The sequence below is a fragment of the Croceitalea sp. MTPC5 genome (genome assembly GCF_036985505.1).
Taxonomy (GTDB): domain Bacteria; phylum Bacteroidota; class Bacteroidia; order Flavobacteriales; family Flavobacteriaceae; genus Croceitalea.
In genome coordinates this window covers 979,635-1,037,305 of sequence record NZ_BTGQ01000001.1, presented here as the reverse complement: position 1 = coordinate 1,037,305, position 57,671 = coordinate 979,635, and the positions used below count along the sequence as shown (strand labels likewise).

The following is a 57,671-nucleotide window of genomic DNA, read 5'->3' as shown; positions in this document are numbered from 1 at the left end:
ATTTTTTTTAGGGTTTCTGGATACCGTTTTTCCTTTTGCTTATCTAATTTGACCCAATCGACAGGGGTCTGTAACAAATGGAAAAAATGGATTTCGGCATCATAAAGTTTAGCCATTTCAATGCCCAAATCGGCGGCTTTGTCGCAGTTCTCGGAAAAATCTGTGGGTACCAATATGTTTTTCATCCTTACTATCGTTTTATAAGTTGTTTTAATTTATTTTTACTTCATTCCCTGAAACTGTTTCATTTTCAAAACAGTCTAGGTTATACACGGTGGTTTCGGCAATGTTGGTCAGAGCTGTATCAGTCAAGAAAGCTTGGTGACTGGTTATCAAAACATTGGGGAAGGTCATTAATCTGGCAATCACATCATCCTGTAAAATCTCGTCGGAATGGTCTTCAAAGAACAGTCCTTCCTCTTCTTCGTAGACATCCATGCCAAAATACCCGACCTTTCCGGTTTTTAGCCCATCGATTACGGCTTTGGTATCTACCAGACCGCCCCTGCTCGTATTGATGAGCATGACACCTTTTTTCATGACTCCAATTTGCTCGGCATTTATGATATGCCTTGTTTCTGATGTGAGGGGAACGTGGAGGCTTATAATGTCCGCTTCGCTGCAGAGTGTTCGGCAGTCAGTAAAACGTACACAGTACTTTTCTTTTAATTCCTTATCCTCCTCCAGGTCGTATGCAATTACCTTACAGCCAAAACCATGAAGGATTTTGATGAGCACTTTACCAATTTTCCCGGTACCCATTACCCCGACAGTTTTTCCGTTCAGGTCGAACCCTGTGAGTCCGTTCAGCGAGAAATTCATATCCCTGACCCTATTGTGGGCTCTAACCAGTTTTCTGTTCAATGCAAGTATCAACGCTATTGTGTGTTCGGCAATGGCATAGGGGGAATAGGCCGGGACACGGGCCACCTTCATATTCAATTCACCTGCTTTTGCCAAATCGACGTGATTGAAACCTGCAGAACGTAATGCGATGTTTTGGATACCGATAGCGTTCAATTTTTCAAGTACCTTTGTCGAAGCATTATCGCCAGTAAAAAGACTTACTGCTTTAGAGCCTTTGGCCAGAATAGCAGTTTCCTCGGTCAAACGACTTTCCAATAGTTTTAAGTGATGCTTACCGTTGTTCGCTTTTACGAGATATGGTTCTTCAAATTTATGGGTGCTGAATGCCGTTGTTTTCATTTGCGTTTTAATTTTAATTGCCAAAAATTTTTAAAAGGCCCCGCAATTCATCGTTCACTTGATGCTCTTTTACCACTCGGTCAAATGGAGTCAGGCTCAGTTCGTTGTTCAAGATTCCCGCCATGACATTCTTCTTTCCGCGCAAAAGTGCCTCTACAGCAGTGGCACCGAGCCGTATGCCCAACATTCTATCAAAAGCGGATGAGTTGCCCCCGCGTTGCACATGGCCCAGTTTGGTAATGCGCAGGTCCACTGCAGGGTTTATTTCCTTTATCTTTTTCGCTGCCACCTCGGCCCCGAGTTCATCTCCTTCTGAAACGATTACGATAAAGGCATCTTCACGATCGTAACTTCCCGCCTTTTCCAACAATTGGATAAAGTCATGTGCGCTTTCAGGGATCAAAATGGCATCTGCCCCCGTTCCCAATCCAGAGTGGATGGCGATATAACCACAGTCCCTACCCATCACCTCTATCAGAAATATTCTGTTATGAGCTTCTGCCGTATCCCTGATCTTATCGATGTTTTCAATTGCAGTATTTACGGCAGAATCGAAACCGAGCGTAAAATCGGTGCCGGCCAGATCATTGTCTATGGTGCCGGGAATACCCAAAAATGGGAGGTCACAGATTTCTGAAAATGCCAAAAGCCCTTTAAAGGTACCGTCACCACCTATCGCAATCAGGGCATCTATCTTGTTCGTTTTAAGATTTTCCAAAGCTTGTTGTCTTCCCTCCAACGTCAAAAACCGCTTGCTCCGGGCTGTTTTCAGTAATGTGCCACCTCTGTGAACGTACTTTTTCAGCTCATTGGAATGCAATTGTACAGGTTTACCGTCAATTAGACCTTCGTAGCCTTTTTTGAAGCCACTAAGCCTTATGTTGTTCATCTCGGCGGTTTTTGCCACCCCGTGCAGGGCAGCGTTCATCCCAGGCGAATCGCCCCCCGATGTAAAAATTGCTATGTGTTCAATAGTCTTCATACACTTGATTCTTTATATTTTTTTTGAGTACCTCCCGAGAAGAATAACCAGCCCGGTTTACAATACGTCGTTTCAACTAGCGGATATTTCGTACGCCAATCCGAACGAAGAAATCACAATATTCCATTTACCCATCCCATACGTTGGATTTCCCAAAATTTCTTCGGAGGGAAGCCCTCGAACTTTTTTGCCTTTCGCTAAGTCCGTATGGTATTGTTTTATCATCATTGCCATCTTTAAAATACTCTTGGGCCACATTTTTTGCAATGATGGTCTCCTCGTCAGAATGAATTACTTTTACCAGTACCGTACTGTCCATGTTCGAAATTTTATATGAATTTTTCCTGTTTTGTTCTTCATCGATGCCAATACCTAAAAAGTCAAGTCCCTGACAAATCCTTGACCGTATGATTGGGGCGTTTTCGCCTATGTCGCCAGAGAAAACCAGTACATCCAGTCCGCCCAAGACGGTGGTAAACGCTCCGATCCATTTTCTTATCTGGTAACAGAATAGGGCCACCGCTTCCGCCGCCCTTGGATCAACACCTTCTTTCAGTAATAAATCATGTATATTGGCACTTGTTTCGGAGATTCCGAGCAAACCACCCTCATGATTGATTAAACGGTTGAACTGTTTTGCCACCAACCGTTCTTTTTTCAGTAAATATCCTACAACACCGGGGTCTAAATCTCCGCTTTGTGTGCCCATGACCAATCCACCCGAAGGTGTAAACCCCATACTGGTATCTATGCTCTTGCCCTCTTTGACGGCGGTCAGACTCGCTTCTTCACAAAGATGTACAAGAATGACCCTTCCATTGGCTTTTTGAATACCGATCCTTTTTTTGAGTTCAATCATGAGATGGGAAAACGACAGGCCGTGAAAGCCATACCTATGGATTCCGGTCCGTTCAAAACGCCTTGGAATAGGGAGTATCTTGGCAACCCGAGGCAAGTCTGCATGAAAGCTGGTATCGAAACAGGCCACCTGCCGTAAGGTCGGATATCGCATTGTGAACGTTTCAACAATCTCAATCTCTGCGGGAAGACGGTCGGGAATATAGTCCGCGATCTGTTTCAGCTGAGCCAATAGGGCGGTATCGATTACTTTCGGTCCATGATGGTTCAATCCATATGTTATCTTGTGCCCTATGTACCCAATACGATCAGAGCCCAGCTGGTTTTTGAGCCAGCCTATTAAAAAAACAGTAGCTTGGTAAAAGCCAGGAGCGTATATCCGTGAGTTTTCCCTTTCATTGCCTTTAACGTGGGTTACCCTGAAAACCTCGTTACCGGAACCGATGTGACGGATATCGCCAAAAAGTTCCTTCACGGGATTTTCTGCCATTTCATACATCGCGAACCTAATACTCGATGGACCGGCACTGATCGTTAAAAGATTTGAATTTTGCGGATACATTTTCACTTGGTATTTTATTTATTGCCCCCGTCTTCGAAAGCACAACTTTTGTTTTCCATAAAACCGGCGGCCATCTTTTTGTATTCCTTGCCAAGGTGCTCTCCGCACCATTCAAGAAGGGTCGGCTGTTCGGAACAGGTGGTATTGCGGACCGCCTTTTTCAGTTCCATCTTTAACAACCTTTTGTCGAAGCTGACTTTTTTTAATATGGTTTCGTGATATTCCAGTGTTTTCATTTGTCCGATTATTTGAAGTTTGATTTAATGCTGCCATAGTATCAAGTTATTCTCCAACGGTACGGATACGCTTTCGTAGTTGGGTAAGATGCGAACGGTAAAGTGATCGGTAGGTCGGTCAGTGATTACCTGTGCATAAAAGTTATGTTCCCCTTCTTCACCCATCCAATCATTTTTCATCCTGATATTTTCGGACGCTGAACCATTCATGCCTTCGGCAAAAAGCTCTACTAGAACATTTTGAGGATTCAGTCCATTCAACCATATCGGTACTTTAAAATGATGTTTTTGGCGCTCGCTTTCGATTTTAACTTTTCCGAATTTTATGGTATCCCATCTTTTCATAAGCTCATGATGTGTGTCTAAAATCCTTTTTCCCGCAGCTCCCTTTTTTGCTGCCCGTTTCCTGTACTTGGCCGCTGCAGGCAGATAAAATTGTTCAGTGTACTCCCTTACCGTGCGATTGGCCGAAAATTGCGATGTAAGGGTCGCCATGCTTTTTCGCATTCGCCCTACCCACTGTTCAGGGATGCCTTTTTTGTTACGTGAATAAAATTCGGGTACTATTTGTTGCTCCAGAATTTCATATAAAGCTATCGCCTCGGCTGCATCCCAAGCAGGGTCATCGCCATGTTCTTGCCCATCACCCAATGCCCAGCCCACTTCTGGGGTGAATGCCTCGGCCCACCAACCGTCCAGTTCCGACAAGTTGAGGCCCCCATTTACGAGCACCTTCATGCCACTAGTACCACTGGCTTCCCAGGGTCGTCTTGGCGTATTGAGCCACACATCCACGCCCTGGACCAAATTTTCCGTCAACATCATGTCATAATCACTTAGAAATAGGACATGCCTATACAGATTATGTTGTTGGATAAACTGTACCCATTTTCGTATCAACCCTTTTCCCGCTTCATCAAATGGGGGCGCTTTGCCCGCCAGCACCAATTGGACTGGACGCTCGGGATTGGTAAGAATGCGTTTGAGCCTTTCCGTATCGTGCAAGAGTAGGTCAGGTCTCTTATACGGCACAAACCGTCGGGCAAAACCCAAGGTCAGGGTGTCCGGGTCAAGAACTTGGTCTGCAATGTCGACTACTTCCGCAGGTAGGCCCGAGACTACCGCCTGCCTCTCAAACCTTCCCCTTACAAAATCGACAAGGCGATTTCTGGATCGGTTCCTAAACTCCCAAAGTTTTTCGTCGGAAAGCTTAGAAATATGTGCCGAATGGTCCTCTAATTCGCCCCTCCAGCGATCTTTTCCGCAGGCTGCTGTCCATACGTTGTCCGCATATTCAGAATCCCAAGAGGGCATATGTACCCCGTTGGTGACATGGCCAACGGGAATTTCGGGTATCGGCCATCGCCGAAAGAGGTTCCGAAAAAGATTTCTGCTTACTTCGCCGTGCAAACGGCTAACCCCATTCACCGCACCACTACCACGAATGGCTAGATAGGCCATATTGAAACTCTCCCACTTATTATTGGAATCTGCCCTCCCCAATGCCATGAGGTCATTGAAATCGATACCCAATTCGTCTTTGGCGTATTGGCCTAGAAACTGTTCCATGAGCATTGGACCGAAATGATCAAAACCGGCAGCAACTGCTGTATGCGTCGTAAATAGATTACCCGATCGGGTTACGGCAAGTGCCTCTTCAAACGAAGTTCCGTTCATCTTCATAAAATCGTTGGCACGTTCCAGTACGAGAAACGCCGCATGGCCCTCGTTCATATGGCAGACTTCGGGCATGATATCCAAGGCCCTAAGTAATTTGTAGCCCCCGATACCCAGAACAATCTCTTGTTTTATGCGATGATCGGGGCCACCTCCATACAGCTCGTCGGTAATGTTTCTATGGACAGGTAAATTGGCAGCATCATTGCTATCTAGAAGATATAGCTTTGATCTTCCTACCTGTACCTGCCATGCCCGAAGCCATAACGGGTGACCGGGCAACGATATCTTTATACGAAGCCACTCCCCGTTCGGTAGACGTAAGGGTGTAACGGGCAATTGTCCCGGGTCATTATGGGGGAACAAGGCATTTTGCGTTCCATATTTGTCGATTTTCTGACGGAAATACCCTTTGGCATAGAGCAGCCCTACCGCAACTACAGGTACGCCCAGGTCACTTGCCGATTTCAACTGGTCACCGGCCACGTTGCCTAGCCCGCCCGCGTAGATGGGCAATGCCTCGCTCAACATATACTCCATGCTGAAATAGGCAACACCTGTAAGTTTGGTCTTGGCGTAGTTTTGTTGAAACCAGGTCGGGGCCGATAGTGCTTTTTCGTTCTCATCTAAAAGACCTTTGATTTTCGCTCTGAATTCTGGATCTTTCAAATGCTCCTTTAGCAGGTCGCGTGAAACGGTCTGTAAAATCACCCACGGATTTTGGGTAAGTTCCCACAGTTCGGGATCTAATCGTTGCCATAATTTATCCGAGGCATGGTTCCATGACCACCGGGTATTGAGCGCAAGTTCTATAAGATCATCGATTCCCTCGATGTCAGTATGCATCAATCCGTAGAATTTGTTTGTATCGATCTTTTGTTCTTTCATTTTCATTTTTTAATTTTTATTCCATTTCATTGTGATTTTCCGTCAAAATAATTTTCTATCGCTTTCCAAACCTCAAGCGGTTCTTTCAAAAAGAGCTGATGGTCTCCATCCCGTATTTCCATTAATTTTGAACGGAGAAAGGACTTTGCAAACTTTTCGACGTTGACAAAGGGTGCTACTTTATCGTTTGTGCCTTGGATAAAGAGGATTTTTCGGTCACGTATGTTCTTGGTAAGTACAAATAGATCTGTTTTGAGAATTACCTCGTTCAACGAATTGTAATAGCTCTGCCAGGTATGTTTTTTTGAGTCCTTAAAAACGTCATCGGTAAGATTCTCAGGCTTGAACCATTTGACAATGTATAATGGGTGGAGCATGCAGAACAGTTTACCATAGGGACCAACGGCAAGTTTATCAAAAAACGAATCACCTGGCAGCTGTTCCAAAAATTGATCTCTGCTTTCAAAAACGGGAAGGCCGATTACGGTCGCTCCCTTAAACCAGTTGGGATGTTTTGCGAAAAGTGCCATCGATACCATGGCTCCCAAGGAATGACCAACAATGAGGCTTCCTCCTTTGTTAAAGCCTTCTGCCGAAACGATTTTTTCGAGAGCCGAGATCTGAATTTCGAGGGTATATTCGCTTTGGGGCTTGGGAGAGTCGCCAAAGCCCAACAAGTCGACCAAAAGAAGTCTATACGTTCCGGTAATTTGTTCCAAATCACTTTTCCAATAGTTTTTTGAACCTGCCAGACCATGGATCAAGACCATGTTTTTTTCTCCCGAACCCACTATTTCATAGTTCAAGGGCATGGTTTCTGGATCATATTCAGGAGCTACAGCGACCGTTAGGTACTGGTATCCCGCTACCGAGATAAACAATACCAAAATCGCTAATACTGCCAAAAAAATCCTTTTTACTGTTTTCGTCATTGCATTTTCATTATCGCATATCGAACTCGCCCTGGTTTGTTGTTTCGCCTAATTGTTCTTGAACATCAAAAACTCCATGGGTTTTAGCTTTACCTTGATGAAAAGGCGGTCAGCTTCTTGATCTGTATTTTTTTCTATCTTGATTTTTTTCTTGTTCCCATAGAGGCATACCATATGGGTGCCTTCTTTATTGATAGAGTTATCTATTGCTATGTATTCTTCTTTGGTTTCCTCTGGCGAAGAATTATAGACGACAAGGATCTCGCCCCGATGTAGGATCCTTGAAAATGCCAAAAGACATTCCTTACAATCGGGAAACTGAAAATCAAACCCATTTTTTGAAGTTTCCCTGAAATACATTCGACCGAACTTTAGAATGGCTTCCTTTTGTCTAAGGTGAGCCAAGACCGAAATTCTCTTGAATATCCATGACCCTTGATTCAATACGTTCGTCTCCTTATCATCGGGGTCGAACATACCTTCCCTGATATATCGGTCATCCGCACCGTTGCCCTCAAAACCTTGTTCGGTACCGTAATAAATACATGGAGCGCCAAGAGCAGAAATGAGAAAGCCCATGCCCGCTACAATTTGCTCAGTAGTGGCATCATGGCCAAAGCGGTGCTTAAAGTCCATCCCAACCTGATCATGATCATCGATATAAGTCACCAGGAATTCCCCATACTCACCGCGATGTAGGGCATTCTTTTGCAGTTCTGCATACCGCCGTATCAATCTGTTCGGTGATGAATTCCCCTTTATCACTTCCGCCAAAACCCTGTGTAAGGGGTGATCCAAAATAGAATCTAGCCCATAATATACATTACGGTCCTCCGGCAGCATTTTGGGGCCTATATAGGGATTGCCCATCTCATCGTTACCGATAATTTCGCCAAACAGAAAGAAGTTTCGCTTGCCCAAGGAGTAGGCATATTCTCTTATCGTCGAACAAAAACGGCTGATGTCTTGACCCTTCATATGTTTGACGGCATCCAAACGGAAACCGTCCACATCCGTCTCACGTATCCAGTAACAGTGTATCTTGGCCAGTAGCTCCTGTAAATCTTCACTAGCAGGGGAACCATCGTTTCTAAATGTTTTTAAGGTAAAGAAGTCGCCTTCTTGGGTCTCCGGATAGCTGTCAAAATTCCTGATCTGCCCTTTTCGGTTATACATTTCGGGATTTCTCAGTTCAAGGGGTATGGGCCTGTCCTTTTCCCGCCAATCCCCCAATGGAAACCGTTCTCCGTTAAAATAATAATAGTTGTAATCAAAGGGATAGGACCAATTATCGCCTGAATGATGCAAAACGACATCCAAGAACACCCGTATATCCATTTCATGTGCCTTGTCAACCAATCTTTCCAAATCTTTTTTCGTGCCCCAGCGTTTGTCCACATCCATATAATTCTGAATGGCATAGCCATGGTAGGATTCCGGATTATTTTCAAACACGGGACTTAACCAGATAGCCGTACAGCCCAAATTTTTGATATAGTCGATGTTGTTGATTATTCCCTTGAGGGTACCACCAAAAGGCTTTCGCAATTGATCCTCATTCCCGAAACCAGGATGACGGATATCGAAATTCTTCGAATGCCGCTTATTACTATCATGAAACCGGTCGACCATAAGAAAATAAATAATCTCCTCGCGCCATTCCCTGTGACAGTTTACCCAGTACGCTTTGCCCTTTTTAGGGGAAAGATCTACTTCGTTTATTGATTTTATCATCATCCGGTTATTTAAACATTTAAACAGTGGAATATTCCGTATTTGCTTTTACATCGCGTATATTGGTTCCTTCTGATTTATTCCCATAAAATTTATCGAATACCATACAGGCCGTTAGGTCCCCGGTAACATTAACTGCAGTTCGGAACATTCCGAGCAAGCGCTCCACCCCAATAATTATGATGATTCCTTCGGCCGGTATTCCGGCACTTGACAAAACGGAAGCCAAAATCACCACACCACCTCCGGGTATGGCAGGGGTGCCGATGGAGGCAGCAACTATGGTAACTACGACAACAATAATATTCAGAAGGCCCATCTCAAGTCCGTAAGCCTGAGCGATAAACAAAGTCGTTATGGTCTGGTAAAGGGCCGTACCATCCATGTTTACGGTAGCCCCGATTGGAATAATGAAATTGCTGATGGAGCCATCCACTTTGAGCTCTTCTTCCGCTGTTTTTAGGGAAAGGGGCATTACCGCGGCAGAACTCGTAGTTGAGAATGCCAATAGTTGAACATCCGTGATCTTTCTCAAAAATCTAAACGGGTTGCTCCGGCCCAGTAGACTTACCAATAAGAGGTAAACACCTACCAAAAGTAGCAACCCTATCAGTACCACGAGCACATAGAAGCCCAAACCTGAAAGCGAGTTTAGACCAACACTGGAGGTCAACTGTGCCATTAAACCGAATACAGCGATCGGGACCAGCAACATTGCCCATTTGACCACCGTCATACAGATTTCCTGTATGGCCCCTAAGAGCAATTTTACAGGTTTGAGCAAGTCTTCGGTCAGCGACAATACGGCAACTCCGATTATAATAGTAAAAATGACAATGCTCAACATTTCGCCACTTACCATGGAGGCCAATGGGTTTTCGGGCAGTAAATCTGTTATGGCATTCGGAATATCATTTATTCCAAATGAAAGTTCCGAACTTTTGGCAGCGTCGGCCAGTGCATTTGCATGATCAACTTCCGCCTGTTGGTGCAGAAACTTTCCAGGTCTAAACATCACGGCCAGTACCGTACCTATGGTTACCGATATAATTGTTGTCGATATAAAATATAAGAGTACACCGCCTCCCAATCTTTTCAGATTTTCCTTGTCGTTACTGGCTATGCCCGTGATGATGGAAGCAACAATTAGGGGAATCATGATCATCTGGACCAATTTAAGGAAGAGCATACCTGGTAGGGCCAACCAATTCCCTAAAACATCGGCAGTGCTTTTGGTGATCCAACCGTTTTGTGGGCTTAACAACAGGCCAACACCTACACCTAGAAACAAAGCAATGATAACTTTGAGCCACAGCCGATTCTCAACCAATCTTTGTAGATAGTGGTTTAAGGATTTTAATGATTTTATTTCTGTGTCGAGCATTCTTTTATCAGTATTATTATGCTATTGTTATCCTTTCTTCAAGGTAAACACCCTGTACGGCATGCAATAATTCCACCCCGTCCTTAAAAGGCCTTTGAAAAGCCTTTCTTCCCAAAATAAGACCAGAACCCCCAGCGCGCTTGTTTACGATTGCGGTTGTAATGGCTTCGGTCAAGTCGGATGCTCCTTTGGAGCCCCCGCCGGAATTGATCAATCCAATTTTACCCATATAGCAATTGGCGACCTGTAACCGGCACAGGTCAATAGGGTGCTCTGTTGTTAAGCCATCGTACATGGCCTCATCAAACTTGCCGAACTTTAGGTTTATAAAACCATGATTGGTAGTGGGCAGTTTCTGTTTGATGATATCAGCCTGTATGGTTACCCCTAGATGGTTGGCCTGCCCCGTTAAATCTGCAGCGGTGTGATAGTCCTCTTTATCCGTTTTGAAGGAGTCGTTACGGGTGTAGCACCACAATATCGTGGCCATACCGAGGCTATGAGCCTCGGCAAAGGCTTCGGCTATCTCTTTTAACTGTCGATTACTTTCCTTAGATCCGAAATAGATGGTGGCCCCGATCGCTACCGCGCCCATGTTCCAAGCTTCCTTGACCTTTCCGAACAAATTTTGGTCATACGTGTTGGGATAGGACAATAACTCATTGTGGTTTAACTTGACAATAAAGGGGATTTTATGTGCATATTTACGGGCATAGAGACCTAATGCCCCAAAAGTTGAGGCTACCCCATTACAACCAGCTCCAATGGCCAATTTTATAATATTCTCAGGATCAAAATAATCGGGATTCTTATAAAACGAAAAAGCGGCACTATGCTCGATTCCTTGATCTACGGGAAGTATGCTTAAATATCCAGTATCTTTCAGATTGCCATGTCCGTACAATTGGGCAAGACTACGAAGCACTTGCGGGCTTCGATTGCTATTTACAAAAACTTTAGAGACAAAATCAGCATCAGGTAATTGTAGTTCATCCTTCGTGATTTTTTCGCTTACATGATCCAAATAGAAGGACGCTTTGTCCCCTAATTGTTCCACTATATTTTCGTATGTTTTCATGTGTTTATTTTTTTGTTTTTCAACGGCCATATGTAACATCCAAATAATCATTTCGTTGTGTGACAAAATTTTTGGTCATAGATGTTTCATTGTCCTTTTTTATCCGATTCCTAAACTTTCATTGGTCTTTTCGATGGATTTGTGCGCATCGGTCTCAATACCAGTAAGGGCCCGAATGGCGTCAATGGTCTCAGGAATTACAATTGCTTGATTGTCTACTACATAGGCATAGAAGAGTTCATCGCCCACAACCTTTAGCATATCTTCCCAAAGGGCTACCTCGTACATATCGCCCCAAGGCCTACCCATATCCAAAAACATTTCTTTGATGGTATTGTTGGAGACCAATCCTTGATCATAGTGAATAAACTTGATTCTACTTGAGGTTTTGAGGGCGTTCAACACCTCTTCCTTTGAGGCTTTTTTCCTTAGCTTCACGTTCCAGTAATGCATGTGGCTAAGGGTTTGGGGAACTTTGACCGCTGAAGTAATGACATCCAAATCCGGATCGACACTTTGCGCATCGGGCCCTTGATGACTTGGGATGTCTTTTTCGGGCACCATGGTGTTCATTATACCTCCTAAATGGCTTTCCCATGGGTCGGTGGCCCTTCTTAATAATGTTCCCCGTGCATAATCCAATAAATCTGCCCTTTTTAAAGCGGTCAATGTTCTCAAGATTGATGTGGTATTACAGGAAACCACTCGGGTAGCATCAATATTTAGCGCCGTACTATAATTGTTTTCCGCACTAAAGGAATGCCCTGTTGTCTCGTGCTTTTCACCCCCTTGAAGAATGAATTTTATACCCTGTTTTTTATAGACCTCTACGTTCTTTGCCGCTATGTTCTTTGGGGTGCAGTCTACTACCAAATCTACTTGACCCAGAAGATTTTGCATGGATCCAGCTACAGGAATTTCAGACATCTTCATTTGCCCCATTGCTTGTCCTGTAGCCGCGAACACCGAATACCCTTTTTTAATGGCGGTCTGTATGCGCCAATCACTTATGACATCGCAAACCCCGACAAGGTTCATATCATCTTGTACATTGATGGCATCGGCCACTCTTTTTCCGATGACTCCGTATCCTATTACTGCAATATTTTTCATATCCATATTATTATTATTATTTAACTGTTATTAATTTTTTACTGTTTCTGTATAATAGTACCGCGCCTATTACCCCTGCTATCATAGAAGCGAATAGGATGCTTACTTTGGACGTAAATATTAGGGACTCGTCCGTAAAAGCCAGTTCGTTTATAAACAACGACATGGTAAAACCTATACCGCCAAGAAAACCTATGCCATAGATCATGTTCCAATTCACGTTTTCCGGAAGCTTGGCGAGTTTTAATGCGACCAATAGTCTTGAAAAAGTGGCAATACCCATGACTTTTCCAAGAATCAGGCCTAGACCAATCCCCAAGCTAACGGGGCTGGATAGTACTTTCAACAAATCTCCATGAAGATGTATTCCGGCATTTGCCAAAGCGAACAAGGGAAGAATTACAAAGCCCACTATTGGGTTTAAAGTCCTTTCCAATTTTTGAAGTGGAGTTTCAGCCTCGGAACTTGCAGTCTTGATATCCTCCAATATCTCTAATTGCGTTTTTGAGATAAGTGTTCCCTTTATAGACTTGGTTTCTTGAAATCTCTTATGCAAACGGTCTAAACGCTCTAAAAAGGTATTCTCCTTAATTTTTACCCTACCAGGAATGGCAAATGCCGTCAGAATCCCGGCAATGGTTGGATGTACCCCTGAAAAAAAGAAGGCCAGCCAAACACCGCCGATACCAATAATGGCATAGAACCAAGTGCTTCTCACTCCCGCATAATTGCCGATGATCAAAGCTCCGAAGAACAATAACCCATGTAGTAGATCCATCTCGGATATACCGGAGGTATAGAAAAGGGCAATGACCAAGACACCGCCCAAATCATCCACTATGGCCAACGTAATAAGAAAAACTCTCAATGCAGAAGGCAGTCTTTTCCCGACAAGGGCCAGAACACCCAGAGAAAATGCAATATCCGTGGCCATGGGAATGCCCCAACCATTAGAAGCTTCGCCCGAGCTGTTGAACAATAAATAAATAAGGGCAGGAAGTACCATGCCCCCTATAGCGGCACCAATGGGTAGTACCGCATTCTTTGGGGATGAAAGTTTACCACCGATTATTTCACGTTTCAACTCCAAACCGACTTGTAGAAAGAAAAAGGCCATTAAGCCGTCGTTTATCCATAACAGTAGCGACTCAGATAGCTGAAGTGTACCCACGCTAAAGGCAATATCTGTTTGCATTAGGCCGACATAATATCCCTTCCATGGCGAGTTGGCCCACGCCATAGCGATAACGACCGTGATAAAGAGAACAATGCCACTATTATTGAGTCCTTTGGCCGAGCTGCCGAAGAATTTTTTAATACCCCTATTTGAGTCGAGTCTAGGCATCGATGCTGGATTTTTTGGGATTTACATCCTTTTCCAATTCATTGTTGGAACTATATTTTAATTGGTTTTTTATATAAGCATCCCGTTTGAAATTTCTTATGATTACCCGGTTGCTTTTTTCATAGGTAAAATAACTTATGGCCCAATTGAAGCCCACCAAAAATTTGTTTCGAAACCCGCTGATGGATAATAGGTGTACAACCGACCATAAAAGCCAGGCGGTATACCCACCGAAGTGGAGCTTCCCTAAATCAGCGACCGCTTTTCTCTTGCCGACAGTGGCCAATGAACCTTTATCCCTGTACGTAAAGGGTTTTGAAGGCTTTGAAAGCATGGTGTTGAGCAGCACTTTGGCCAAATGTCTGCCTTGTTGTATGGCAGCTTGGGCTACCTGAGGATACCCTTTCGGGGTCTCGTCTGTGATTACCCCGGCGATATCCCCAATCGCAAATACATTGTCCATTCCGTTAACTTTAAGATAGCTGTCCGTTTTGAGACGGTTTCCCTTAACTATATGTTTTTGCTCGATGCCTTTTGGTATCTGGCCCGTTACACCTGCCGTCCAAATTAAATTTTTGGCCCTGATTTTCTTTCCACTTTTAATATGTACCACATCACCGTCATATCCGCTGACAGCCTCGTTCAATAACACTTTCACGTTCAGGTTCTTTAGATATTGAAGCGTTTTTGTGGATGCCTTGTCGGACATGGAGACCAACAACTCATCTGTAGCTTCGATGAGATAGATGTTCATTATAGTATTTGGATACTCAGGATAGTCCTTGGGTAGAATGTACTTGCAGAATTCGGCCAGTGCCCCAGCCATTTCCACCCCTGCGGGGCCTCCGCCCACAATCACAAAATTGGTCAGCGCATCGCGTTCCTCATTATCGCAAGTAATCGCGGCCTGCTCCAAGTTTTGCAGCATCATGTGGCGGATATTTAGGGAATCCCGGATATCCTTCATGCCCAAACTATTCCTTTCCACTTCTTCCATACCAAAGAAGTTGGTCTTTGTTCCGGTTGCCAAGACCAGATAATCATAGGTAAGTTTACCTTTGTCGGTGAAAACCGTATTGGAAGAGGGCTCGATTCGCGTTACCTCGGCCAGCCTGAAACTCACGTTCTCATAACCTTTAAACTGTTTTCTATAGGGGAACACGATGCTATCTGGTTCCAGACCGCTAGTTGCCACTTGATAAAACAGAGGCTGAAACTGATGAAAGTTATTTTGGTCTATCAGAACGACCTGTACCTCCCTATTTTTAAGGCCTTCTACCAGGGCCAGCCCTGCAAAGCCACCACCCACCACCACTACACGCGGCAGTACGGTGTTGGGCAGACAAACCGAATCTGTTACTTTGCAACTGGCCTCTGTACTGTTTTCAGGTATGCGATTACTCTTCATGCCCATTTGGGGTTTTAAAGTTTTTTACCATAAGCATATTTATATAGCTTTTGATAGCAATTATCCAGTAACTTATTTTTCACTTTTTTTTCTAACAATCAGAACCGAGCAACTGGCATGCATGGCAATGGATTGGGAGACCGAACCGAGCAAAAAGCGGGAAAATGCACCATGGCCCTGGGACCCAACAACAATAAGGTCTGCGCCAAAGTTTTCTGCCTTTTCGAGAATGGCGCTTTTCGGAAGGCCATGGATAACTTCGGTGGTTATTGATATTTCAGGGTTCTTATCCTTAACTGATTTGGCTGCATTTTTCACAATAGTTTGCGCTGACTTTCGTGCATTGGACACCGCTTCTTCATAATAATTACCAAGTGGACTACCAAGGGTAGCTGCTCCAGGAGCGGTCAGCAAAGGATTTTCAAAAACACTTAGTATACATACTTCAGTGCCCCCCAGCAAGCGCATTGCTGCAAGTTCATTAATGGCGGCTCTACTGAACTTGGAGCCATCTATTGCCAATACTATTTTCATCTTCTTATATCTAATTGTTCATAAATCTTATTTCATACTACTTGCTTTGCCATCTAACCCACGGTAATAGGTCTCATTAATTTTCTCCAATACAAGTGTTCGTATAAGCCTGACCAGTACATCCCGAAAGTAAAAGCGAACAAAAGCTCTTCTATTGGAATGCCGGTCACTAGAATATCACTAAGGTTTTCCAGATTCCAGAAAAGTTCTACATAGTTGGGATAGAACGGGAGTATACTTCCAAAATAAACAAAGTACAATGCCGTAAACAGAAATCCACTTATCCAGATTTTGGTCTTTAAATCCGGACGGCAGTACAGCGTGGCCATTCCACCCAAGAACATCGCTACAATACCACAGTAGATGTGGTTCAACGGCGTGAACAGGGCCAATACCAAAAACACGACCGCCGGAACGAAAAGGATATATAGGTGCAACCGGTGCCTTGCATGTTTGCGCTCGGTATGCGGTATTTCAACATACCTTCGCTTAAAAATAAAATTGTACAGTACCGTCCCTATACCTCCGATGGCAAAAGAGAAGATTAGGCTTTCGATATCGAAACCTGTTTTTATCGCCAAATCGAAAAGCGATGGCGGATGCCAATATTGGGGAACAAAAAGGGGTTCGGTAAGCCCAAAGGGCATGGTTATCCAACTCATCTTCAGCATTTCTCTTCGAGAATCTTTCTTCATTAGATAGACCACGCCCCAAAGGGCTAGAATAATAAGGGACCATATGAACCAGACATATTGCATAATCTTATAGTTTTCGGGCTTCTAAATAATCGACCGCTTCCTTGACCGTCAATGGGTAGGTAGCATTTCCTGTCCTGACGTAAAAAGTAGTGGCCCCGGTATCGCTGACATATATGGGTTTTTTGGAAGGTTCGATATCTATGACGCACACCTCCTTTTCATTTAAACTATAGAATGATATGTGATTGCTGAAACAGGCTTCGTGCCCCAGCTGAGTGGATATAATCCGGTATACCTCCCGCTCGTAGCCATCCCTGTTTTTATGCTTAAGGGTTTTAAAATCCTTTTCCAGGCCCAAAACGCTTCCGTCGTCATCAACACCAATAATTAATTTGCCCCCTTTTGCATTCATAAAACCGGTAATGGTCTTGGCTATGACCAATTCCAGTTCGCGGTTGGTGGTTTTCCTAAAATAATCATAGCGGATGGATGACTTAAATTCTACCCGTTCATTCTCACCCGCCTCTATCAATTCTTCTAAATCGCGCAGTAACAACTGCTGTTGTGTGCCTATAAGCTTGTTCTTTCGCCTGAGGGTTATGAAAAATAGGCCGGAAACTACCCCTAGGAAAATGCCAAGGACTGTAAGCGAGACGCTCATCCCTCTCATATCAAAAGTGAAAGATTCTAAAAATTGCGACTTTAAGACGTCCCAAAACAGGGAAAATGAAAATGGTGTATTGCTAAATTCAAACCAATAGAGCACCATGGTAAAAGGATGGACAAGGAAATAGAAAATGCCCCCCCATATTACCGTTTGGGTTAAAATCGTTTTGATATTTCTTGCAGTACTATTCACTTATTCTACTTTATATGGTTGTACTCTAGGTTCAATTCCGGGATTCCATTGTCAATTGCTCAGTTCTTTGGCATTTTCCGACAACAAATTGCCTGCGGTCGATGCGACACCGGTTCCTAAAAAGTCTCTCCGATCTATTTTTCAGATTATCTACTCTTAATTTGTGTGTTGTAAAATGCTGCAATCAGGGCACCTGTTAGCCAGGCAATGATAAAAGTCTGGACAATACCAATAAGTGCCTCCCAAATTGGCACGTCTACCCGTATTATACTGGTGGTGTCCAAGCCGTGCAATAGGCTGTTGAAAAACTTTATGCTTCCTTCTTGTCCTGCTGTGGCCAAAACAATCATGCAGCCGGCGTAGAGGATTGCAGCGGTAAGCCCCATGGCAAAACCGAATTTTTTTACATTGATACGATTCATGATTCTTGTTTTAATGTTTATTGTTATTATTTATTTATGAGTTTGTTCATGTGTCAAAACCAAAGTCGGAGTCAATGGTTGCGCTCAAGGCTCTTTTTGTATTCCATTTTATTGTGCATGGCCTTGGCGAGATCCTCGTGTTCTAGTGTGTGATCACAAAAAGAATCGGTCAAAAGGCTGTCCGACGCAATTACTGGCATAAAATGGTGGGTGGTCAGTAGCATAAGGTCAGGATATCTAGTGATCATATCGCTCAATTTGTTCGCAAGTATGGTATCCTTAGCCGCCTCTTTTACGAGTTCGTCCACCATCATTCCCATGGCATGGTCGTTATCCATCATCTTGGCAATGTATTTTTTGCCCAGATCGTGGTCTTCGACCATCAAGGTCAAAACCTCCTCTTGTTGTGACGGGTCCTTAAGCATATCCTTTACAGCACTTTCCTGTTTTTTTGCACAGGCCGATAATGTGAAAACGGCCAAAACAATTCCTACTGTTTTTTTGATTTTTGTTTTCATTTTGATTCATTTTAAGTGTTACTAATTGTAGCTACTTCCTAGTGTCAAGTCAAAACTGAAATGACACTATTCGGATTTTAGAATCCTTTTTGTTTCCTCAAATTCCTCTTTTGTAATTTCACCATTGGCAAATCTTTTTTTGAGAATTGCGAGAGGGTCTTCCTTCTTTGATTTTCGGTAAGGGATGTCGTATGGCACAAAGAATATCCATATCAAGAGGATCAACCATATGATCCACCATACGAAGTGCATACCGCCCCAGTGTCCGTCGAAAAAATGCATAGTTTTAGATTTAAAGGTTAATAGTTGTTTGTTCCTGGACTAGTTGTCCTATTCTAAAAGTTTCTTTGATTGCTCATATTCCTCCTTGGAAATCTCGCCCTTGGCGAACCGGATTTTGAGCAACATTAGTGGGTCTTCTCCCTCAATTTCTTCATAAGAGGAACTGGATGGGGCAAAGAAGATCCAGCCTAAGGCCACAAACCAAATGGCCCACCAGATAAGGTGCATGCCCCAAAAAAATCCATCTTTGTAAAACATATTTTTAATTTTAAGGTTTCTATGATTTTAACTAATCTCTGCAATGGTATAGCCTTCAAGTTCGTTGAGTTGCCCTTGCAGTTCTTCGACCGTAAGCTTCTTGTTCATTTTTACAATGGTTGCGCCCACGGGTTGTAAAAAAATTTCTACATTTTCTATATTCGGGTGTTCTTCCAAGGTCTTCTTAACCCTTGTGACACAGCCACCGCAGCTGATTCCGTTAATTTGATACCTATGCTTCATCGCTATAGCATAATTTTTAATGGTGCCGATGTCCTCGATGTTCTTCTTGGGTCTCGGTGGAAACTTGTTCTTTACCGTGATCATGGTTTTTGTTCTTATCTGGCTTACCGTGACTACTATGCCCGTGACCACCGTGTGGTATAAAAAGGTGTATCAAAAACATTACGATGATAAAGGCGAAAAGCCCGTTGTATCCCGTGATGCCCAATGCGGGCGCGAAAAAAATCAACAATAAGGGAAGACCACAACCGATGACCATCCATATCCAATGTCCTTTCATGAGTTTTTATTTTTTCGTTACTTCTGTAAGTATTAATGGTGTCCGGAATGGTCATCTCCATTAGATTTCATTGCGCCGTCGCCCATCATTCCCATACCTTGCATGTCCATTCCCTTGTCCTTCATCATGTTCATGCAAGACTGCATGCAATCGTCGCTCATCATGCCTTTTTTGTGCATCATCTGCATCATCTTGCCCATCATCTTGCCATTTTTCATCATGTTATGCATCGTATTTGTCATCATGATACTGTCCTTCATCATCATTTGCATGCCCTCACCCTTCATCATATGGCCCATCATTTTTTGGTTGCCCTGCATCATCTGCATCGCATGGTCGTTGGTCTGCATGGCGTCCATAAATTCGGTCATATAACTATGGTTGCCCGCTATGGCCTTGATGATTTCGGTTCGTGTTTCGGAGTTCTCAAGGATTGCATCGGCATCTACATTTTGGCTACAGCTCACTAGAGCCATGAGCGCAATCATTGAGAGAAATAGTGATACTGTTTTCATTCTTTTCAATTTTTAATTATGAATACTAAAGTGTTCTTAAGTTATTTCCTTATTTATTGTTCTTTTAATTTTGCTCCCATAACCAAATTGACCTAGCGGCTATGGGAGCCATTTTTCCATTAATTGGCGGATTTAAGAAACTCTTCTATTTTCTTGCTTTCATGCTCGGTGAGGTTGGCCCTAACCCGCATGTGCAAACTGATTGTCTCCCAATCAGTATCGTTGTAATCAGAAGGCGATGGGGCGATGTGGCATCGATTACAGGTCTCTCCCCACATTTGGGCCCCGGACTTCTCTATCTTGAATTCTTCAGACGCGTCCGCTACTGAATCAGTGGGCACATCCATATATTTATCCTTTGTCGATGAACAGGCAACGACCGTCAACCCAAATGCGGCCATAAGACCCAAGGAGATTGATAATTTATATACTGTTTTCATTTCTTTGATTTTTTTGATTTAATTAAAATCCTATGGCCCAATGCAAAAACAATCCGTCTGTATTGGTGATGCCATCTCCATCATGACCGCCTTCAGTCTCTGTGGTTTGATAGCTTAGTTTAACCACCGAACGCCAGCTTAACCAGTAGTTGAGGCCAAATGCATATTGCGTTGATTTCTCTTCCCATTCCGCACCTTCAGGTGCATTGAAGTCTGAATACCTTGCGACGAACTCCAAGTTTTTTACGAAGTTGCTTCCTGACATGGTGGGCCGATAGCTCACTTGACCATAAAACGAGTTGCTTTGATTGTCAAAAGAGTATTCTTCCTCATCTCCATCCTCATGCATCTCGATAAATGTGGCAGTATCCACGTTTGAACTATTGTATTGGGCTTTTACATCTACTATACCGCTCAATCCCGGTATTTGTTTCACTAAGGAAAAATCGAGTGCATAAAGAAAAGCACCGATATCCTCGAATTCCGAATCCTCCTCTCCTGTGCCGCTGGTGGAGTAGGCTGAAAAGCCAATTTCTGTGGAAGAATCAGAGAATGGCAGTAACCCGATTCGACCTCCATAGGCCTTGGCCAAGTTGGTATCCTCGTAATTCTCAAATTCCAAAATGCCTGCTTCTTCCGGTTCCTCACTTCCGTCTTTTATACGTGGGCCGTTCGTCGAGTACACAGAATAATTAAGCTTGGGGCCACCCAAATCGAATGCCCCACGAAGCTCCACGCCGATACCTGAAGAAGGTGCAATGCCGTCGTGTCCGTAGCCCAAAGGGGCATTGGGCAATCTGTTTATCCACGCAGGATGTAACCTTTCCATAAAGGTGCCAAAAGGTAAAAGAAACTTACCGGCACGAACCGTCATGTTTTTGTTGAGCACATACATGACGTCCGCATACTCCAGGCCGGTTTCCAATTCGCTACCCTCCAATACAAATTCAAGCTCGGCCTCGAACATCAGCCTATCCGAATGTTTATAGAGGAAAATTGGGGCAAAGGCAGAACCTAGAAATGTAGATTCCGTTTCATCGCCCGAATCCATATATTCAAATCCTGTATGGCCGTAACCACGCAGCATAAATTGGGTCTTACTTGGTTCAAAGGTGTTGTAGGTCTGTCCAAAAGCCGAAGACGCAAACACCAATAGGGTCGTAAATACTAGTAGCTTTTTCATTGTTTTAAGGTTCTGATATAGTTAATCAATTCCCATCTTTTCTTTTCGGGTAGAGCGGTTTTATAGGAGGCCATGGGGGGGCGTCCTTCGGTTAGTTTCCAGAAAAGTGCTCCATCGGTCTGTGCCTGGACATCCGTACTGGTAAAATTGGTAGGTTTCGGCGTCAATCCTGCACCGCCCATTCCGTCTCCCTTGCCTTTGGCCCCGTGACATATTACGCAGAGCATTCTGTAGGTCCTTTTGCCATTAGCAACTGCAGAGGCATCATTTTTCAAGGGATTGGTCAATTTATCGGCACTTTCAGGTGCTTTCCATTCGTCTTGAGCATTTCCAGTTGGCATCGCCAAGAGGAATAGTAGAACTGTCAAGAACATAGGATCAGTAATTATATTTGTTACTTTCATATTAAAATCAATTAGGTTGCTGTGTCAAAACTATTTTTTACTGGTTAGAGATATCTGCATAATCTTCTTTGATATCTATATAATTTCGTCAAGAAAGCCCCGTTGCCACTTTTGGCTATTCTTGTAATCGGTCATGCTCATGCCCATGATTTCCTTGAACTGTCTGGATAAGTGGTTGACGCTGCTGTAATCGAGCATATAAGCGATATCTGAAAAAGTATGCTGCCGCAATTGAATGAGTTCTTTTACCTTTTCAATTTTCAGCTTTATGAAGTACTTTTCGATAGTGCTATTTTCATTCTTAGAAAAAATCTTGCTCAATACCTTGTATTCTCGATGTAACATGTTAGCCAGATAGTCCGAGGTTTTCTCCTTCATGTTGATAGGGATGTCGGCAATCAACGATATCAAGGCAATCTTGATTTTCTCGACAATCATTTCCTCTTCACTTTTGGCTATTTCGAAACCGTTGGAATGAAGGACATCTACCACTTTTTGGTCTACTTCAACAATTGCTATTTCTGGTGCCTTTACCGTAAGTTTCCCTAGTTCAAGGGATAGTACCGTAATGCGCAAATCATGCAATTCTTGCTTTATGACCTTTAGGCAACGCCTACAAACCATATTCTTTATCCAGTATTCCCTTATGGAATCCATGGTACATGTATTATGGTTTACATTAAATCTCAACAGGTAAAACCCTGTTTGGCAATCAATCTGAATGTTCTGCCGTGGGAATAGGGTACGACAATAAGAGGCCACTTAAGAGGTATGGCCAATGCGAAGAGCGGACTATTGCATAAACAATCCGCTTAATTAAAAATCAAATTAAGAAAGTCTCGTGAAGAACTAGCAAATCCTTCTGAATCAACGGAGGTTTATAGTTTTTGAAGGGAACTACATTTTCCTCAAGTCCTTCGAAAAGGTTTATATAGGTGTAGATAAAGGCCTTTAAGAAGACAAAAGTTTGAGAATCAATCTCAAAGGAGACCTTTTTTAAATCATCCTTGCCAATGTTGACGAAGGCGTCAGTACTGCAACAATCCTTTTGCCCTAAAGAGCATTTAGCGGAAGTGTTTTCTGGATTTTGAAGCTTTTCATCACATGGCTTTGCCTCACCGGTCACAGAAAGGCTGACCAATTTACTACAGCAAAAATGCATATTTGCCGTAAAGGAAGTGGTGGTAAATAATACGGCACAGGTTAGAAATATGGATAATATTTTGGAGTAAATTCGCTTCACAACTTAAAAATACAAAAATTTTGTTTAACCACTTTAAACTGATTTTAACTTTTGAAAAAATATAAAATACTGTATATCAGTAATATATGCAATTCTTGGTCAAAGAATCGCTCTAAAACTAATCAATAAGGATAAACAAAAAGATGATATTGGTCATGTTTTGACCATCAGTGAAGCCTAAGAAATTGCGAGAGATTACCAAAACCGCTAATAATACGGCAGATTTTCTTTAACCTATACTATTTTAATCAAAAATCAATTTTAACGTTTTTTAACTCTATTCTAGAGAGGGTTTCCAACTGGTTATTCCCGTACGCTTTTTCGATGTGGTCAAAAGAAATACTTCCTTTTGTTTTTGGTTTTAGGTTGTGATAATCCTGTAAGGTCACGCCATTGATCATACGAGCATTATAAGCTTCCCGAAACCGGATACCCCCTTTGCCGGTAGAGTATTTATAAGCAAAGTAGTCCATGCTATAATCCTTGACGTCGAACCAATAGAGGAACACATCCTCAAAATCATCGCCACCGCCCTCTTGTTCAAAAGTAACACGGATTTTATAATACTCCTTACCTTTTATCACGCTTCTACCTTGGTCTTCTAAAATGACCGCAGGGTCTTTGAGCCAAAGGGGCAAAAACGCAAAGTATATGACCGAATTCACCGAATTGGCATAGGCTTTCTTTCTTTTTTCGGTAAGGTTTACCAAGGTATCGGCCACATAACGGACCAGCCCCTTATTGGTATAGACATCCCGTATTTCGGTGCCATCGGGTTTATTGCCGATTCTTGTGTATTCAAATCGCCCCTGGTTTCTTTTGTATGTATACTGATAATCCCTAAAATCGAATGAAGCCTTCGTGTTTTTCAATTTTTCGGTTCCCGAAACTGCTATGGCCTTATCGATGATATCCTCTTGGCTAAAACATGGCGTTTGAGATAATAATATCATCAGACCAAGGCTAATTATAAAGTATTGTATTGGATGGAATAATTTCATTCAGCGTTACTTTAATCGTTCTAACATCAGTTGCATCAAAATGTTGGCGCTTACGCGCGCTTTTTTCTTTAAAAAAGCCCTCGGCGTATTGTCCCCGATTTCAAAGACCAAGGCTTCCGCCCCATGGGCTACAAAAAAATAATTACGGGAAACAGTAGTCGGTAGCATGTTGTCGCTTGGCCTGATGTTGGGGTCATACCCATCGAGTTCTTTCTTGATATCCGTCAGCCAGTCGGTAACTAAACTGGGCATGTTCCCTTCTAAATCTGGATCGACCGTATAATAGATATCGTCCCATGTGGAGTGAAAATCGATACCAAAATAGAATTTTCCTTGATTCTGCCTTACCTTTTCCTCCATAAAATGTTTGACTGCCCGGGTTTCCGGTTGATTGAAATTGGCCCAATCCCTGTTTAAATCGATACCCCCGGCATTATGTCTCCAATGGCCATTGTCAACACCATCCGGATTCATCAGCGGAACTACATAAGTAGTGAATTTCCTCCTGAATTTTTTGGCCAATTTGGTGTCCGATGTAATGGTTTCTATGAAGGTTTTCATCGCGAGGTACCCGGTTACCTCTGGTGGGTGCTGGCGCGAGATGACTATCAGCATATTTTTCGATGTTTCCTTTCCGATTGCCAATAGATTCAGGTTTCTATCCTGCCTGCTTTTTCCGATTATTTTTTTGGCAATGAAATCTTTCTTCGCTAGGCTGTCCACCCAAGCGGAGACATGATGCGAAGTATGCAACTCTTGCCCTGACACCCACAGGGTATCGGGACCTATATGCAATTTCATACTTACTTTTACGGGAAGGGAGCCGGGACCAAAAGCCTTATCCCCCTTTTCATACTCGGTATAGTTGATAGAGTCCAGTGGCGACCAAACAAGCCCATCGGAACTGAGCTTCGGGTAATAGCGATGCTTTGCCGATTCGTGGTAGGTCATAACAACGTTGATCGGGTTCTTTTCTTTCGCCCATACCTTAAAGGCGTACCAAGGGCTGGTGTTGATGGGAGTATTTTCGGGTGTTATCAAAACGGTATAGGTACTGTCATTGTTCTTAACGATACCGTTGAGTCTGGCCCCGTCAAAGTCATTCGAGAACATGACGGCATCATCATCAAATGTAAAATTGCCCTTCCATTGCCTTTGAACCGGCCTGGCATCCGTGGGAACGATTTCTATTGGGGGTTGCCCCTGATATTTTTCGTTTTGGGCATAGGTAATGCCTAGGCCCAATACATAAAATAGTACTATGATTTTTTTCATAATAAGTGACTTAAATAACCTTAGTGTTCAATGATAATTTCTTGAAATAATTTTGAGTGGCGCGGTTTACCTTTGGCGATAGGATAATGGCAGATAACATGGTCGGTATGGCCATCAAGGCAAAACTGATATCAATAAGGCCTACGACACCTGACATCGTTGACACCGCACCCAAACTGATACTTATAATGTACACATAATTATAGAATTTTTTGTACTTGGTGCCGAAGAGAAAGGCTGTACATTTTGAACCGTAATATGAGTAGGTGAACAATGACGTCAACGCAAAAATGGATACGATAAATACCAATAACAAGGTGCCTACTTCGGGCATGGTCTTTACAAAGGCATTCAAAGTTACGGTAACACCACCAATATTGGGGTCTTGCCAACTATCGGTCACCAGAATGGCGATCGCGGTCAATGTGCATACCACAATCGTATCAATGAAAGGCCCGAGCATGGCCACCAGGCCTTCCTTTACAGGTTCCAAGTTTTTTGATGCTCCGTGAGCCATGGGTGCCGTTCCGATTCCAGCTTCGTTCGAAAAAGCGGCTCTGCGTACACCGACAATTATGATGGCACCCAAACTTCCGCCCAAAACGGCATTACCGGTCATGGCATCCGAAAACACTTGTTCAAAAGCGGGTAGAATTTGGGTATAGTTCATCATCAGAATATAGGATACCGAAAGAAAATACAGTACCACCATAAAGGGCACCAATTTGCTGGCATAGTTTGCAATCCGCTTGATGCCGCCAAAGATGACTACGGAAACCAAAATGCTTATGACCATCCCTATGAGCAATGAAGATGTCGATGATTTGGGATGATCAAGAACGGGCAGCAGTACATCGTTCAAGATCTGGGTAAGTTGGTTGGCCGTGAATATGGGAAGGGAGCCGAAAAGACCGGCAATCGAAAAGAATATTGCCAGTGGTTTCCACTTTTTCCCCAAGCCCTCGGTAATCACGTACATGGGGCCGCCCTGTACAACCCCAGAATCGTCTTTGCCCCGATACATAATGGCCAGTGAACAGGTATAGTATTTTGTTGCCATACCAATCAGTGCGCTCATCCACATCCAAAAAAGCGCACCGGGCCCACCCATGCCAATAGCCAAAGCGACACCTGCAATGTTTCCCATGCCCAAGGTTGATGACAGGGCCGTTGATAATGCCCTGAAAGCACTTATCTGGCCGACATCCGATGAACTGTCATACTTACCGCGGACTATGGCCAAGGCATGAGAAAAATACTTAAAGGGCAAAAGTTTGGAATATATTAAAAAATAGATTCCACCGCCAACCAATAATAGCAATAAGGGAATGTCCCAAATCCAGTTGCTGAATCCTATAATGGCTTTTTCAATGGCCTCCGTCCAGCTATTTACCATGTTCAAACTGCTGTGAGTATCTCTTGAACAATTCTTGATGTGGCCCATCTAGGGTAATGTTCTTGCCCTGAATAAATGCCATTGAAAGGGAATTGGCCTGCACATCCAGGGCATCTCCCTTTGAAACGAACAAAGTGGCATCCTTACCGACACGAATGGATCCTACACGTCCATCAATACCCAATATTTTGGCCGGATTCAGACTGATCAATTGTAGTGCCGCTTCCCTATCCATGCCAAAAGCAGCGGCCGTACCTGCGTAAAAAGGCAGGTTTCTTGAAGTAGAAAGCATACCGGTATGGCTCAAGGCCACAATGAGGCCTTCCTTTGACAAAAGGTACGGTAATCGATAATAGGCGTCGTAGTGCATATCGTCACTTCTGGGATAGGCATAAGTGGGCGGTAGAATAACGGGGATGTTGTTTTCCTTTAAAAAATCCTTTACCGACAACGCGCTGTATGAAGTGACCAAAAAGATTTTTTGTACGCCGTGTGCCTGTGCAAATTCAACGGCCTCGATAATTTCTTTGGGTTCACCGGCGTGAATGGCCAATCTTTTATTTCCAGAAAAAAGCCCCTGTAAGGACTCCAACTTTAGATTCGTCTTCTTGTCGGCGATGGTGCCGTAGGAAGAGGCCTGAGTAAACAATTCGTGCAATTGCGATAGTTTGGAGGCATAGGTTTTGTTTTTTTTGATGCGCCTCGTCTTTGTTTTCGCGTCGTAAGAAGATGACTGTGCCGATGGCCAATACAAGTGTATTGCAGCTTCCTCTACGAAAACGGCCTCCTGCCAGCTCCGGCCATCCAGTTCCATGACTGCGGATGTTCCGGATATTAAACCCCCGGACCTGATGGTTTCTACCATGAGTATGCCGTTGTACCTCAAGGTGGGGATATGTTCCGAACCCGTGTCGAAAGCAAATACCGTCTTTAAACTCGGGTTCATGTCTCCTTCTTCCAATTTGTCGTTGGAATGAGGAACCCCGCTTATTTCTTCAATGCCTATCAGTGAATTGGCCAAAATGAATCCCGGATAAATATGCTGTCCGGAAACATCAATGATCTTATAATCGTTGAATTCGCTGCCCGCGTCTTCAAGTTTTCCGACATAGGTAATTTTTCCATCCTTAAAACCCACTGTCGTATTGTCAAGAACGGTACCCTCGCCCGTGTGTACCCTGCCACCAGAAAGCAGCATGGGCTCGCTCTGGGGTTTGGCGGCTTCGGGAAGCAATTGTCCTTCCGCATCATCGGAAATAAAGAATAGGCTTATTGAAATCAGGCTAAAAAGTACTTTGTTTAATCTGGTCATTGGTTTGAAATTAATGGTCCATTTCGATATATTCACAATCGAATTCCGGTTTTGTATTCGAAATTTTGGCCGTTGGCCGTTGGTCGGAATCACCGCTCCCCATTTTTTTGAGGATGCGTGATTTCTCTTTTTGGTTGGCTTTCCTGAGTTGTTTGTCCCTCTCGATATCGAAATAGATGGTCCCTTCAATAATCGTCTTTTCGGGTTTGGAATAAAGGGATAGGGGAGGGCCCGACCACAACACCACATCGGCGGATTTACCCACTTTGATGCTGCCCATGGTGTCGTCAAGATGCAAGAGTTTGGCAGGGTTCAACGTTATCATTTTAAGGGCATTCTCTTTACTTGAACCGCCATATTTAATGGATTTAGCCGCCTCATGGTTCAAATGCCTAATGGTTTCCCTACTATCGGAATTGATGGCGGTCAATACCCCTTCATTGTTCATGATGGTAGCATTGTACGGGATTGCGTTGCGGGTCTCCCATTTGAAGTTCCATTTGTCGGAGAACGTACTTCCACCAACACCGTGTTCCACCATTTTGTCCGCTATGCGATATCCTTCGAGGGCGTGCGTAAACGTATTCACGGTAAAACCGAACCGCTCGGCAACATCCATCAACATCATCATTTCCTTTTGCTGGTACGAATGGGCCGAAATAAACCGTTTACCCTCGATGATCTCCAACATGGCCTCATTGACCAAATCCTTTCTGGGCCGGACCAAGGTATTTTTTCTTTTCTTGACTGCTTTGTCAAAGGTCCGCCAGCTTTTTTTATAATCCAATGCCTCGGTAAATGCGTTGGCATAGAACTGTTCCAAGCCCATAAGACTTCTGGGGAAGCGGATGGATGGGGCACTTTTTGACCTTTTGGGGTTTTCGCCCAAAGCAAATTTTATGAAAGGAGCTGCCTTTTTGATTTTGAGTTCTTCAGGGCCAACTCCCCACTTGAGCTTGATTATGGAGGATTGCCCCCCAATAGGGTCGGAAGAACCATGTAATATATGTGCGGCCACCACACCACCTGCCAATGCCCTATAAATACTTGCATCTTCCGAGTCTAGCACATCGCCCATACGCACCATACCGGAATTGGTGGTAATTTCGTTTACCGCACTGATGGCGATATGGGAATGCTCATCGATAAGGCCTGCGGTAAGATGCTTTCCGGTACCGTCTATGACATTAGCATCGTTGGCTGACAGATTAATCCCGATTTTTGCGATTTTCCCTTCTTCCAGCATTACATCGGTGTTGGAAAGGACGCCTTCGTCTTCATTGGTCCAGACCGTTGCGTTGGTAATCAAGATACGCTCCGATGCTATTTTTTCAGGGGTTCCGAAAGCCATAAAGGGAAAAAAGACCTTCCCCAAGGATGCTGTATCCTGTTCAGGTTGCCCTGTTTTATCGTTTACTTCTTCCAATACTTTCTGTATCTTGGTTGCTGCCCATCTAATCTCCTTTTCGTAATCTATCGTTCCGGTCCCCTTTAAGACCGTCTTATCTCCAACGGTCTCCATCCATCCCGTCAAACTATATGTTGAACCTTTTGCCTTAAATTCCAACACCGGAACATCCCGCTCCATAGTAAAGCTCATCTTTTCTTTGGAACCCCCTTGGGGAACTATGGAGCCCTCATATTTTTGTAGATTCTTTGACTGAATATTCAAGGTTGCATTTAAGTTTCCGGCTTCAAGGGAATATTCTCCAACGATGCTTTTATCTGCCAGGTCGTTGGCCATGAAGCGATTGCCCTTCACCCAATTTTCGATAAGTGCCGTCTTTTCATCAAAAAGGTCGCCGTCGGTAATGATGAAATTCGCCAGTTTGCCCTTAGCTAAAGTGCCTACGATGTCATCGACTTTTAAGATGGCAGAAGGCGTGGTCGTGAGTGCTGAAAGTGCTTTTTTCTTGCTCAGCCCATAGGTAACGGACTTTCTAAGGTTTTTTAAAAAATCGTTGCTATTATCGGTTGGATGGGCGGTGACGGCGAAACGGACACCGGCCTTTTCCAAACGTGATGGGTTGGTAGGGGCCAACTCCCAATGTTTAAGATCGGCCAAGGATATTTTATCGACAACGTGCGGGTCGGTAATGTCATAGTCCTTCGGAAAATGTATGGGAATGACCAATGGAGCATTCATTTCTGTGATTTCCTCAATACGTTGGTACTCGTCGCCCCCGCCTTTAATAATAAAATCAATATCAAACTCTTTCCCTAATCTGTATGCCCGTAGGGCCGTTAACCAACCTTCGGTTTCAATGATTTGTGGAAGTTTTTTGTTATTCACAAGGGCTTCCAGGGAGAGATCTGTAAATGGTTTTTTGGAATGGCCCCCATACCATTGGGCATCGTAGAAAGTCTGTCGCAATAAGGCGATGGAACCCATAGGCGATACGGGATAATCTTGCGTGGAGCTTCCCTTGTCAAATGAATAATGGGCAGCCACTTTGGGCTTTATAAGCATATTGTTCTCTCGGCCATCGCCAAGTACCACTAAAGCCGCTGTGCCCCGGGCAATGCCATCGGGTCTCATGGTGGCAACGGTTCCAAAACCTTGGGACCTTAATTTTTCGGCCATCTTTTCATTTATTTCGAAGTGTTCTGCACCGTCGTAACTGGCCTTTATGGCCTCATTGGCGTTGTAGGCACCTTTGGTGTTCGACTGGATCTGCTCCCTTTTTACGTAAGGACTTCCCCTTTTGGGTATAACCACTTCGGGTTGACCGTAATTGCTAAAAATATCTATGAAAGAGGGATAGATGTAGCGCCCTTGATAATCTATTTCGGTGTATCCTTTAGGAACTTGGGCTCCTGAAACGACCGCTTCTATAACGCCGTCTCTCAACACCAGTGTGGCATCGTTAAGAATGGTTGCCGGATCGACTACAATAGTAGCATGCGTTAGCGCAAAGGCATTTGGTCTGCGATCTGAAACGTCATTTTTCGGAAAGGTCTCTTGACCATTGGAATGAACAAAGAAAAGAACCGCGATGAGCGATGTAATGGACTTGGAATATTTGAGTGTTCCCATTTCAAATTCTGGTAATATGGATTAGTCTAATTTTAGATATCGAACCAATGGGCCAATTCAACTTTCCCTGCTTTTTCAGTTTTATAGTAGAAAGCATTGGTCTGTGGATCGTAAGTGTATTCCTCGCTCAATTTCTCACCTTCTTCGGACACCCTCTTAATAGCGGAAAGAATATAGTCGAGTTCATTATCGGTCATTGTAGGATGCAGCGAAAGACGCACCCATCCGGGTTTTTCGGCCAGGTTACCCTCGTCAATTTTACTGGTAATGCTCCGGGAACGCTCTTGGGACACCTCCAACAACAAATGCCCGTAGGTACCGGCACAGGAACACCCGCCCCTTAATTGAATCCCATAATGGTCGTTCAATAGCTTTACGACCAGATTGTAGTGAAGATGCTCCAAGTAAAAGGAAAATACACCAAGACGGTAACGTACCTCTCCGGCCAAGACATGCAACCCGTTTATTTTGGGTAGCTCCTCAAAACATCTTCTTACCAATTCATTTTCACGTCGACGGATTTTCTCAACGCTCATTTTTTCTTTTAACCCTATGGCCAAAGCAGTTCTCATGGTCTGTAAAAATCCGGGGGTACCGCCATCTTCGCGAGCTTCGACACTTTCAAAAAAACTATGGCCTCCCCAAGGGTCGGTCCAAGTGACCGTACCCCCTCCGGGATTATCGGGAATTCGGTTTTTGTACAATTTTTTATTGAAGACCAATACACCCGAGCTTCCGGGGCCTCCAAGGAATTTATGGGGCGAAAAGAACACGGCATCCAATCTTCTTGACTCCTTTTCGGGATGCATATCAATATCGACATAGGGTGCGGAAGCAGCAAAATCCACAAAACAATAACCACCATGGGCATGCATGATTTCGGCCAGCTCATAGTAAGGTGCACTCACTCCGGTTACGTTCGAACAGGCCGTGAAAGAGCCTATTTTCAGCTTTCTGTCCTTGTACTTTTCCAACTCTTGGTTCAGGACTTTTGCGTCTACGAACAAATTCTTAGTAGGCTGCAATACGACCACATCTGCAATAGTTTCCAACCACGTCGTCTGATTGGAATGATGCTCCATGTGGGTCAGAAAAACAACGGGGCGTTCGTTTTCCGGGATGGTAAAGGATTTCTCTAGTTTTTCCGGAATCTTAAGCCCGAGAATACGCTGAAATTTACATAGTACTCCCGTCATACCCGTATCGGTAGTGATAATGGCGTCTTCTTCGGAAGCGTTTACGTGTTTCTTAATTTGGATTTTGGCCGTCTCATAAAGACCCGTCATCAATTTGCCCGTATAACTCGTCTCTGAGTGGGTATTCCCGACCATGGGGCCGATTCTTTCACGCATTATATCCTCGATCGGACCGTACAATCTACCACTAGCGATCCAGTCGGCGTAGACCAAAGGTTTTGTCCCGAACGGCGTCTTTATCTCCGTATCGATACCGATGATATCTCTTCTGAAATCGCCAAAATAAGATTCCAGGGTTTCTTTTTCTTGTGCTATCATTTCTCTTTGAAAAATAAAAGACCGCCCTTGCTTAATTGAACTCCAAGATTGACTCACGAACTAACTCAAATAATTAAAAGTCTAAAGCAAAACTACTTCTTGCTTCTATGCTTTAATCGTCAATATGGATGTTCAATTAAGAGGACAGCCCTATACTAAAGATTTATTGTATTCTATCGTATTGGCAGCAACCTGGCAAATCTTCATAAACCGATGCTTCTGCCTTATGGAACTCGGTATCATGACCTACCGCGGCAATGGCCTTGGAAACTTCATCCTTGGTAACGGCCTTGTCAGAAACACCGATACTGACCATTTTGGTTTCTTTGTTCCATTCCGCATTGGCAACCCCAGAAACCGCTCTGGCCGCTTTTTCGATTCTTTTTTTGCACATGCCACAATTGCCCGACACCTGAAAATCAAAGGAAGCTACCGTACTATCGGTGGAAGCTTCACTACTATCCGATTCGCGGTCGTACTGACAACAACCGGGCAGCGCCTCATAGGCACTATCGCTCGCCTTGCCGAACTTGGTATCGTGGCCCACTTCGTTGATTGCCTTGGAAACTTCCTCCAACGAGGTTTTTTCGGAATCATAGGCTACCTCTATAATTTTTGTATCCTTGTTCCATGTTGCGCTGGCCACCCCTTCTACAGAATTGGCCGCTTTCTCGATGCGTTTTTTACAGCCATTACAATTGCCCAACACCTCAAACTCGCTTGATTTTTCTTGTGCATTTAAAAAGGACACGGCGCAAAAGGCCAAAACTAAAGACACAAAACTTTTTACTTGCTTTTTCATTGAATTTTAATTTTAAGAAAATTGATATTTATTATTGATTAATGGGATTTGGAACAAAAAGACCTGGATCTTCGGGTACGCTGGTATTGGCCAATACTTCATCCTCAGGATATAGGAACCTTTCCACCCTACCAGGGACCGTGGTGGTATTGTTTGGAAATGGTACGGCCACTTCACTCTCCGTACGTAGCCTTCGCGCATCATCAAATGGCATAAAGGTCGTAAAACCAGTAATGTAGCGTTCCTCTACAATTTCACGTAACAAAGCAGTATCAGCATCAACACTATCAGGATTCTCGATGCCACTGGGGGCAAAGTCCGCGGCGGTATAAGCATCGTACATCATAGGCTGGCCCGCTACACTAGCATTGAAAAAATCGCCCGTCGCCAATTCGGCCCTCCAAGCGTTCAAATGCCCCAAACCGACATTAAAGCCTTGGGTACGGGCTCCCGCTTCGGCCAGAATCAAAAGGTTCTCTTGATAGGTAATCAGCGGTTGTGGCTCCAGTTCATCGGCTATACCCAAATTACCGTCCGGATTCGCCTCATCAATAGTATAATACTGTAGTCGGGCAGTTTCATTGGTTTTTGTATTGTTTCTTGAAATACCACTAGATAAATCCAAAAGCTGTACAAGGTAACTGTTTCCAGTTCCCGCACTGGGTGTGTTGTTAAGCAATATCCAAAATTTGTTTTTTGTGCTGGTAACATCTTCCAAATCCAAGGGCACGAACATCATGTTATTTTCTTGGGAAGCAATTCCATTCTGTGCCGCGGCGTAGGCCAAATCGTACTGTCGTGTTAGCATGTAGAACCTAGCCTTCAAGGTCCATGCGGACTCTAGCCATTTTATTGCGTCGCCATTGAACAGAAAATCTTCCAAGACCACATCTTGAGGGGTGACGTTGGACAGGTTGCTGATGGCCACATCCAATTGTGACTGTAACGAATTGAATACTTCTGCCTGACCATCAAATTGGGGATTGTCGATCTCCAACAGGGCATTGGAATAAGGAATATCACCATATAGAGAGGCATAGTTTCCAACAAGTTGGGCCTCTAGTACCCTTGTAATTCCTTGGTATCGATTATTGTCGGGCGTTCGTTCCCTAATTTCCTTTAACGGGGTCAAAACTTCTTGATACCCATCCCAGTTAAAGTCGGTAAACGTTACATTATAGCTGTATCGCTCCAATTCCGTTTGGTCAAAACCAATTAGCTGACCAGACCAGTATCCTGCCATTCTATTGAAATCATCCAATAGGATATCAATAAGGTTCAACTCGGCCCCATTCAAAAATAGGCCAGGTTCCAACTCGTCCAAAGTAAAGTTGTTTGGGTTTTCGTTAATCCCATCCACCAATTCTTCGCATCCTATAAATAGGGAAGTTAACAGTAGCAACAGGATGATAAGATTTTTATTTGCTGTCTTCATTTTATGCTGTATTAGGGTTCGTAGTTTAAAAAGTAGCCGTTAGGTTAAAAAGTACAGAACGGGTGGAGGGGTTGGTGAAATAGTCCATCCCCGAGGCATTGCTGATTCCATAGTAACTGGTTTCGGGATCAGAGCCAATGATGTCGGTCCACAAAATAAGGTCCCTACCCGTCAAGGCTATTCTTAAACTTTTCAGGGGAAAGTTTTTGTACCGGTTTCTATCAAATGTATATCCTAAGGTCACGTTTCGGAGTTTAGTCCATGTGGCATCCTCAATATAAAGGTCGTTGAGTTTGTTGAACCCAAGGCCCCCGCCCCGTGTTCTATAAAACGATTCATCGAGCAATACATTACCCGCCCCAAAATCGGCGATATTGCCCCTAACCGTAGTTCCGGTGCTGAACACATCACCATTTACATTTGCCAAATCCTCGGTCAGGGTAATTTCGTTGCCTACATCGGCGTGGGTACCAAAGCCATACATTACGATTCTTCCACGGTTGATGAAGTCCCCGCCCTGAGAGTGTTCAAAGAGAAAGCTAAAGTCAAAACCCTTAAAGTTCAGTTGCATACCGGCACCACCTCTCCAATCGGGATTGGGATCTCCTATAACCCGTCTTTCGGTATCCACTTCAGGAAATCCGTTCTCATCCAATGCACGGGTACCGTCTTCGTTCAACACGGAACCGGGGAGCCAGAACGAACTCATTGGAAATCCTTTGACAGCTTTGGAAGTACCCCCGATATCCACGGTCTCCGCTCCGAAGATATCTACCACCAAATTTTCGTTGTTGTTAAAGTTGGCATTGAACGATAGTGAAAAATCCTCTTTTTCGATGAGTTTCGCCAAGAGGTCTATTTCCCAGCCCTTGTTTTCTATGATACCTGCATTTCGGTAGCTGTTATTGAAACCCGAACTGGGATTGGTTTTGACCTCGAACAGAATGTCATCTATTTCATTTTCATAATAGGTCACCCCAAGATTAAGTCTATTTCCGAAAAATCGCAGGTCGGCGCCAATTTCGTATTCCGTTTTTATTTCTGGCCTAAGGTTACGGTTGCCACGAACATCCGAAACCTCAAAAACACCACCAAAATCTTGGAAATTGGTGGTTGCAAGCGTCTCAAAACGATAAGGCCCTGGTTGTATCCCGACTTTTCCCCAGGATGCCCTCAATTTTCCGAAAAATTGCTCGTCATTTTCAAAAAGGTCGCTGAATTGCCATGCCATATCCACGGAAGGATAAAAAAATGCCCCTTCAATGGTAGAAGATGCCTCTAAAGAGGCAGATGCATTGACGAACAACTGGTCGAACAAGCCAAAATTGACGAGCGCATAACCTCTATTGGTTCGGATTTGACGTAAATTCCGGCTCCAGCTCGTGGAAGCATCATCCGGATTCAGATCTGAAATAGGTTGTCTAGAATCCACTACAAATGGGGTCAATCTTATGGATGATGTGGCTCTTTTTCTGTTGTTGAAGTTGAAACCCAATGTGGTGTTCACATTTATGTCCGGGGTGAGATTATGCTTGGTTTTCATAAGAAGGTCAAAGTTGTACTCCTTGCTTACCGCAACGGTCGAACGCATATCACCGAATCTTGACCCCCCGGCCGTATTGATCGGCAGAAACTGTAGTCTTTCATCGGAGTAATAGTCCAATCCACCACGAAGTGTAAAATCAAGCCAATTTGAAGCCCGAATATTTATTTCGGGGGTCATTAGAAACCGATCTACCCTGGTTTCATTGCGTTGTTCGTATATAGTCCATAATGGATTGTTATATCCCGCATTACTAGAGGCCCCTATCTGATTTCGATAAGATCGCTGCCTGTTCTGAAAAACATCACCGTTACCATCGACATAAGTCCCAATGTGACCCCTGATATCAAAATCTGCAGGGTTCCTCAGCAAACCTATATAAAGGCCGGTGATACTTCCACCACCTCGAATCCTGTTGGATTTGGTGTAGGTATAGGCTACATTATTCCTCACATCCAACCAATCAGTGAGGTTTACTTTGGTGTTCAGTCTAATGTTCTGACGGTTATAATCTGCATTTTTGACGATCCCATCCTGTTCCAGGATACCGTAGCTAAAAAAATAGGAAGCTTTTTCGCCACCGCCAGCAACAGAAAAATCATGCTGTAGAAATGAACCGTTTCTAAATACAGCATCAAAATTCTCGTCGATAAATGTTTGCCTGGAATTTTTATTGGCAATGGGATAGTACAGTTCACCGGAAGGAGTAACAAAATACTCTCCGCTGGTATCAAAGTCATCTTGTCCGCCGGGTCGGTCAGCGATACGGTCTCCCCATGATTCGGTCCTGTTCAATGCCCGTACACCGCCCCGGCCTTGTCCAAACTTGTCCTGCAAGGGTACCCTTACCGATATATCGTCAATGGAATAGGTAGAGCTATAGGTAAATGTAGGACGTCTATTAAACGATCCTCCCTTTGTGGTAATTAAAATAACCCCATTGGCCGCTCGTGAACCCCATAAGGCGGCAGCCGATGCTCCTTTCAAAATTTGAACATTTTCAATATCATTCTGGTTGATGTCGTTCAATCTCGACTGCTGGGTAACACTCGTACTGCCTCCTACACCATCATCATCAAAAGAATCGTTGCTTACTGGGATACCATCTATAATAATAAGGGGATTGCTATCCCCCTCAATGGAATTAATTCCCCTGATCTGGATATTCGAACCAGCTCCAGGATCTCCATTTTGCCGGGCAATACGAAGACCGGAGACTTTTCCTGAAAGGGCATTGATAACTCCAGTTTCTCCTGATTTTACGATGCGCTCGGGTTCTACTGAGGAGCTTGTGGCGCCCGTCTCGTCCTTTAATTGCTTAGTGCCTATTGCCGTTAGTACCACCTCGTTCAATTGGTTTGCACTAGGCGCCATTTCAAGATTGATGACATCGTCTTGGCCGATAGTTACCTCAGTGGTCTGAAAGCCAATGTAGGAGAAGACCAATACATCTCCCGTGGATGCCGTAATTTTATAGTTTCCATCAAAGTTGGTCGAAACACCTTTGGTGGTTCCCTTGATGACGATGTTGACGCCTGCGAGGGGAACCCCTTCTTTATCGGTCACCTTACCGGTTACGTTCATTGATTGTATTGGGTTGTTCGGCCCAATATTGGAAGAGGTCTTTGTGCTTGTTTTCGCTTTTATATTCTTTTCCAACAGCACAATGAGCTTTCTTCTTACTTCAAAAGACACTTCGGTATCTTTTAAGATAATTTCCATAAGCGTCTCTATTTTTACTTTATCGACATTTACGGAAATTCTTTTTTTGATATCCAAGTCCGAATTTTTGTAAAGGATATTGTAGTCTGTTATTTTTTCTATTTCATCAAATATTGATTCTATGGTAACATCTTCCATATTCATAGAAATTTTTGATTTCTGTGAATAGGTATTGTTGGCATGTAATTGAAACAATGCGACTAATAAGAGTAGCGCTGTTATTTTCATTTTCAGGTCTATTTTAAGAACAAAATAGTCTTTAGATAGTGTGTTTTTCATACTTTTGAAAGAGTTTAAAAATTGGTCAATCAGTTTTTGAATTTGTTTGGAATCATGGGATTGTTACAGCAATCCCTGATTCTTTTAAGGTTTATTTCATGCGCTTATTGGTTTGGTTTTATTTTTATTTTATCACCTTTCATGCTATAATCAAAGCCTTTGATCCGCTGAAAGGCAGTTAGCACTTCTTCGATGGTTTCGGTCTCAAACCGTCCAGTATATCGTTCTTTTCCGATATTCTCTTCATCAATGCCTATTGAAATGTTATAATGCCGCTCCAGTTTTTTAGTGATGCTGTAGAAATCTTCGTTTTTGAATAGTAGGATTCCATCCTTCCAAGCGATATGGCTGCTGATATCGACATTCTTACTTGTCAGCGCACTTTTGGAATAGTCATATGAGGCCATTTGGTTGGGTTGAAGGAGTATTGCTCTGCTCACGGAAGCATCCCGCTTTTTCACTTTAAGACTGCCCTCAACCAAAACTATTCTGGTCTGCTGGTCATCATCATAGGCCGATACATTGAATGCTGTACCTAAAACCTTAGATTTAGTGAACTCGGTTCTCACATAAAATGGCCTCGAAGAATCTGACTTCACCTCAAAGTATCCTTCACCCCTTAACATCACGTTTCTTGGGCCTTTACTGTTAAAGACAACGGGATATGTTATTGACGAACCCGAATTCAAGTATATCTTAGTACTATCGGATAATACTATTTGAAACTTTTTACCGTAGGGAACATTTAAAGTATGGTAGACCAATGGCTCTTGAAGCCCATTGACAGACTCATTCTTTTGATAAACAATTTGGTCACCTTCTTGTTGAGCACTAAAGGTATTGGTCTTGGCAACCGTTTTACGCCTATCGGTTTTAACGATTTCTTCATCTGTGCCATTGCTTAGCGTAATGGTGACATTCTCCTGGAATCGTATCTGATCTTTTTCATTTTGGAGAAAGTATAATGCTCCGACAGCAAGTAACCCAAGGAAAACAGCGGCGTACTTTAGTGCACGCAGCACGATAGGTTTCTTATGGGTGTTATTATTCTTTGCAAAACTTTCAAGCAATTCCATCTTCAATCGTTCGGCATTTTCTTTTGCAATTGCACCTGAAATCAAATGGTGAAGTTTTATCTCTGCCTCGAACTTGGGCTGGTTTTGGTCAAGCCATTTTGTCAAAAACTCAATTTCCTCAGCTGTTGCCGTATTGTTCAGAAATTTGTGGATGATTAAATCTTTGTTTCGCTTTTCCATTGCTTTTTTGTGCAGTTTTCTATTCTTATGCTAAACGACTGAAATTTTAAATACCCTCGCTTTTTATTGAAGTTTATGGTAAAAAAGGCTTTTTTTTGTTAAAATAACCTATGGATTTGAGCTCTCAGAACCAAAATGTTGATATAAAAGCAATCCGAGAAGGGGACAGAAAAACCTTTGCTTTGTTAATAGCCGCCCATTATGAGGCAACATTTTGGTATGCTCAAAGTCTGACCAGAGATGAAGCCTTGGCGAAAGACATGACCCAAGAGGTTTTTTATAAGTTATGGAAAAAAAGGAAAAAGATAAAGGATGGCGTCGTAATAAAGGGTTGGCTTTATAAATCGGTTCGAAACACTTTTCTGGATTATATAAAAAAAACAAAAAAAGAAACCCATTTACTGGAAGCCGCCCTGGCAGATACTTTGGACAATGTCATTGAAAAAGAAGGGGAAGAAAAGATGCACCAAAAAATGGCCGTCATCGAGAAAGAGATACAGAACCTTCCCAAAAAGTGCCATAGGGTGTTCTTGTTAAGCAAAAAAGAAGGGTTGACAAACAACGAAATAGCTGAATATCTAGGGATTTCAATTAAAACGGTCGAGGGGCATCTTAGCAAAGCGCTGAGGATATTGAGAAAGAAAGTATTAGATAAAATTCAGTTACTTTTTATGCTTCTAAAACCTACTAAAAGCACTTGAAAAACGACAGACCTTATCTCAATTTTTGGTTGTCAAGGATTTTCAATACTTCCTAAATTCAGATTCAGAATAGTGGAACTTCCAAAATGTTTTTTGTTTCAATAATATGAAAACCCTATATCACTACGTTGATTAGTATAAAGCTATTTTATGGAACGAAAGGAATTTTTGCGAAATATAGGTGCAGGGGCGGCCTTTGCCCTGGTTTATCCCTGCTTGAACGGATGTTCAAAAGATAGTGCTGAGACAGGTCTTCCTGTTCCCACGGGAATTGATATCACCATAGACCTTGATTCCCAGGAAGGGGGGGCGTTACAGAACAACGGGGGATTTATCTTAAAGGAGTTTGTCGTAGTGGCTAAAAACTTGGAGGGGGAATATGTGGCCGCCAGCCAAATCTGTAGCCATCAACAAACAGAGGAAGTACGTTTCATTACCGAAGATGGGGGTATCTACCGTTGTGCTACCCACGGGGCCAGATTCGACCAAAATGGTAACCCTTTAAACAGTATTACGCCCAATCCCTTAAAAATTTTCAATACCGAACTAAATGACAGGATGCTCAGAGTTTTTGAATAAAATAGTATATGTACTGGAACGGAATTTGTTGCTATGCTCCAAATCAAACAGATGAAAAGGCAAATGCATGTAACGGTAAAGAACAATACAAGGAGACGAACCACACAAATTTGGTATATCTGCACCATAATAAGTTTTATACTCTTGTCCAATTTTTCGTTTTCACAATCAAGCCCAAGCGATTTGGCAATAGAATATCGCACCATAACAAGGGGTTCATATCAACTTTTAGCATTGAGCGAAAGCAGAATGGTATTCACTCAAAAAAGCAGAGGGAAAACCATTGACACCTTGAAAATGGACAACCAGAAATGGGAACGAATAACAGAATTGGTACAAACTCTAAGATTAAAGGAATTACCTTATTTAGTCGCTCCCTCTGAAAAGCGGAAACATGACGGTGCGGCACATGCAAAACTCAAAGTTTATTTCAGGGGACAGCTATATGAATCAACAGGTTTTGATGACGGGAACCCTCCCGAAACCATTAAGGAGTTGGTCGAATTGGTAGTGGAACTTAAACCTGACTAAATTGAACAGACCACATAGATTTCTAAAGGAGATAATGTCTTAAAATATGTTAAACAAAAAAAGAGTGTTAAAAATTTTGTAGTTTTGCAATGATTTATGAAAGTATTTTGTTTCAAAATATTATCTTTTTTGATGGCGCTCATTGTGCTATTTTCCACTTTTTCCTTCACAATGAACAGCCACTATTGCGGTGACTATCTAGTGGATTCGGCGTGGTTCGTGGACGCCGACTCTTGTGGTATGTCAGTCGCCAAAGACCAACATTCACATGAGAAATCAATCATGAAGGATGGTTGTTGTAATGATGTGACTTGGACCATTGATGGTCAGGACGACCTCAAAATTACCTTTGAGGATTTGACCCACGAGCAGCAATTGTTCGTTGTTTCATTTATCTATTCGTATATAAATCTTTTCGAGGGGCTCGAAACCAAAAATAATGCGTTTGGAGACTACTCGCCCCCTCCATTGATAAAGGATGTTCAGGTCCTTCATCAGACTTTCCTTATTTGATATTAAGTAATTGAATCTTTGAGCCCAGCGATGGTATCGCTTTGGGCTAAACCCTTTTTGTTGATTTTTTCAGCACATCTTTCAATTATTTAATCATCAATACCATGCTAAACAAAACAATCCGTTATTTTCTTGAAAACAGGTTGATAACATTTATGTTACTCCTTGCCTTTATATTTGGAGGAGTCATAACTGCCCCATTTAACTGGGAACTTTCCTGGATGGACCGGAGCCCAGTACCTGTAGACGCCATTCCCGACATTGGGGAGAACCAGCAGATAGTCTTTACAGAATGGATGGGGCAATCACCACAGGATATAGAGGACCAGATCACCTATCCACTTACAACGGCCCTGCTTGGTATCCCTGGCGTAAAGACCATTCGCAGTAATTCCATTTTTGGTCTTTCAAGTATCTATATCATCTTCAACGATGATGTGGATTTTTATTGGAGTCGGACCAGGATTCTCGAAAAGCTTAATTCGCTGCCACCCGGTACCGTTCCCAGTGAAGTAACCCCCGCCTTGGGGCCTGATGCCACGGCACTAGGCCAGGTATATTGGTACACTCTGGAGGGTAGAGACCCGAAAACCGGAAAACCCACAGGGGGTTGGGATCCACAAGAACTTAGGACCATTCAGGATTTTTATGTACGCTATTATCTGACGGCTTCGAGTGGTGTTTCCGAAGTCGCATCCATTGGTGGTTTTCTAAAAGAATATCAGGTGGAAATCGATCCCGATGCCATGAAGGCCAACAATGTCGATGTAGGGATGATCATGAATGCCGTTAAGAACAGTAACCTTGATATCGGCGCAAGGACATTGGAGTTCAATAGGGCGGAATATCTGGTCAGGGGTTTGGGCTATATCAAAAACTTATCAGATTTGGAGGAGAGTGTGGTTACCGTCAGGGATAACGTTCCCATACGCATAAAGGATGTGGCCAAAATACAATTCGGTCCTGCGGGACGCAGGGGCGGTCTTGATAAAAGCGGTGTCGAAGCTGTGGGCGGTGTCGTTGTGGCTAGATATGGAGCCAATCCACAGGCCGTTATCCAAAACCTAAAGGATAAAATCCAAGAAGTTGCACCTGGTCTACCATCAAAGACGCTTGCTGACGGAACAGTTTCTAAAATAACTATTGTCCCCTTTTATGACCGATCAGGTCTGATACAAGAAACTTTAGGAACCCTGGAGCAGGCCCTATCACATGAAATATTGATTAGCATTTTGGTTGTAATCGTATTGGTGTTGAACTTGAGGGCATCGGTATTGATATCAAGTATATTGCCCGTTGGCGTATTGATGACATTTATACTGATGAAATATTTTAATGTCGATGCGAATATTGTGGCATTATCCGGTATAGCTATCGCAATAGGGGTAATGATTGATGTTGGGATAGTTTTTACGGAAAACATTGTTAGGCATTTAGAAATGCCAGAAAACCATGGGGCAAGGGGCAAAAAATTGCTGCAGATCATATATGAGGCCACAGTCGAGGTTGCCTCTGCCGTAATTACGGCTCTTGCCACTACGGTTGTAAGCTTTCTGCCAGTATTTGCAATGCAAGCTGCGGAAGGAAAATTATTCAGGCCTCTGGCATGGACCAAAACATTCGCTTTGATTTCGGCCTTGTTCATTGGAATTATGTTCATTCCTGCCCTTGCAAAAGTTATGTTTTCCATTAGAATCGATACAAAGAGAACAAGTCGAATATTTAATGCAATTTTAATCGGTTTCGGATTGGTTTTCCTTATTGGATATGGAAGCTTCATTTCGCTGGCCCTAATAGCCATTGGCATAAACAATTTACTCATTCAGGTACCAAACTGGAGTGGACTTAACGGGAAGATTAGATTGCCCTATTCCGAAAAACTGGCCAATTATATCAATATAGTCATAGCCATTATGGTTTTGGTCTATTTGTTGACCATTGAATGGATGCCTTTGGGAGTTTCTAACTCAACATTTGTCAATTTCATCTTCGTGATAGTTATTATCGGCTTGGTTCTGGGCGCATTAATGGGAATAGTGCATTATTATAAAACAATCTTAATCTGGTGTTTGAACAATAAATGGAAGTTTTTGTTTATTCCAATCTTTGTTGTTTTTCTTGGGATGAATATATGGCTGGGATTTGGAAAAATCCTTGGTTTTATGCCTGAATTTGCCAAGGACAATGTGGTTTGGAATAAATTGGATAAAACCTTCCCAGGACTGGGTAAAGAGTTCATGCCAGCATTGGACGAGGGTTCTTTCCTGTTAATGCCAACGACAATGCCGCACTCCAGTATTACTGAAAACATGGAGGTCATTGCAACAGTTGACAAGCATTTGAACTCCATACCGGAAATAGCATCCGCTGTTGGTAAATGGGGTCGTGTCAATTCGGCCTTGGATCCTGCACCTACCTCCATGTACGAGAACACCATTAACTATCTGCCCGAATACATTTTGGATGTGGATGGCCATCGAATGCGCTTTAAGGTAAACGATGAAAAGGCCTTTGTCTTGAAAGATGGTTCTACGTATAAATACGGTGAAGATGATTTCAGAAGAATTGGTGTTGAACAGCTCATTGAGGACGAAGATGGCGAAAATTTTAGACAATGGCGGGAGCATATTAAGAAGCCAGATGATATATGGAATGAAATCGTTAAGCATTCCAAATTCCCAGGGCTTACGTCGGCACCTAAACTTCAGCCCATTCAAACACGTTTGATCATGCTTTCGACGGGCATGCGAGCACCTATGGGGATAAAGGTCTTTGGCCCCACACTTGAGGTCATTGAGAAAGTTGGTTTTGAGCTTGAAAAAATCTTGCAAGAAGTTCCTAGTGTGAACCCAGCCACTGTCTTTGCCGATAGAGTGGTGGGAAAACCATACTTGGAAATACGACTCAACAGACAGGCCATGTCACGATACGGATTGACCATTAAAGATATGCAAATGCAACTATCCGTTGCAGTCGGGGGCAGGCAATTGTCCACTACCGTAGAGGGCAGGGAACGGTTTCCCGTCCGGGTTCGCTATGCAAGGGAGTTTAGGGACAACCCTGATGACCTAAAGAAAATCTTGATTCCAACACCTGCAGGTGTTCAAGTTGAATTGGGGGAGCTAGCCGATATAGAATACGTAAGAGGACCTCAAGTCATTAAAAGTGAGGACACGTTTTTAACAGGCTATGTCATATTCGATATGAAGGAGGGTTATGCGGAAACCAACGTTGTAGAAGATGCCCAAGCCTTGATTGAAGGCAAAATGGAAAGTGGGGAATTTCAATTACCCGCAGGGGTAACCTTTCGCTTTACGGGTAATTATGAAAATCAAATAAGGGCCTCAAAACGGTTAATGATCGTAGTGCCCATTTCTTTAATCGTCATCCTATTGATATTGTATTTCCAGTTTAAATCAATGACCCCATCGTTAATGGTATTCTCTGGAATATTTGTGGCTTTTGCAGGTGGTTTCATTATGATTTGGCTCTACGGTCAGGATTGGTTCTTGAACTTTAGCGTTGCTGGAATGGATATGCGAAACCTTTTTCAACTGCATACTATAAATCTTAGTGTTGCTGTGTGGGTCGGTTTTATAGCACTTTTTGGAATCGCTACCGATGACGGTGTAATTATGGGCACATATCTTATGCAAACATTCGAAAAGGAAAAGCCGAAGACGATTGATGAAATAAGAACTTCCGTTTTACATGCAGGCTCCAAAAGGGTTCGTCCCGCAATGATGACGGCGGCCACGGCAATTATCGCCTTAATTCCTGTACTTGCAGCTACCGGTAAAGGTTCAGATGTGGTTGTCCCAATGGCCATTCCCACCTTCGGCGGAATGCTGTTGCAGGTAATGACCATGTTTGTTGTACCGGTATTATACAGTATGTGGAAAGAGAAAAATTTAAAAAAACAATTAAAAGAAAGCAATGCTTAGATCAACAAAGATAGTTTCAAAAAGGGATGCCATTTTTTTCATGCTATTTCTTTTAACGATAGGCCCCTCCCTTTTTGGTCAATCGGACCTAGAAGGATACCTGAAGTTTGCGGCCGAGAACAATCCAGGACTTAGAGCAAAGTTCAACGACTATATGGCGGCAATGGAAAAGGTGCCACAAGTAGGTGCTCTGCCCGATCCTACGGTCGCGTTTGGATATTTTATACAACCGGTCGAAACTAGGGTGGGACCCCAAGAATGGCGCTTCAACTTGGCACAAAGTTTTCCATGGTTCGGCCTTTTGGGTGCCAAGGAAGATGTGGCCACTGAATTGGCCAATGCCAAATATGAAGATTTTGAAAACACAAAATCCAATTTGTTCTTTGAAGTGAAGACGGCTTATTACAACTATTACTTTATCGAAAAAGCCATCGAGATTACAGAGGAGAACATGGAAATCCTCAATATCTTCAAAAGATTGTCCTTGGTGAAAATAGAGGCCGGAAACGCCTCAGTTGTGGATGAGCTCAGGGTAGAGTTAGAACTGAACGATCTTGAAAACCAATTGGCGCTATTTAGGGATACTAAATACGTTTTACAGGTAAAATTCAACAACTTGTTGAATACCGATGAGCAGGCTCCAATTGCCGTACCGGGTACCTTATGGCAAGACGAACTGCCCGAGGGACAGTTGAATATTCTTGATGAGATTTATGCCTCTAACCATCAATTGAAGGCAATTGAGCACCGGCTGAACGCCTTTGTAAACCAAGAGGAGGTGGCCAAAAAGGAAGGCCTTCCGAAATTCAATGTAGGATTGAGCTACACTATCGTGGGTGAAAATGACATGTCAACGGCCGTCGATAACGGAAATGATGCCTTTGTGTTTCCTTCCGTCGGCATATCTATTCCCCTATACCGCAAAAAGTATAAGGCCATGGTCAACGAGGCACAATATTTACAAGAAGGTGAAATCCTAAGACGGGAAGACAAGAAAAACAGTCTTACAACCATTTATGAAAATACCTCAAAAGACTTCAATGATGGCGATAGAAGAATCGCACTGAACAAAAAGCAGTCCGAAATTGCAAAAAAAGTATTGGATATACTTATTACGTCCTATTCCACGGATGCCAAAGATTTTGAAGAGGTTCTGCGAATAGAAAGGCAATTGTTGAAATACGAATTGTCCTATCAAAGGGCATTGGCAGATAAAAATGCCGCAGTGGCATTCACATATTATTTACTAGGAAATTAAATTTTTAAAGAAACAAGACATGAAAAATTTTCAGAAATACAGAAACTATTTGATCGCTGCCGGTATTCTAATCGTTGGTATACTAATAGGAAACCTCTTTTCTGGTGGAGATTCAGAAACTACACACAAAGATGGTGAGCATGAATATGTTCAAGACCCCGAGACCCAGTTGTGGACTTGCTCAATGCATCCCCAGATTAAAATGGAGAAGCCTGGAAACTGTCCTATTTGCGGTATGGAATTGATTCCGTTGGAGGAATCTTCGAGTACTTCGGAGAGCATTGCTTCCAATGAAATAGTGATGACTGAGGAGGCCATCCAATTGGCCAACATACAGACAACCGTTGTAAAAGAATCCAACGCGGCCAAAGAGATTCGCCTATTGGGTCGTGTGCAACCGGACGAGAGACGTTTATTTTCCCAAGTATCCCATATACCGGGGAGGATAGAGCGCTTGTATGTCAACTTTACAGGGGAAAAAGTATATGCGGGGCAAAAGATCGTCCGTATTTATTCCCCCGAATTGATTTCCGCGCAAAAAGAGCTTTTCGAGACCATTAAATCGAAAGACGTGTATCCACAGCTGTACAAGGCTTCAAGAAATAAGCTGAAGCTTTGGAAGCTATCGGACAAACAAATTGATGCTATTGAAAAATCAGGAGATGTTCAGGAGCAGATAGATATTTTGTCCGACCATTCAGGTTATGTAATGAAAAGAAATGTAGAGTTAGGTGATTACATTATGGAAGGACAAACATTATTTGAAATTGCAAATTTGAGTACAGTTTGGGTCATGTTCGAGGCTTATGAATCCGATATTGCTTGGATTGATATCAATGACAAGGTGACCTTTACCATTCAGGCGCTGCCCGGAAAGACCTTTACCGGAAAAGTTACCTATGTGGATCCTTTTGTTTCTTCAAGTACCAGGGTCGCAAAAGTCAGGGTAGAAGTCAAAAACCCCAACAACAAACTCTTGCCGGAAATGTATGCCAATGGCCTTATAGAGGCAGAGATGTCAAATGTCGATGATGCGATAATCATACCAAAATCATCCGTGCTGTGGACAGGCAAACGGGCCGTGGTATACGTCAAGGTTCCCCATGAAAAAACTATCTCTTTCGTTTACAAGGAAATTGGACTGGGAGCGGACATGGGTGATTATTACATCGTTGAATCAGGATTGGAAGCGGGTGAGGTTGTGGCGACTAACGGGGTCTTTAGGATAGATGCCTCCGCTCAGTTGGTAGGCCAAAAAAGCATGATGAACCCCGAAGGTGGGGTAGTCATGACCGGACATAATCATGGAGGTATGGATATGGGTGGAGAAAAAGAAACGGAAGGTGAAATGAGGTCAAATGAATCCATGGACCATTCTGAAATGCCCGATGAGACTGACCACAGTCGTATGGAAAAGAGACTGCAAGTGTCCAAAACCTTTAAGGGACAGCTTGAAAAGGTTTTCGAGAACTATCTGGATCTCAAAGACGCCTTGGTAAAGGACGAAGCCGCTGCTGCCAAAAAAGGGGCCGATAAATTGTTGGCTACATTGAAAAAGGTCGATATGAAACTATTGACCGACCATGAGGCCCATAATCACTGGATGACCATTTCAAAAGAGATCAAGTCTTCATCAGAAGCAATTGGCAAAACCTCTGATATCGAAAAGCAAAGGGGACACTTTAAACATCTATCGGCACATTTGTCAAAAGGCGTACGCCTTTTCGGTGTTAACAAGGAAGTATATGAGCAGTTTTGCCCAATGGCAGACAACAACCAAGGAGCGTATTGGCTTAGTATCAAAGAGGAAATCAATAATCCTTATATGGGAGGTAAAATGTTGACTTGCGGCACCACGGAAGCTACCATCAGTAAGTAGTACTAACATTCTAGTAATGTAAATATAGGATAAAGTTGACTTATGAAGTAATTGGAACCTTCTACAATAAGAAATGCTCAATGGAAATTAAAACAAAAAATGATAAGACAATGCGAATACTACTATTATCAGGAATTCTAGTATTGACCTTAATGGGGTGTAAATCAGAAAATAAGAATGTACAGGCTCAGGATACCAACCAAGAGGTTGCCACTGTAGTACCTGAAGCGGTCATGAATAAAAAACCTCAGGTGGGCTCCCAAGTGCCCGCTGAACTGGTCTGTATGGTGAACGATGCCTATATGGGAAAAATGCAGATGCCCGTACCCGTCAAAGGGAAAACCTATTATGGCTGTTGCCAAATGTGCGTTAAGACCTTGAACAACAATGAACAAGCACGAACAAGCATCGACCCTTACAGCAAACAAAAGGTCGATAAGACCGAGGCGTTCATTGTACTAATGGCAGTCGATGGCAAAGTGGCCTATTTTGAATCAAAGGAAAATTTTCTAAAGTTCAAAGAAGTAAGCCAAATGAACCATTGAGACAAGTCTCCGCAGCAAATTGAGATTCGTTTTCGATGTACCAGCTTACGGAAACATGTAGAAAAAAGATAGCGAAATTAATTTCAAAATGATTGGAAAAGAACACAAACTATGAAATGATGGAAATGTACTGGTGGGCTTTGGGTGTTGGTATACTTGTGTTCGTGATATCATTGGTCGTGGGCAGGTTCAAAGGATGGTCGGACCGTCCATAGTGATAGGAAGCGTTTGATTGAAAAGACAGCGGTGTCCAGCTTTTAAGGTTTTATTTCTTACTGAAATAGTTTATGAAACAACATTAAAACCAATCAAACCAATAGATATAGCACCTAAGACGTAATATGAACTAGAAAAAATAAACTAAGAACTATGATAAGAAAAATTGCAGTGTTGTTGGTACTTCTCATTTCATATGAGGGCATTGCCCAAGTAGGCACAAACGGAGCGGATAGAAAAGAAGAAGGTCGACCTGTTAAGGAGTATCACCTCAGCATTGAAGAAAATAAAATGACGCTTGGCGGTGTTACTGCTAATGCAATGACCATCAACGGTGGTATTCCCGGGCCAGTTTTGGAATTTGAGGAAGGAGACCTTGCTATAATCAACATAACCAATAAAATGGATGAGGAAACATCAGTGCACTGGCACGGGTTGATACTTCCCAATTTTTACGATGGTGTTCCATATTTAACCACGCCACCCATTGAGCCAGGAACAACTTTCCAATACAGAATCCCAATCAACCAATCGGGTACGTATTGGTATCATTCCCATACAATGCTACAAGAACAGAAAGGTGTTTATGGCTCTATTATCATTCATCCAAAAGAAAAAACTTTGGAATATGATAAGGATTTGGTCGTGGTATTATCAGATTGGACCAATGAAAAACCAATGAATGTATTGAGAAACCTTAAAAGAGGTAACGAGTGGTATCAAGTTAAAAAAGGTACAGCAGTTCCACTTAGTAGGGTCATTTCAGAAGGTGCTTTTGGGGCTCAACTTAAATTTTGGAGAGACCGTATGGAAGGCGCTGATATTGCCGACATTTATTATCCCGCATTTTTGTCCAACGGTAAAAAACTAGCTGAATATCCAGAATTCAGAGCAGGCGAAAAAATACGTCTTCGCTTCATCAACGCGTCCGCCTCTACTTATTATTGGCTGGATTTTGGCGGAGGAAACCCAATGGTGGTATCTAGTGATGGTATTGACGTACAGCCCGTATCTAAAAGCAGATTTCTATTTGGCATAGCCGAAACGTATGATGTTATTGTCACTATTCCCGAAGGCACCTTAGAAGTTACCGCAACAGCTCAAGATGGTTCAGGTCATACCTCTATACAATTAGGTAATGGCACCCTTTATCCAGCCAAAAGAATAGACAGACCTGATAAAGTAGAGATGATGAAACAAATGGGTAAAATGGATATGAAAATGGGAGCACCTGCAATGGTGGGAAATAAAAAAAGGAAGACACCTGAAGTTTTAATGCAGAAGTATGGGATGCGTATGGATATGAAAGACGGCCAGATGAACATGGGGATGGACAATAAGATGGAAATGAAAAAGGACGCGATGCCAATGAGTAAAAATGAAGCATCCGATAAAATGAATGGCCGTATGCAACACAATATGCCCATGATGCAAAAAGATACTTCCTCTTTTGATTATAACACACGGAAAACCTACTTCAACTACGACTTTTTAAAGGCAAAGGAAAATACCACCTACAAAGCTGATTTACCCGTAAACGACATTCTGTTGAACCTTACCGGTAATATGCAACGCTATGTATGGAGTATGAACGGTGTTCCACTTTCGGAAACCGATAAAATAAAAATTAAAAGTGGGGAAGTAACCCGAATAACACTCAACAACCTAACGATGATGCATCACCCGATGCACTTGCACGGGCATTATTTTAGGGTCATTAATGAAAACGGAGAACGTTCGCCATTAAAACATACCGTTAATGTACCGCCAATGCAAAAAGTGGTCATGGAATTCTATAACGAAGAGTATGGCGATTGGTTCTTTCACTGCCACGTATTGTATCATATGATGGGTGGTATGGCAAGGGTTTTTAGTTACGATACCCCTCGGGATAAGCGTATGGCTGAATTTCCGGCAAAAAAAATAATTGATGAGACAGACCATTATTATTCGTGGGGATTGGCTCGTGCCGGCTCAAACTTTAATGAACTCTTTTTAACGTCGAGTAATATTCGCAACGAATTCGGATTGAGAGCAGAATTCGATTACGACAAGAACCTTGAAGCCGAAGTAAATTACAATAGGTATCTCAACGATTGGGTGCGTCTCTATGTAGGTATTAACACAGAAACTGAAACACCTGATTCCTTCGATGAGTTCAACACTGTTGGCCTGATTGGGGTAAAATACTTTACACCTTACAGGTTTAACGTAGATGTGAGTATGGATAATCAATTGCGCCCAAGAATACGTTTGGACAGAGAGCTATTGATTTTTCCTAGAATTTTTCTGGAAGGCGAATACGAATATAGAGCTGACTTTGGATGGGTCAACGATTTAGAGAATAACAAATCATTTGAAAGTGAAACCCAGTGGTTGGTAGGAGCTTCGTATATCCTCTCACGAAATTTTTCAATCCAAGCAAACTACAACAACCGATATGGTTGGGGTGGTGGACTTTTGGCAAGATTTTGATAATTAAAAAGCATAATTATGATGTACATGTGGATTATAATATTGGCAGTGATGGTCTTAGGAATAGTACTTCTTGCTAGTAAAAATGGAATTAAAATCCTCAAGAGAGAAAATCCTGAAGAAACTATGAACAGACGGTATGCCAATGGTTAACTCTCAAAGAAAGAAAACGAATCATTAATTCAAGGCAATAAAAATATGAGCTATTATTTCAATACAACCCTTAATGAAGATTTTGAAAAAGTCATTGACAGGGTAACCGAAGAACTGAAAAAAGAAGGTTTCGGTATTCTGACTGAAATCAATGTAAACGAGACCTTAAAGAAGAAGTTGGATATAAACTTCAGGCGGTATCATATTTTAGGTGCTTGCAATCCACCCTATGCCCACCAAGCCCTTGAGGTAGAAGATAAAATCGGAACAATGCTTCCTTGCAACGTGATTGTTCAGAAAAAGGACGATGGAACCGTTGAAGTCGCGGCTGTCAACCCATTGGCCTCGATGCAAGCCGTTGAAAACGAAAAATTGGGCAAAGTGGCAGAAGATATAACTGAAAAGTTAAAAAACGTCATTAATAAACTTACTTAATCTTAAATCAAATCCGAAATGAAAAAAGCAAATGTAACAACTGGAATTTTGGCCATCGCAATCATAACCCTATCGGCCACATCTTGCAAAGACAAGAAAAAAGAGCAAGAAAGCCAAGAAGGTCACCATACGGAACAAATGGAAGACAGCGGCCATATGGATGACGCTATGGAAGACCATTCGCAAATGGACCATGACAACATGAATCATGACGAAATGGCAATGATGTCATCTGAAGTCATCGCTGACTATCTGACGCTAAAGAATGCTCTTGTGTCCGATGACAAAGATGGGGCCGCAAAGGCAGGGGAAAAGCTTGAAGGTAGCCTAAAGAACTTCGATACGAGCAAATTCAGTGATGAACAACAAGATGAGTTGAAAGACATTGTTGAAGATGCCACAGAACATGCAGAACATATCGCGAAAAGCGATATCGGGCACCAGCGTGAACATTTTGATGTCTTGAGCAAAGATGTCATTGACCTTTTGGCAATCACAGGTTCAGATCGACCGCTTTATCAGGCCTATTGCCCCATGTACAATAACAACAAAGGAGCGCAATGGTTGAGTGCTACCAAGGAAATAAAAAATCCGTATTACGGCGCAAAAATGATGAGTTGCGGTAGTGTACAAAAGGAAATCAACTAAGTGAAGAAAAGTGTAAAAATCATAGTGCTTGTGCTTTTGGTTGGGTTTGTGGGGATACAATTTTTTGCCACTTCCCGAAACCAAAGCGACACAATACCAAAAACTGATTTTATGCTGGTAAACAATGTGCCGAAACAAGTGGAGAATATTATCAAAACTTCCTGTTATGATTGCCATAGTAACAATACGAAATATCCTTGGTACAATAGGGTTCAACCAGTCGCGTGGTTTTTGGAAGATCACATTGAACATGGTAAGGAAGAATTGAATTTCAATGAATGGGCCGATTATTCGAACAGAAGAAAGAACAGCAAGTTAAAATCGATCATTAACCAGATAGAGGATGGAGAAATGCCCCTTTGGTCTTACACACTAATTCATAGGGAGGCAGAACTTTCCGAGGACGAAAAGAAGATCATTCTCAATTGGGTATCAAATTTAAAAGACAGTTTATAAACCAAAATGCTAAAAAATGAAACAAATGAAAAATTTTAGAAAAGGTGTAGCAATCCTGTGCCTATTTGGGGTTGCCATTGGCTACGCACAACATAAAATAGAGTTGAACCATGACCATAGCAAGATGGAAATGAAAGTGGTCGAGTTGGAATTTAACGACAAGAACATCGCCAATGCCTACGAACATTACGAGCACATTAAAAATGACTTGGTCGGCTCGAATCCTGGCGATGCCCAAAAGGGAGCGGTAATGTTGAACGAAGCACTCGAAAAAGTCGAGGGTTCCGGTGCGGCATTATCGGCCTCGCAAAAAATCGCTGCCACCGATAATTTAGAGAGACAGCGAAAGGCTTTTTCCGATATGAGCAATGAGATGGAAACCTTGTTGAAAGGAACCGTTACATCGGGAAAAATCTATAAGGATTTCTGCCCAATGGCACTCAATGGAGGGGCTTATTGGCTCTCTTCGATTGAAGATATCCGAAATCCCTACTATGGGGCGAGGATGTTAAGCTGTGGAAAGGTAGAAAAAGTAATCCAATGAGAGACACACCTGTTGGGGAAGGGAAAATTTGAGAGGTCGATTAGTCATTAAAGCCCTTCCCTAACAGGTATAGCATAGAATGACTGTAATCAAAACCAGAATCCTTGAATCAAGTATGGACGCATTAAGCATAGAGATTTTTATCATTCCATTCATTGTACTCATTTTAGTTGCAATGGCCTATGTCTATTTTCAGAGGCAGGTGGCCGATGTCAATGAATACAAAGGGTTTGTGTTTAACATAGTATTGACGGCCTTTATGTTTAACCTATTGTGGGAAATTGCCCATGGGTTTTTATATGAAGGATTTCAATATGACCTGAAACACATTGCATTCTGTGCCTTGGCAACAGTAGCAGATGTACTCATGGTGCTTTTGCTTTTTTTTGGCTTTGCCATCCTGTACAAGGATGTTTATTGGATACGGGAACTGAACATACGGCGCTTGGCACTGTTGGTCGCGATTGGAACGGTAGGCGCCATTTTGGCCGAAATATGGCATACCAGCAGAGGAGATTGGGCCTACGCGGCCAATATGCCCCTCCTTCCCTTTGTAAAGGTAGGGGTCTCTCCTGTGGTACAGTTTGCGCTATTGCCTTGGCTGATATTTTCTGCCGTAGTGAAAAAAATGAAAAGCCCTAGGTAGTTATCGCATTGTTGGCATGAATGGTTGGTTAGTTAGTAAACAATGCTGATGGCTGCCTAGGCAAAAATAAAAGGGACAAGCCCTGTTTTGGGAAGGGAAAGTTTTTGATTGATGGTTAGTGTATGCATCCCTTCCCTAAACAGGCACCACGAAATTCAAGAGTTATGAAAGATTGTTGTGGCAATTGCACTGAAACAAAAGTTGGAAGCAGTTCCAAAATAAAAAAATGGGCCACCTATTCAATTTACGTTTTGGCCGCCCTGTTATTTATGGTCGCCCTCATTTTCCAGATGCTCGGAATTGGACTCTAAACTTGGACTTAAGCTATGGAGCACACTGAAAATATAACACATGGTAACGCATTTTACCGCCAACTGTTTGTCAAGGCACTGCCCACCATTATTTTGGTTTCAATACTGGGTTTGTCCGTGGTAGGGCTCCCACAGATTATGTCCAACATACTTTGGATCAAAGCAGTGGTGGTTTTGGCAATGATCAAATCATTTTTCATTGTAAGGCTGTCTTTTAACCAACTTTCCAAAATTATTGGTCAAAGTCATTTGCTCAGTCATGTTCTAGTATTGTTCGGCTTGCTCATCACGCTTATTGTACTCTCTTTTGCTTTGGATTATTTGGCAATTTATTTGTTTGATAACGAAAGTTTTAAGATTGGCAAGATAGGCCATGATTCCACCTTTGCCTTGCTTTTTGAATTTCTTTATTTCAGTTTGATAACATTTTCATCTGTTGGTTTCGGTGATGTTGTACCTCTTTCGATAGAAGGCAAAATCTTGACCATGCTAGAGATAGTGTTGAGATTCTTTGTGCTGGTTTTTGGCATTGCCAATATCAATCGAATCCATGTAGGGGAAGAAGAGAATAGTAACGATAAAACCTAAATAAATGAGAACACAGAAGATTATGACCACAGCAGCCCTGACGTTCATATTTGTTGCATCGGCAACAGCACAACAAATGAGTATCTCGCAAGAGAAAGAGGACATAATAGAAGTTTTGAAGGCCTATAAAAGTGCTTTGGAGAACAAAACCGCTGAAGGCACTTTTGATTTATTCTCAGCTGATTCAGAAGTGTATGAGCAAGGGGGTGTTGAAGGCAGTTATGCCAATTATATAGAGCACCATCTAGGGCCCGAACTGTCGCACTTTAATCGATTTGAGTTTTCCGACTATACCGTTCAAGTCGAGACAAGTCTTCCTTATGCCTTTACAACGGAAACGTACACCTATACGATAGAGCTTCAAGCTGAAAAAGGTGCGTCGCCCCGTATCATTAGCAGAAAGGGAGTTGCTACCTCGGTACTGAAGAAAACCGATGGTGAATGGAAGATTATCAAGATGCATTCATCGTCTCGAAACAAAAAATAACAAATGGTAAAAAGACAAACGGCCCTGAAAATAAGAAAAGTACATCGTTATCTTGGGATTTTCTTGGGGATTCAGTTTCTGATGTGGACCATTAGTGGAATGTATTTTAGTTGGACGGACATTGACGAGATACATGGTGACCATTTCAAGAAAGAGAAAGTAGATCAAACACGATTCACCCATTTAGTGGCTACAGACAATCTAAAATTGCAAAGTCCCATAGCATCATTGGAGTTGTTGGAAATTGCCGGGGAACCCTATTATTGGATCAATGAAACCCAACTATACAATGCAAAAACTGGAGCGTTAAAAACAAAGGTTACCCAACAAGAAGCCTTACAGGTTGCGGAAAGGTATATGTTGCCAGAGCTTGAAGTGGCGGGCATCCAAATGATTAACGCGGTGGGCGACCACCATGAGTATAGGGGCCGGCCATTACCCGCTTATGAAATCTCATACAATACCCCCGAGAACCTAAAGGCTTATGTGGCCTTAGAAAATGGGGCGTTTCAAACGGTTCGACATCGCAATTGGAGATGGTTCGATTTTCTTTGGATGACCCATACCATGGATTATGACTCTAGGGATAATTTCAATACACTATTGCTAAGAGCCTTTTCGCTGCTTGGGCTGATAACTGTGCTCAGTGGGTTTTTGTTGTGGTTTATCAGTTCGCCAACAGTAAGAAAATTTAAAAAGAAAAGAACAATTGGCTGATATGGTTGGTCAATGTGCACCATATGAAGTGAAAAGTTTAAGGATTTTTAAATAGGAAAACCTTTTGATATGAAAGAAGGAGATCAAGATGATAGAAATGAACAGGAATTATTGCCATCTGAAAGAATTACCTGGCAAAAGGAAGGTCTGTACATTTTTGTCTCAATTTTAGTACTGTTTGCCTTACACAT

57 protein-coding genes (2 of these 57 cut by a window edge) are annotated in these 57,671 nt (G+C 42.8%); 19 read left to right on the top strand and 38 right to left on the bottom strand.

Annotated elements, in window-relative coordinates; all coding sequences use genetic code 11:
• From AACM45_RS04785 to AACM45_RS04600, 38 genes are all read right to left on the bottom strand, one after another.
• Positions 1-185 carry the beginning of a universal stress protein gene (locus AACM45_RS04785; protein WP_339141100.1) on the bottom strand. The gene continues 646 nt to the left of window position 1, outside the view, so the window shows 185 of its 831 coding nt (coding positions 1-185); the start codon lies at positions 183-185; the stop codon falls past the left edge of the window.
• Between the two features lie 25 nt (positions 186-210).
• On the bottom strand, positions 211-1,206 hold the full coding sequence (locus tag AACM45_RS04780; protein WP_339141099.1) for a 2-hydroxyacid dehydrogenase: 996 nt from the start codon (positions 1,204-1,206) through the stop codon (positions 211-213).
• Positions 1,207-1,219: 13 nt separating this feature from the next.
• Complete coding sequence (locus tag AACM45_RS04775; RefSeq protein ID WP_339141098.1) at positions 1,220-2,188, bottom strand: ATP-dependent 6-phosphofructokinase; 969 nt, start codon at positions 2,186-2,188, stop codon at positions 1,220-1,222.
• A gap of 127 nt (positions 2,189-2,315) precedes the next feature.
• Complete coding sequence (locus AACM45_RS04770; protein WP_339141097.1) at positions 2,316-3,608, bottom strand: acetate/propionate family kinase; 1,293 nt, start codon at positions 3,606-3,608, stop codon at positions 2,316-2,318.
• 14 nt (positions 3,609-3,622) lie between these two features.
• Positions 3,623-3,844: a hypothetical protein gene (locus AACM45_RS04765; RefSeq protein WP_339141096.1), complete on the bottom strand. Its 222-nt coding sequence runs from the start codon at positions 3,842-3,844 to the stop codon at positions 3,623-3,625.
• A gap of 24 nt (positions 3,845-3,868) precedes the next feature.
• Positions 3,869-6,409, bottom strand: a complete 2,541-nt coding sequence (gene glgP, locus AACM45_RS04760; RefSeq protein WP_339141095.1) for an alpha-glucan family phosphorylase — start codon at positions 6,407-6,409, stop codon at positions 3,869-3,871.
• A gap of 26 nt (positions 6,410-6,435) precedes the next feature.
• Positions 6,436-7,314 carry an alpha/beta fold hydrolase gene (locus AACM45_RS04755; protein ID WP_339141094.1) on the bottom strand — a complete coding sequence of 293 codons (879 nt, stop codon included), beginning with the start codon at positions 7,312-7,314 and terminating at the stop codon, positions 6,436-6,438.
• 75 nt (positions 7,315-7,389) lie between these two features.
• Entirely contained in the window at positions 7,390-9,075 is a 1,686-nt protein-coding gene (locus AACM45_RS04750; protein ID WP_339141093.1) for an alpha-amylase family glycosyl hydrolase, read from the bottom strand.
• A 19-nt stretch (positions 9,076-9,094) separates the two neighbouring features.
• Entirely contained in the window at positions 9,095-10,459 is a 1,365-nt protein-coding gene (locus AACM45_RS04745) for a dicarboxylate/amino acid:cation symporter (protein ID WP_339141092.1), read from the bottom strand.
• Positions 10,460-10,475: 16 nt separating this feature from the next.
• A complete protein-coding gene (locus AACM45_RS04740) occupies positions 10,476-11,537 on the bottom strand; it encodes a class I fructose-bisphosphate aldolase (RefSeq protein WP_339141091.1) in 1,062 nt (353 codons plus the stop codon).
• A gap of 99 nt (positions 11,538-11,636) precedes the next feature.
• Positions 11,637-12,650, bottom strand: coding sequence for a type II glyceraldehyde-3-phosphate dehydrogenase (locus tag AACM45_RS04735; RefSeq protein ID WP_339141090.1), 1,014 nt, complete (start codon positions 12,648-12,650; stop codon positions 11,637-11,639).
• Positions 12,651-12,666: 16 nt separating this feature from the next.
• On the bottom strand, positions 12,667-13,995 hold the full coding sequence (gene nhaA / locus AACM45_RS04730; protein WP_339141089.1) for a Na+/H+ antiporter NhaA: 1,329 nt from the start codon (positions 13,993-13,995) through the stop codon (positions 12,667-12,669).
• On the bottom strand, positions 13,988-15,403 hold the full coding sequence (locus AACM45_RS04725) for an NAD(P)/FAD-dependent oxidoreductase (RefSeq protein ID WP_339141088.1): 1,416 nt from the start codon (positions 15,401-15,403) through the stop codon (positions 13,988-13,990). The genes nhaA and AACM45_RS04725 overlap by 8 nt, the downstream gene beginning before the upstream one ends.
• Before the next feature lie 72 nt (positions 15,404-15,475).
• Positions 15,476-15,937 (bottom strand): universal stress protein, encoded by a 462-nt coding sequence (locus AACM45_RS04720; protein ID WP_339141087.1) that lies wholly within the window; start codon positions 15,935-15,937, stop codon positions 15,476-15,478.
• Positions 15,938-15,990: 53 nt separating this feature from the next.
• A complete protein-coding gene (locus tag AACM45_RS04715) occupies positions 15,991-16,695 on the bottom strand; it encodes a lycopene cyclase domain-containing protein (RefSeq protein ID WP_339141086.1) in 705 nt (234 codons plus the stop codon).
• A 4-nt stretch (positions 16,696-16,699) separates the two neighbouring features.
• Positions 16,700-17,494 carry an AlbA family DNA-binding domain-containing protein gene (locus tag AACM45_RS04710; RefSeq protein ID WP_339141085.1) on the bottom strand — a complete coding sequence of 265 codons (795 nt, stop codon included), beginning with the start codon at positions 17,492-17,494 and terminating at the stop codon, positions 16,700-16,702.
• A 146-nt stretch (positions 17,495-17,640) separates the two neighbouring features.
• Positions 17,641-17,916 (bottom strand): DUF5676 family membrane protein, encoded by a 276-nt coding sequence (locus AACM45_RS04705; protein ID WP_339141084.1) that lies wholly within the window; start codon positions 17,914-17,916, stop codon positions 17,641-17,643.
• A gap of 71 nt (positions 17,917-17,987) precedes the next feature.
• On the bottom strand, positions 17,988-18,434 hold the full coding sequence (locus AACM45_RS04700; protein ID WP_339141083.1) for a hypothetical protein: 447 nt from the start codon (positions 18,432-18,434) through the stop codon (positions 17,988-17,990).
• A 66-nt stretch (positions 18,435-18,500) separates the two neighbouring features.
• A complete protein-coding gene (locus AACM45_RS04695; protein ID WP_339141082.1) occupies positions 18,501-18,716 on the bottom strand; it encodes an SHOCT domain-containing protein in 216 nt (71 codons plus the stop codon).
• A 48-nt stretch (positions 18,717-18,764) separates the two neighbouring features.
• Positions 18,765-18,974 (bottom strand): SHOCT domain-containing protein, encoded by a 210-nt coding sequence (locus tag AACM45_RS04690; protein WP_339141081.1) that lies wholly within the window; start codon positions 18,972-18,974, stop codon positions 18,765-18,767.
• 27 nt (positions 18,975-19,001) lie between these two features.
• The gene (locus AACM45_RS04685; RefSeq protein WP_339141080.1) at positions 19,002-19,217 is read right to left on the bottom strand and encodes a heavy-metal-associated domain-containing protein; all 216 of its coding nucleotides are present in this window, start codon (positions 19,215-19,217) and stop codon (positions 19,002-19,004) included.
• Positions 19,218-19,233: 16 nt separating this feature from the next.
• Positions 19,234-19,497 carry a hypothetical protein gene (locus AACM45_RS04680; protein WP_339141079.1) on the bottom strand — a complete coding sequence of 88 codons (264 nt, stop codon included), beginning with the start codon at positions 19,495-19,497 and terminating at the stop codon, positions 19,234-19,236.
• 32 nt (positions 19,498-19,529) lie between these two features.
• Entirely contained in the window at positions 19,530-19,973 is a 444-nt protein-coding gene (locus AACM45_RS04675; protein WP_339141077.1) for a hypothetical protein, read from the bottom strand.
• A gap of 158 nt (positions 19,974-20,131) precedes the next feature.
• Positions 20,132-20,452 carry a hypothetical protein gene (locus tag AACM45_RS04670; protein ID WP_339141075.1) on the bottom strand — a complete coding sequence of 107 codons (321 nt, stop codon included), beginning with the start codon at positions 20,450-20,452 and terminating at the stop codon, positions 20,132-20,134.
• Positions 20,453-20,474: 22 nt separating this feature from the next.
• Positions 20,475-21,635, bottom strand: a complete 1,161-nt coding sequence (locus AACM45_RS04665) for a hypothetical protein (protein WP_339141073.1) — start codon at positions 21,633-21,635, stop codon at positions 20,475-20,477.
• Positions 21,632-22,039: a c-type cytochrome gene (locus AACM45_RS04660; protein WP_339141071.1), complete on the bottom strand. Its 408-nt coding sequence runs from the start codon at positions 22,037-22,039 to the stop codon at positions 21,632-21,634. Before AACM45_RS04660 ends, AACM45_RS04665 begins: the two co-directional genes overlap by 4 nt.
• Positions 22,040-22,114: 75 nt before the next feature.
• Positions 22,115-22,696 carry a helix-turn-helix domain-containing protein gene (locus AACM45_RS04655; protein WP_339141070.1) on the bottom strand — a complete coding sequence of 194 codons (582 nt, stop codon included), beginning with the start codon at positions 22,694-22,696 and terminating at the stop codon, positions 22,115-22,117.
• A gap of 166 nt (positions 22,697-22,862) precedes the next feature.
• Complete coding sequence (locus tag AACM45_RS04650; protein ID WP_339141069.1) at positions 22,863-23,282, bottom strand: HYC_CC_PP family protein; 420 nt, start codon at positions 23,280-23,282, stop codon at positions 22,863-22,865.
• 248 nt (positions 23,283-23,530) lie between these two features.
• Positions 23,531-24,283, bottom strand: coding sequence for a DUF6503 family protein (locus AACM45_RS04645; protein WP_339141068.1), 753 nt, complete (start codon positions 24,281-24,283; stop codon positions 23,531-23,533).
• A 6-nt stretch (positions 24,284-24,289) separates the two neighbouring features.
• Positions 24,290-25,558, bottom strand: coding sequence for a M14 family metallopeptidase (locus AACM45_RS04640; protein WP_339141067.1), 1,269 nt, complete (start codon positions 25,556-25,558; stop codon positions 24,290-24,292).
• A gap of 10 nt (positions 25,559-25,568) precedes the next feature.
• Positions 25,569-26,954 carry an alanine/glycine:cation symporter family protein gene (locus tag AACM45_RS04635; protein ID WP_339141066.1) on the bottom strand — a complete coding sequence of 462 codons (1,386 nt, stop codon included), beginning with the start codon at positions 26,952-26,954 and terminating at the stop codon, positions 25,569-25,571.
• Positions 26,944-28,266 carry an amidohydrolase family protein gene (locus AACM45_RS04630; RefSeq protein WP_339141065.1) on the bottom strand — a complete coding sequence of 441 codons (1,323 nt, stop codon included), beginning with the start codon at positions 28,264-28,266 and terminating at the stop codon, positions 26,944-26,946. The genes AACM45_RS04635 and AACM45_RS04630 overlap by 11 nt, the downstream gene beginning before the upstream one ends.
• A 10-nt stretch (positions 28,267-28,276) precedes the next feature.
• Positions 28,277-31,303, bottom strand: coding sequence for an amidohydrolase family protein (locus tag AACM45_RS04625; RefSeq protein WP_339141064.1), 3,027 nt, complete (start codon positions 31,301-31,303; stop codon positions 28,277-28,279).
• A gap of 32 nt (positions 31,304-31,335) precedes the next feature.
• Positions 31,336-32,817 (bottom strand): aminotransferase class V-fold PLP-dependent enzyme, encoded by a 1,482-nt coding sequence (locus tag AACM45_RS04620; RefSeq protein WP_339141063.1) that lies wholly within the window; start codon positions 32,815-32,817, stop codon positions 31,336-31,338.
• Positions 32,818-32,980: 163 nt separating this feature from the next.
• A complete protein-coding gene (locus AACM45_RS04615; protein ID WP_339141062.1) occupies positions 32,981-33,619 on the bottom strand; it encodes a heavy-metal-associated domain-containing protein in 639 nt (212 codons plus the stop codon).
• A 31-nt stretch (positions 33,620-33,650) separates the two neighbouring features.
• Positions 33,651-35,054: a SusD/RagB family nutrient-binding outer membrane lipoprotein gene (locus AACM45_RS04610; RefSeq protein WP_339141061.1), complete on the bottom strand. Its 1,404-nt coding sequence runs from the start codon at positions 35,052-35,054 to the stop codon at positions 33,651-33,653.
• 25 nt (positions 35,055-35,079) lie between these two features.
• Positions 35,080-38,598, bottom strand: a complete 3,519-nt coding sequence (locus tag AACM45_RS04605) for a SusC/RagA family TonB-linked outer membrane protein (RefSeq protein ID WP_339141059.1) — start codon at positions 38,596-38,598, stop codon at positions 35,080-35,082.
• A 104-nt stretch (positions 38,599-38,702) separates the two neighbouring features.
• Positions 38,703-39,854: a FecR family protein gene (locus tag AACM45_RS04600; protein ID WP_339141058.1), complete on the bottom strand. Its 1,152-nt coding sequence runs from the start codon at positions 39,852-39,854 to the stop codon at positions 38,703-38,705.
• A 110-nt stretch (positions 39,855-39,964) separates the two neighbouring features.
• Here AACM45_RS04600 and AACM45_RS04595 point away from each other — a divergent pair, with 110 nt between their 5' ends.
• The 19 genes from AACM45_RS04595 to AACM45_RS04505 all read left to right on the top strand — a co-directional run.
• Positions 39,965-40,555, top strand: a complete 591-nt coding sequence (locus tag AACM45_RS04595; RefSeq protein ID WP_339141057.1) for an RNA polymerase sigma factor — start codon at positions 39,965-39,967, stop codon at positions 40,553-40,555.
• Positions 40,556-40,705: 150 nt separating this feature from the next.
• Positions 40,706-41,134 carry a QcrA and Rieske domain-containing protein gene (locus tag AACM45_RS04590; protein WP_339141056.1) on the top strand — a complete coding sequence of 143 codons (429 nt, stop codon included), beginning with the start codon at positions 40,706-40,708 and terminating at the stop codon, positions 41,132-41,134.
• Positions 41,135-41,185: 51 nt separating this feature from the next.
• Positions 41,186-41,665 (top strand): hypothetical protein, encoded by a 480-nt coding sequence (locus tag AACM45_RS04585; RefSeq protein ID WP_339141055.1) that lies wholly within the window; start codon positions 41,186-41,188, stop codon positions 41,663-41,665.
• A 96-nt stretch (positions 41,666-41,761) separates the two neighbouring features.
• Positions 41,762-42,178 (top strand): HYC_CC_PP family protein, encoded by a 417-nt coding sequence (locus tag AACM45_RS04580; RefSeq protein ID WP_445227719.1) that lies wholly within the window; start codon positions 41,762-41,764, stop codon positions 42,176-42,178.
• 104 nt (positions 42,179-42,282) lie between these two features.
• The gene (locus tag AACM45_RS04575) at positions 42,283-46,122 is read left to right on the top strand and encodes an efflux RND transporter permease subunit (protein WP_339141053.1); all 3,840 of its coding nucleotides are present in this window, start codon (positions 42,283-42,285) and stop codon (positions 46,120-46,122) included.
• On the top strand, positions 46,115-47,380 hold the full coding sequence (locus AACM45_RS04570) for a TolC family protein (RefSeq protein WP_339141052.1): 1,266 nt from the start codon (positions 46,115-46,117) through the stop codon (positions 47,378-47,380). Before AACM45_RS04575 ends, AACM45_RS04570 begins: the two co-directional genes overlap by 8 nt.
• Before the next feature lie 19 nt (positions 47,381-47,399).
• Positions 47,400-49,259: an efflux RND transporter periplasmic adaptor subunit gene (locus AACM45_RS04565; RefSeq protein ID WP_339141051.1), complete on the top strand. Its 1,860-nt coding sequence runs from the start codon at positions 47,400-47,402 to the stop codon at positions 49,257-49,259.
• Between the two features lie 110 nt (positions 49,260-49,369).
• Positions 49,370-49,804 (top strand): hypothetical protein, encoded by a 435-nt coding sequence (locus tag AACM45_RS04560; RefSeq protein WP_339141050.1) that lies wholly within the window; start codon positions 49,370-49,372, stop codon positions 49,802-49,804.
• Between the two features lie 92 nt (positions 49,805-49,896).
• On the top strand, positions 49,897-50,019 hold the full coding sequence (locus tag AACM45_RS04555) for a hypothetical protein (protein WP_339141049.1): 123 nt from the start codon (positions 49,897-49,899) through the stop codon (positions 50,017-50,019).
• A 154-nt stretch (positions 50,020-50,173) separates the two neighbouring features.
• Positions 50,174-52,495, top strand: a complete 2,322-nt coding sequence (locus AACM45_RS04550) for a multicopper oxidase domain-containing protein (RefSeq protein ID WP_339141048.1) — start codon at positions 50,174-50,176, stop codon at positions 52,493-52,495.
• A gap of 198 nt (positions 52,496-52,693) precedes the next feature.
• The gene (locus tag AACM45_RS04545) at positions 52,694-53,083 is read left to right on the top strand and encodes a DUF302 domain-containing protein (RefSeq protein WP_339141047.1); all 390 of its coding nucleotides are present in this window, start codon (positions 52,694-52,696) and stop codon (positions 53,081-53,083) included.
• Positions 53,084-53,101: 18 nt separating this feature from the next.
• Positions 53,102-53,731, top strand: coding sequence for a DUF3347 domain-containing protein (locus AACM45_RS04540; protein WP_339141046.1), 630 nt, complete (start codon positions 53,102-53,104; stop codon positions 53,729-53,731).
• Positions 53,732-54,187: a heme-binding domain-containing protein gene (locus tag AACM45_RS04535; protein ID WP_339141045.1), complete on the top strand. Its 456-nt coding sequence runs from the start codon at positions 53,732-53,734 to the stop codon at positions 54,185-54,187. It abuts the gene before it with no gap.
• A 25-nt stretch (positions 54,188-54,212) separates the two neighbouring features.
• Positions 54,213-54,731, top strand: coding sequence for a DUF3347 domain-containing protein (locus AACM45_RS04530; RefSeq protein WP_339141044.1), 519 nt, complete (start codon positions 54,213-54,215; stop codon positions 54,729-54,731).
• A gap of 79 nt (positions 54,732-54,810) precedes the next feature.
• On the top strand, positions 54,811-55,377 hold the full coding sequence (locus AACM45_RS04525) for a hypothetical protein (protein ID WP_339141043.1): 567 nt from the start codon (positions 54,811-54,813) through the stop codon (positions 55,375-55,377).
• A gap of 326 nt (positions 55,378-55,703) precedes the next feature.
• Entirely contained in the window at positions 55,704-56,276 is a 573-nt protein-coding gene (locus AACM45_RS04520) for a potassium channel family protein (RefSeq protein ID WP_339141042.1), read from the top strand.
• 4 nt (positions 56,277-56,280) lie between these two features.
• A complete protein-coding gene (locus tag AACM45_RS04515) occupies positions 56,281-56,763 on the top strand; it encodes a nuclear transport factor 2 family protein (protein ID WP_339141041.1) in 483 nt (160 codons plus the stop codon).
• A 3-nt stretch (positions 56,764-56,766) separates the two neighbouring features.
• On the top strand, positions 56,767-57,480 hold the full coding sequence (locus tag AACM45_RS04510; RefSeq protein ID WP_339141040.1) for a PepSY domain-containing protein: 714 nt from the start codon (positions 56,767-56,769) through the stop codon (positions 57,478-57,480).
• A gap of 69 nt (positions 57,481-57,549) precedes the next feature.
• Positions 57,550-57,671, top strand: partial view of a hypothetical protein gene (locus AACM45_RS04505; protein ID WP_339141039.1) — the 5' portion only. Its footprint extends 40 nt past the window's final position; 122 of the gene's 162 nt are visible here — the first part of the coding sequence; the start codon lies at positions 57,550-57,552; its stop codon lies off the right edge, out of view.

What these genes read in the sequence shown, in the direction of transcription:
- AACM45_RS04690 (WP_339141081.1), bottom strand. Translation starts at nt 18,974, where the DNA reads ATGTTTTACAAAGATGGATTTTTTTGGGGCATGCACCTTATCTGGTGG.
- AACM45_RS04705 (WP_339141084.1), bottom strand. Translation starts at nt 17,916, where the DNA reads ATGAATCGTATCAATGTAAAAAAATTCGGTTTTGCCATGGGGCTTACC.
- AACM45_RS04620 (WP_339141063.1), bottom strand. Translation starts at nt 32,817, where the DNA reads ATGATAGCACAAGAAAAAGAAACCCTGGAATCTTATTTTGGCGATTTC.
- AACM45_RS04745 (WP_339141092.1), bottom strand. Translation starts at nt 10,459, where the DNA reads ATGCTCGACACAGAAATAAAATCATTAAAATCCTTAAACCACTATCTA.
- AACM45_RS04520 (WP_339141042.1), top strand. Translation starts at nt 55,704, where the DNA reads ATGGAGCACACTGAAAATATAACACATGGTAACGCATTTTACCGCCAA.
- AACM45_RS04685 (WP_339141080.1), bottom strand. Translation starts at nt 19,217, where the DNA reads ATGAAGCATAGGTATCAAATTAACGGAATCAGCTGCGGTGGCTGTGTC.
- AACM45_RS04775 (WP_339141098.1), bottom strand. Translation starts at nt 2,188, where the DNA reads ATGAAGACTATTGAACACATAGCAATTTTTACATCGGGGGGCGATTCG.
- AACM45_RS04720 (WP_339141087.1), bottom strand. Translation starts at nt 15,937, where the DNA reads ATGAAAATAGTATTGGCAATAGATGGCTCCAAGTTCAGTAGAGCCGCC.
- AACM45_RS04615 (WP_339141062.1), bottom strand. Translation starts at nt 33,619, where the DNA reads ATGAAAAAGCAAGTAAAAAGTTTTGTGTCTTTAGTTTTGGCCTTTTGC.
- AACM45_RS04715 (WP_339141086.1), bottom strand. Translation starts at nt 16,695, where the DNA reads ATGCAATATGTCTGGTTCATATGGTCCCTTATTATTCTAGCCCTTTGG.
- AACM45_RS04680 (WP_339141079.1), bottom strand. Translation starts at nt 19,497, where the DNA reads ATGAAAGGACATTGGATATGGATGGTCATCGGTTGTGGTCTTCCCTTA.
- AACM45_RS04565 (WP_339141051.1), top strand. Translation starts at nt 47,400, where the DNA reads ATGAAAAATTTTCAGAAATACAGAAACTATTTGATCGCTGCCGGTATT.
- AACM45_RS04560 (WP_339141050.1), top strand. Translation starts at nt 49,370, where the DNA reads ATGCGAATACTACTATTATCAGGAATTCTAGTATTGACCTTAATGGGG.
- AACM45_RS04570 (WP_339141052.1), top strand. Translation starts at nt 46,115, where the DNA reads ATGCTTAGATCAACAAAGATAGTTTCAAAAAGGGATGCCATTTTTTTC.
- AACM45_RS04635 (WP_339141066.1), bottom strand. Translation starts at nt 26,954, where the DNA reads ATGGTAAATAGCTGGACGGAGGCCATTGAAAAAGCCATTATAGGATTC.
- AACM45_RS04725 (WP_339141088.1), bottom strand. Translation starts at nt 15,403, where the DNA reads ATGAAGAGTAATCGCATACCTGAAAACAGTACAGAGGCCAGTTGCAAA.
- AACM45_RS04675 (WP_339141077.1), bottom strand. Translation starts at nt 19,973, where the DNA reads ATGGCTCTAGTGAGCTGTAGCCAAAATGTAGATGCCGATGCAATCCTT.
- AACM45_RS04700 (WP_339141083.1), bottom strand. Translation starts at nt 18,434, where the DNA reads ATGAAAACAAAAATCAAAAAAACAGTAGGAATTGTTTTGGCCGTTTTC.
- AACM45_RS04525 (WP_339141043.1), top strand. Translation starts at nt 54,811, where the DNA reads ATGACTGTAATCAAAACCAGAATCCTTGAATCAAGTATGGACGCATTA.
- AACM45_RS04780 (WP_339141099.1), bottom strand. Translation starts at nt 1,206, where the DNA reads ATGAAAACAACGGCATTCAGCACCCATAAATTTGAAGAACCATATCTC.
- AACM45_RS04695 (WP_339141082.1), bottom strand. Translation starts at nt 18,716, where the DNA reads ATGCATTTTTTCGACGGACACTGGGGCGGTATGCACTTCGTATGGTGG.
- AACM45_RS04590 (WP_339141056.1), top strand. Translation starts at nt 40,706, where the DNA reads ATGGAACGAAAGGAATTTTTGCGAAATATAGGTGCAGGGGCGGCCTTT.
- AACM45_RS04530 (WP_339141044.1), top strand. Translation starts at nt 54,213, where the DNA reads ATGAAAAATTTTAGAAAAGGTGTAGCAATCCTGTGCCTATTTGGGGTT.
- AACM45_RS04670 (WP_339141075.1), bottom strand. Translation starts at nt 20,452, where the DNA reads ATGAAAACAGTATATAAATTATCAATCTCCTTGGGTCTTATGGCCGCA.
- AACM45_RS04540 (WP_339141046.1), top strand. Translation starts at nt 53,102, where the DNA reads ATGAAAAAAGCAAATGTAACAACTGGAATTTTGGCCATCGCAATCATA.
- AACM45_RS04660 (WP_339141071.1), bottom strand. Translation starts at nt 22,039, where the DNA reads ATGAAAGTAACAAATATAATTACTGATCCTATGTTCTTGACAGTTCTA.
- AACM45_RS04640 (WP_339141067.1), bottom strand. Translation starts at nt 25,558, where the DNA reads ATGAAAAAAATCATAGTACTATTTTATGTATTGGGCCTAGGCATTACC.
- AACM45_RS04740 (WP_339141091.1), bottom strand. Translation starts at nt 11,537, where the DNA reads ATGAAAACATACGAAAATATAGTGGAACAATTAGGGGACAAAGCGTCC.
- AACM45_RS04550 (WP_339141048.1), top strand. Translation starts at nt 50,174, where the DNA reads ATGATAAGAAAAATTGCAGTGTTGTTGGTACTTCTCATTTCATATGAG.
- AACM45_RS04610 (WP_339141061.1), bottom strand. Translation starts at nt 35,054, where the DNA reads ATGAAGACAGCAAATAAAAATCTTATCATCCTGTTGCTACTGTTAACT.
- AACM45_RS04735 (WP_339141090.1), bottom strand. Translation starts at nt 12,650, where the DNA reads ATGAAAAATATTGCAGTAATAGGATACGGAGTCATCGGAAAAAGAGTG.
- AACM45_RS04585 (WP_339141055.1), top strand. Translation starts at nt 41,186, where the DNA reads ATGAAAAGGCAAATGCATGTAACGGTAAAGAACAATACAAGGAGACGA.
- AACM45_RS04750 (WP_339141093.1), bottom strand. Translation starts at nt 9,075, where the DNA reads ATGATAAAATCAATAAACGAAGTAGATCTTTCCCCTAAAAAGGGCAAA.
- AACM45_RS04510 (WP_339141040.1), top strand. Translation starts at nt 56,767, where the DNA reads ATGGTAAAAAGACAAACGGCCCTGAAAATAAGAAAAGTACATCGTTAT.
- AACM45_RS04600 (WP_339141058.1), bottom strand. Translation starts at nt 39,854, where the DNA reads ATGGAAAAGCGAAACAAAGATTTAATCATCCACAAATTTCTGAACAAT.
- AACM45_RS04655 (WP_339141070.1), bottom strand. Translation starts at nt 22,696, where the DNA reads ATGGATTCCATAAGGGAATACTGGATAAAGAATATGGTTTGTAGGCGT.
- AACM45_RS04625 (WP_339141064.1), bottom strand. Translation starts at nt 31,303, where the DNA reads ATGGGAACACTCAAATATTCCAAGTCCATTACATCGCTCATCGCGGTT.
- AACM45_RS04665 (WP_339141073.1), bottom strand. Translation starts at nt 21,635, where the DNA reads ATGAAAAAGCTACTAGTATTTACGACCCTATTGGTGTTTGCGTCTTCG.
- AACM45_RS04575 (WP_339141053.1), top strand. Translation starts at nt 42,283, where the DNA reads ATGCTAAACAAAACAATCCGTTATTTTCTTGAAAACAGGTTGATAACA.
- AACM45_RS04515 (WP_339141041.1), top strand. Translation starts at nt 56,281, where the DNA reads ATGAGAACACAGAAGATTATGACCACAGCAGCCCTGACGTTCATATTT.
- AACM45_RS04605 (WP_339141059.1), bottom strand. Translation starts at nt 38,598, where the DNA reads ATGAAAAACACACTATCTAAAGACTATTTTGTTCTTAAAATAGACCTG.
- nhaA (WP_339141089.1), bottom strand. Translation starts at nt 13,995, where the DNA reads ATGCCTAGACTCGACTCAAATAGGGGTATTAAAAAATTCTTCGGCAGC.
- AACM45_RS04630 (WP_339141065.1), bottom strand. Translation starts at nt 28,266, where the DNA reads ATGACCAGATTAAACAAAGTACTTTTTAGCCTGATTTCAATAAGCCTA.
- AACM45_RS04545 (WP_339141047.1), top strand. Translation starts at nt 52,694, where the DNA reads ATGAGCTATTATTTCAATACAACCCTTAATGAAGATTTTGAAAAAGTC.
- glgP (WP_339141095.1), bottom strand. Translation starts at nt 6,409, where the DNA reads ATGAAAGAACAAAAGATCGATACAAACAAATTCTACGGATTGATGCAT.
- AACM45_RS04645 (WP_339141068.1), bottom strand. Translation starts at nt 24,283, where the DNA reads ATGAAATTATTCCATCCAATACAATACTTTATAATTAGCCTTGGTCTG.
- AACM45_RS04770 (WP_339141097.1), bottom strand. Translation starts at nt 3,608, where the DNA reads ATGTATCCGCAAAATTCAAATCTTTTAACGATCAGTGCCGGTCCATCG.
- AACM45_RS04580 (WP_445227719.1), top strand. Translation starts at nt 41,762, where the DNA reads ATGAAAGTATTTTGTTTCAAAATATTATCTTTTTTGATGGCGCTCATT.
- AACM45_RS04595 (WP_339141057.1), top strand. Translation starts at nt 39,965, where the DNA reads ATGGATTTGAGCTCTCAGAACCAAAATGTTGATATAAAAGCAATCCGA.
- AACM45_RS04765 (WP_339141096.1), bottom strand. Translation starts at nt 3,844, where the DNA reads ATGAAAACACTGGAATATCACGAAACCATATTAAAAAAAGTCAGCTTC.